We start from the raw sequence: 57,671 nt of genomic DNA, 5'->3' as shown, positions 1-57,671 counted from the left end.
CAGGAAGAGCGTCTCGATCCAGCCGATGCCCCAGTGCAGTTGCCGCAACACCTGTTGCAGTGCGTCGTCGGGGCGCTCGGCGAGGTCGACGATGACGGCGCCGTGCAGGCGCCCTTCGAGTTCGACCGGGTAGGCGACGACGACGAGCGCGCCGGGCTGGCCGTACAGCACCTTGCCCTGGCGTTCGCCGAGGCATCGTTCGGCAGCCGGTGCGAGGTAGCCGACGTCGGTCTGCGCCGAAGGCCAGACGGCGGCCGGGACGAAGGTGCCGCCGCCCTGCTCGAGCAGCAGCAGCGCCGCGCGCACCTCTTCGATCTGCAGGCATTGCAGCGCCAGCCAGCTGCTGCAGAAGTCGGCGGCGGTGGCGGCAGAGGCGAAGGCTGACCAGTGGTCAGCATGGGCGCCGGCAGAGTAAGTGCTTGACTCCAAGAAAGCCCTTCAGAACCAGCATCACGACGCGGCGGGTTGGGGCATCATCGCTGCCAACCGCCTGCAGTTCAGGCAGTTGGCAGCGCCTGAGGCAAGGGGCAGGCGCTGACCGGGCTCCTAGTTGAGTTGCCCGTAGCGCTGCTCATACTCTGCGATGAGTTGCGCCAGCATCGTCGACAGCCGCTTGGCGGCGAATGGACTGAGCATGATTCGATGCGACAGTTCAATCGCCATCTCCGGCTGCGCCCGGTCCCAACTGTTGTTCACGCCGAAGTTCAGCACCACTTCTTCGCGCGTGCTGTTCGCGTTGGCAAAGTTCGCGTACGAGCTCTTCAAGCCATCCGTGACCCACCGGATCCGCGGCATTTGCGGCGCGGCAGCCCCCTCCGGAGGATTCGGAACGGCGCTTTCTTGTTGGTCGACTTTGCTCATGGCCTTCACTTCTCCCTTCATGATGTGACGTTGAAAAATCGCTGCCGCGGGCGAGCGAATGCCTGGTCGTTCGCCCGCTTGTCCGCCTGCCGGCTCAGCGCAAACGGCGACTCCAGCCCACCAGGGCCAGCAGCCCCATCGCGACGAGCGTCGATGATGTCGGCTCGGGTACGGGCTGTATCGATCCCTGGGTCACATTGATCCAGCCCACCTGTTCCGGAACAACGTAATCCGAGGCTGCCTTGCTGGCAAAGAGGATGGCCGACGCACCCAGCGGCGCACTCTGCCGGATCATGAAAGCCACCTCAATCAGGGCGCCGGAAATGCCATCCACGGCAACACCAGGCGTCGCCAGACTGAGCTCGACCTGCCACAGGGTGTCGTGCAAGAACAGCGGCTGCCCCGCCAGCAACGAAAACCCGCTCGTTGCGGAACCGGTCGTCGCCGCCGAGAAGCTGAAGACATCCGCATCGAAAGTCAGCACGAGATCGGCCGCTTCAAGCTGCGTGACGACGCCATCGAGCAATGATGCCGTGATCGACGTACCTCGCTCGGCGCTTGCCGGCAGCCCAACCGAAAAAGGCGAGGCATGGGCGGGAAGCGCTGCGGACAGCGCCATACCCAGACAGAACATGCAAGCATTGACTCCTGGTTTCATGCAGACCCTCCTTTCAACACCGGCAAAGCTCCGGTCATCCTGCCATCACGACGAGCCGCCAGGACATGGCGCTCGCTTCCCTATCGTTTTGCCGCTCATCGAGCGCATCCCTCGCACCGAACATCAGTTTACAACGCCCCCAAACGCGCTGCGGTCCTTATTGCGGCGGGCTGCGTCACGCTCACCTTTAGCCCTGCATTTGGCGATGCCGGCCGCGCTTGGCCAACGTTGCCGAGATAGTCCTTCAGCCACGGCTTGCGGCCGCTGTCGATGGCCATCGCCTCACTGATCGCGGCCGGCATCGAGAAACTGGCAGCCAGGTCGATCACCGGTGCGACCGATGCGGGACCACCGATCGCCGGCGCTGCCGACCACGCGTCCGCACCGATGACCCTCTCGGCTCGCGGTGCAGCAGCAGATAGCGGTGTTGCGGTCACCTCTGGATGACCACTCTCAGCCTGTGCGGCCACGGTGATTCGCCCGTCCGTTTCATCGGCACCGGGCTGCGGCACGACGCCAAGGGTCAGGTGGCCGTCGTTCAGGCGGGCATACTGCAGGTCGATCGGGCTGACGCCTGGCAATGCATCTGCCCTGACCCGCAGGTCGATGTCGAGCAAGGTACCGGCACCACCCGCAAGTGCTGCGAGGCGCGTCATGTCGACCGTGATCCGGCCTGGCTCGGTGCTGGCAATGAACCAGCCGAAGTCACCACTGATCGAGCCACGCCGTACTTCGACCAGGTCGAAGCGGCTGGCGTCGTAGGCCATCCTCAGTTGTGCCGATTCCAGACCGAGGGCGGTGTCGATGCGAACCGGGACGGTCACCACCGCGCCACGATCGGCCGTGACGTCGATGGGAACATCGACGCGCGGATCGGGACCGGAGAAGCTGATCGCGCCGACACCGACCGGGATCGGCGGGATCTCGGGACGGTCAACGCTGCCCGCTGCTCCCATCAGGAAGCTCGCTTCCTGCAGCACGCGGCTGGCGTCGATCGAGGTCAGCGTGCCGCTGCCGTTGATGTCGGCGATGATCAGCGGGTCGACATTGCGATAGGCAGCGAACCCGGAGTCGAGCTTGACCAGAACACGCTGAACCTGCTGTCCGTCCAAGGTGGTGTAGGTGGCGTCGCCACTCGTGTCGCCGAAGTAGCCAACGACCTGCAAGGCATCGTCGTCGGTGGCACCCTGGCCATTGACCAACACCTCGTCGAGATCGAGCACCTGCTTGGCGCCATAGGCGGCTGTGCTCGGCACGAAGGCCTGCAGGTCGAGCAGGTGGACCTTGCCAGCCGCGAGGGCGCTGGGGCTCCTGACGCGCAGCTTGAGAACCCCATCTGGCGCCGGCAGTCGCTCGACAGTCGCGCCGGCGGGCAGCCCCGAACCAGACGACACCGTCTGCAGATCGAGTAGCGCCGGGTCGTAATGGAGCGTGAACTCGACACTGGTCACGCCTGCTCCGTCGGACAGATAAAGCGGCAGGAAGCCGGTCTGCGAGGGCGCGGTGAGGTCGACGAACTGGCCCGGCCCGCGCATGAAGTCGGGCAGGCTGAGCGTACGAACCGGAGCGGAGGTGGTGAAGGTCGTGCTGAAGGCGTCGCCGGTGCTGCCGTCACCGTTACCATCCAGCGCGCCACCGGCGGTGTCCTTGAAGGCCAGCGGTCCGCTCGCGAGACGCGCGGTCCACGTTCCGGCCGCCAGCGTGCCGCCGCTGCGGATGAAGGTCAGGCCCTTGCCGTCGGCGTCGACAACGATCGAGCCTTTGACCGGGCCGCTGCTGCCGGTGAGTGTGACATCCGCCACCCCGAGTCCACCGGTCTCGGTGTCATACAGGTTGAGGACCGAGGGGTCGATGGCGCGATTGAAGCCAACCTGGAACCCGGTCGACGTGGGGGTGAAGCGCGAGACAGTCAGCGCTTCCGGCGTGACCGTCAGGGTGACGGTGGCGATGTTGGAGTCGGCCTGGCCGTCGTGGGCGACATAGCTGAAGCTGTCCGCGCCGAAGTAGTCGGCGTCCGGCACGTACGTGAAGCCACTGTCGGACCCCAAGGTCAGCGTACCGTGCTGTGGTCCGCTGACCAGTGCCACGGTCAGGGTGGCGCTGTCGATGTCGTAATCATTTGCCAGAACTCCGGGTGGCGGCACGCTGAGCGGGGTGTCCTCGGTCAGCGTGAAGGCGTCGTCCCCCGCGACGGGCGCATCGTTCACCGGCGTCACGGTCAGGGTGACGGTGGCGATGTTGGAGTCGGCCTGGCCGTCGTGGGCGACATAGCTGAAGCTGTCCGGGCCGAAGTAGTCGGCGGCCGGGACGTACGTAAACCCGCCATCGGAACCCAGGTTCAGCGTGCCGTGTTTCGGCCCGCTGACCAGCACCGCCGTCAGGGCGGCGCTGTCGATGTCGGAGTCGTTGGCCAGCACCCCGGATGGCGGCACGCTGAGCGGGGTGTCCTCGGCCAGCGTAAAGGCGTCGTCCGTCGCGACGGGCGCATCGTTCACCGGCGTCACGGTCAGGGTGACGGTGGCGATGTTGGAGTCGGCTTGGCCGTCGTGGGCGAGGTAGCTGAAGCTGTCCGGGCCGAAGTAGTCGGCGTCCGGGAGGTAGGTGAAGCCGCCGTCGGACCCCAGGTTCAGCGTGCCGTGTTGTGGCCCGCTGACCAGCACCGCCGTCAGGGTGGCGCTGTCGATGTCGGAGTCGTTCGCCAGCACCCCGGATGGCAGCACGCTGAGTGGGGTGTCCTCGGCCAGCGTGAAGGCGTCGTCCGTCGCGACCGGCGCATCGTTCACCGGAGTCACGGTCAGGGTGACGGTGGCGATGTTGGAGTCGGCCTGGCCGTCGTGGGCGAGGTAGGTGAAGCTGTCCGGGCCGAAGTAGTCGGCGTCCGGGCGGTAGGTGAAGCCGCCGTCGGACCCCAGGTTCAGCGTGCCGTGTTGTGGCCCGCTGACCAGCACCGCCGTCAGGGCGGCGCTGTCGATGTCGGAATCATTGGCCAGCACACCGGATGGCGGCACGTTGAGTGGCGTGTCCTCGGCCAGGGTGAAGGCGTCGTCCGTCGCGACGGGCGCATCGTTGACCGGCGTCACGGTCAGGGTGACGGTGGCGATGTTGGAGTCGGCCTGGCCGTCGTGGGCGAGGTAGCTGAAGCTGTCCGTTCCGGAGTAGTCGGCGTCCGGGCGGTAGGTGAAGCCACCATCGGACCCCAGCGTCAGCGCCCCGTGCTGCGGCCCGCTGACCAGTGCCGCCGTCAGGGTGGCGCTGTCGATGTCGGAGTCGTTGGCCAGCACCCCGGATGGCGGCACGTTGAGTGGCGTGTCCTCGGCCAGCGTGAAGGCGTCGCCCGTCGCGACGGGCGCATCGTTCACCAGCGTCACGGTCAGGGTGACGGTGGCGATGTTGGAGTCGGCCTGGCCGTCGTTGGCGACATAGCTGAAGCTGTCCGGTCCGACGTAGTCGGCGTCCGGGACGTACGTGAAGCCGCCATCGGACCCAAGGGTCAGCGTGCCGTGCTGCGGCCCGCTGACCAGCGCCGCCGTCAGGGTGGCGCTGTCGATGTCGGAATCATTGGCCAGCACCCCGGATGGCAGCACGCTGATTGGCGTGTCCTCGGACAGCGTAAAGGCGTCGTCCGTCGCGACGGGCGCATCGTTCACCGGCGTCACGGTCAGGGTGACGGTGGCGACGTTGGAGTCGGCCTGGCCGTCGTGGGCGAGGTAGCTGAAGCTGTCCGGTCCGGAGTAGTCGGCGTCCGGGAGGTAGGTGAAGCCGCCGTCGGAACCCACGTTCAGCGTGCCGTGTTGTGGCCCGCTGACCAGCACCGCCGTCAGGGCGGCGCTGTCGATGTCGGAATCGTTTGCCAGCACCCCGGATGGCAGCACGCTGAGCGGGGTGTCCTCGGCCAGCGTGAAGGCGTCGTCCGTCGCGACGGGTGCATCGTTCACCGGCGCCACGGTCAGGGTGACGGTGGCGACGTTGGAGTCGGCTTGACCGTCGCTGGCGAGGTAGGTGAAGCTGTCGGGGCCGAAGTAGTCGGCGTCCGGAACGTACGTGAACCCGCCGTCGGACCCCAGGTTCAGCGTGCCGTGTTGTGGCCCGCTGACCAGCACCGCCGTCAGCGTGGCGCTGTCGATGTCGGAGTCGTCGGCCAGAACGCCGGATGGCAGCACGCTAAGTGGAGTGTCCTCAGCCAGCGTGAAGGCGTCGTCCGTCGCGACGGGCGCATCGTTCACCGGCGTCACGGTCAGGGTGACGGTGGCGACGCTGGAGTCGGCCTGGCCGTCGTGGGCGAGGTAGGTGAAGCTGTCCGTTCCGGAGTAGTCGGCATCCGGAAGGTACGTGAAGCCGCCGTCGGACCCCAGGGTCAGCGCGCCGTGCTGCGGCCCGCTGACCAGCACCGCCGTCAGGGCAGCGCTGTCGACGTCGGAGTCGTTGGCCAGCACGCCGGATGGCAGCACGCTGAGCGGGGTGTCCTCGCCCAGTGTGAAGGCGTCGTCCGTCGCGACTGGCGCATCGTTCACCGGCGTCACGGTCAGGGTGACGATGGCGACGCTGGAGTCGGCCTGGCCGTCGTTGGCGAGGTAGGTGAAGCTGTCCGTTCCGGAGTAGTCGGCGTCCGGAAGGTACGTGAAGCCGCCGTCGGACCCCAGGGTCAGCGCGCCGTGCTGCGGCCCGCTGACCAGAGCCGCCGTCAGGGCAGCGCTGTCGACGTCGGAGTCGTTCGCCAGCACCCCGGATGGCAGCACGACGCTAAGTGGAGTGTCCTCGGCCAGCGTGAAGGCGTCGTCCGTCGCGACGGGCGCATCGTTCACCGGCGTCACGGTCAGGGTGACGGTGGCGACGTTGGAGTCGGCCTGGCCGTCGTGGGCGACATAGCTGAAGCTGTCCGTTCCGGAGTAGTCGGCATCCGGGACGTAGGTGAAGCCGCCGTCGGACCCCAGGGTCAGCGTGCCGTGCTGCGGCCCGCTGACCAGTGCCGCCGTCAAGGCGGCGCTGTCGATGTCGGAGTCGTTGGCCAGCAACCCGGATGGCAGCACGTTGATTGGCGTGTCCTCGGACAGCGTAAAGGCGTCGTCCGTCGCGACGGGCGCATCGTTCACCGGCGTCACGGTCAGGGTGACGGTGGCGATGTTGGAGTCGATCTGGCCGTCGTTGGCGACATAGCTGAAGCTGTCCGTTCCGGAGTAGTCGGCATCCGGGACGTAGGTGAAGCCACCGTCGGAACCCAGGCTCAGCGCGCCGTGCTGCGGCCCGCTGACCAGCACCGCCGTCAGGGTGGCGCTGTCGATGTCGGAGTCGTTGGCCAGCACGCCGGATGGCAGCACGCTGAGCGGGGTGTCCTCGGCCAGCGTGAAGGCGTCGTCCGTCGCGATGGGCGCATCGTTCACCGGCGTCACGGTCAGCGTGACGGTGGCGATGTTGGAGTCGGCCTGGCTGTCGTTGGCGAGGTAGGTGAAGCTGTCCGGGCCGAAGTAGTCGGCGTCCGGGATGTACGTAAAGCCGCCATCGGACCCCAGGTTAAGCGTGCCGTGCTGCGGCCCGCTGACCAGTGCCGCCGTCAGGGTGGCGCTGTCGATGTCGGTGTCGTTGGCCAGCACACCGGATGGCAGCACGCTGATTGGCGTGTCCTCGGACAGCGTAAAGGCGTCGTCCGTCGCGACGGGCGCATCGTTCACCGGCGTCACGGTCAGGGTGACGGTGGCGATGTTGGAGTCGGCCTGACCGTCGTGGGCGAGGTAGGTGAAGCTGTCCGGTCCGGAGTAGTCGGCGTCCGGGAGGTAGGTGAAGCCGCCATCGGAACCCAGGTTCAGCGTGCCGTGTTGTGGCCCGCTGACCAGCACCGCCGTCAGGGCGGCGCTGTCGATGTCGGAGTCGTTGGCCAGCACCCCGGATGGCAGCACGCTAAGTGGAGTGTCCTCGGCCAGCGTGAAGGCGTCGTCCGTCGCGACGGGCGCATCGTTCACCGGCGTCGCGGTCAGGGTGACGGTGGCGACGTTGGAGTCGGCCTGGCCGTCGTTGGCGAGGTAGGTGAAGCTGTCCGTTCCGGAGTAGTCGGCGTTCGGGACGTACGTCAACCCGCCATCGGACCCCAGGGTCAGCGTGCCGTGCTGCGGCCCGCTGACCAGCGCCGCCGTCAGGGTGGCGCTGTCGATGTCGGAATCGTTGGCCAGCACCCCGGATGGCGGCACGCTGAGTGAAGTGTCCTCGGCCAGCGTAAAGGCGTCGTCCGTCGCGACCGGCGCATCGTTCACCGGCGTCACGGTCAGGGTGACGGTGGCGACGTTGGAGTCGGCTTGGCCGTCGTTGGCGAGGTAGGTGAAGCGGTCCGTTCCGAAGTAGTCGGCATCCGGGAGGTAGGTGAAGCCGCCATCGGACCCCAGGGTCAGCGCGCCGTGCTGCGGCCCGCTGACCAGCGCTGCCGTCAGGGTGGCGCTGTCAATGTCGGAGTCGTTCGCCAGCACCCCGGGTGGCAGCACGCTCAGCGGAGTGTCCTCCGCCAGCGTGAAGGCGTCGTCCGTCGCGAAGGGCGCATCGTTCACCGGCATCACGGTCAGGGTGACCAGGGCGACGTTGGAGTCGGCTTGGCCGTCGTTGGCGAGGTAGCTGAAGCTGTCCGTTCCGAAGTAGTCGGCGTCCGGGACGTACATGAAGCCACCGTCGGACCCGAGGTTCAGCGTGCCGTGCTGCGGCCCGCTGACCAGTGCCGCCGTCAAGGCGGCGCTGTCGATGTCGGAGTCGTTGGCCAGCACCCCGGATGGCAGCACGTTGAGCGGGGTGTCCTCGGCCAGCGTGAAGGCGTCGTCCGTCGCGACGGGCGCATCGTTCACCGGCGTCACGGTCAGCGTAACGGCGGCGACGCTGGAGTCGTCCTGGCCGTCGTTGGCGACATAGCTGAAGCTGTCCGGACCGAAGTAGTCGGCGTCCGGGAGGTAGGTGAAGCCGCCGTCGGACCCCACGGTCAGCGTGCCGTGCTGCGGCCCGCTGACCAGCGCCGCCGTCAGGGTGGCGCTGTCGATGTCGGAGTCGTTGGCCAGCAACCCGGATGGCAGGACGCTGAGCGGGGTATCCTCGGCCAGCGTGAAGGCGTCGTCCGTCGCGACAGGCGCATCGTTCACCGGCGTCACCGTCAGGGTGACGGTGGCGACGTTGGAGTCGGCTTGGCCGTCGTTGGCGAGGTAGGTGAAGCTGTCCGTTCCGAAGTAGTCGGCGTCCGGGATGTAGGTGAAGCCACCATCGGATCCAAGGCTCAGGGTGCCGTGCTGCGGTCCGTTGACCAGTGCCGCCGTCAAGGCGGCGCTGTCGACGTCGGAATCGTTGGCCAGCACGCCGGATCGCATCACGTTGAGCGGAGTGTCCTCGGCCGGCGTGAAGGCGTCGTCCATCGCGACGGGCGCATCGTTCACCGGCGTCACGGTCAGGGTGACGGTGGCGATGTTGGAGTCGGCCTGGCGGTCGTTGGCGAGGTAGGTGAAGCTGTCCGGGCCGGAGTAGTCGGCATCCGGGACGTACGTGAAGCCGCCGTCGGACCCCAGGGTCAGCGTGCCGTGCTGCGGCCCGCTGACCAGTGCCGCCGTCAGGGTGGCGCTGTCGATGTCGGAGTCGTTGGCCAGCACCCCGGATGGCGGCACGTTGAGTGGCGTGTCCTCGGCCAGCGTGAAGGCGTCGCCCGTCGCGACGGGCGCATCGTTCACCGGCGTCACGGTCAGGGTGACGGTGGCGATGTTGGAGTCGGCCTGGCCGTCGTTGGCGAGGTAGGTGAAGCGGTCCGGGCCGAGGTAGTCGGCGGCCGGGGTGTAGGTGAAGCTGCCGTCCGTATTCAGGCTGAGCACACCGTGCGCGGGTCCCGAGACCAACAGGGCCGTCAGTGGATCACCATCGACGTCGCTGTCGTTACCCAGCAAACCGGGGGCGACGATGGTCAAGGGGCTGTCTTCGTCGGTCACGTAGTTGTCATCCACGGCGATCGGCGCGGTGTTGCCGGCTCCGTGGATGGTCAGAAGGCCGTCGGTGGCATCCGGTTCGGGAACCGGCAGCGGGGTGAGGACCAGGCCGTCTTCGTTGAGGCTGACGTGGCTGAGGTTGAGCGCCGTGGCGCCAAGCGCCGCGGTCGGCCGGACCCGGAACTCGATGTCGAGGATACTCCCCCCACCGGCCGGACGTGGAGTGGTGAGCGCGAGACCGACGGTGAGCACACCCGCCGTTGTCGAGTTGGTGACGATCGTCGCCCCCGCGCCGGCCGAACCGCCGCGAGCGACGACGAATTCGAGCCGTGTGGGGTCATAAAGCAGCCGAAGATCAGCCGCTTCGAGGCCGATGGCGTCGTCGATCAGGACCGGGACAGTGATGACGCTGCCGGGGATGGCCCGGAGATCGGTCGGGATGTGCACGTACGGATCAGGTCCCGGCGGCGTGATGGTGATCCCGGGCAGTGGCGGTATTTCCACCTGGTCGTCGCCGACGACTTCCTGCAGGATGCGGGTGGCGTCAAGCGAGCTGACGGTTCCGTTGCCGGTGATGTCGGCGATCAGCGCTGGATCGGCGAGCGGGTAAGCGGCGAAGCCACTGTCGAGCCGAACGGTGTGGCGCAGGACGCGCTGACCGTCGAGAGAGCTATAGGAACCATTGCCCGTGGCGTCGCCGAAGTAGGCGACGACGTGGACAGCGTCGTCGGCGACGGCCGCGAGCCTTCCTTCGTTGAGCGAAAGGTCGCTGAGGTCGAGGACCTGCTTGACCCGGTAGGGGGCAGTCGCCGGAACGGCGGCAGTGAAAGTCAGCAGATCACGGGCGCCGGCAGCGAGGGGCGTCGGGAAGGACATCCCGACGCGGATCAGGCCGGGGACGGTGAGATTGGCAGCGAAAGTGTAACCGGAGGGAAGCTGCTTGACGTTTGGCGTAACGTCGCTGATGGTGAGCAGCGCCGGGTCGTAGCTGAGGCTGAAGTCGATCGACTGGACGCCGTTTCCGTCGCTGAGACGGATCGGGATGCCGCTGACGGTGGCCGGGATGTTGACCGGCTGCCCGGGGCCGCGAATGACGTCGGGCAGCGAGAGGACGCGTGGCAGCGGCCCGGCAACCGAGAGGGTCGTGACGTAGTTGCCACCGGGGGTGCCGTCGTCGTCGCCGTCGAGGAGGCGACCGAGGGCGTCGATGACACCGTTGGCGGCGCTGCGCAGGGTCAGGGTGTAGGTATCGGGCGCGAGGGGACCGCCGGTCCTGACGAAGCGGAAGCCCTGAAGGTCGTCGTCGAGGACGAGCGAGCCGGTGACGGCGCCGGTCGCCGCGCCGACGAGCGTGACGTCGGCCGGGCCCTGGCCGCCGGTCTCGGTGCCGTAGAGGTTGAGGGTGGTGGGGTCGAGCGCGCGGTTGAGGCGGATCGAAGCGCCACTGGTATCGGTGGCAACGGCGGTGACGGCGAGGCCGTCGACGACCTGGGTGGCGGCGTCGGGAGTCGCCGGCGCGGCCTCGGTATTGCCGACGTGGTCCTGGGCGACGCTGTAGAAGGCGTAGCTGTGGCCGGCCTGGCCCGTGAAAGTGGCGGAGGTGGCGGTGATGTCGTCCTTCCAGAGGACATAGCTGCCGCCGTCGGTGGACACGTAAATGTCGTGGCTGGCGACGCCGGAGCCGCCGGCGTCGTCGGTGGCGGTCCACTGGACGAGGAAGTCGGGGCGCGTGCGCGTCGGCGACAGCGCAGTCACGGAACTGGTCGGAGCGCCGGCGTCGATGGTGTTGAGGGCTTCCTTGGCCGGGTCGGTGCCTTTGGCCGGGTCGTGCGGGTCGACCTGGTTGGTGGCGATCGCGGGTTGCCCGTCGAAGACGATCAAGGCGATGTTGCGGATCTCGGTGCCGGTGGCGAGGCCGGGTTTCTGGTCGATGAGGTAGGAGACGTGGCCCATGCCGCGGCCGGTGCCGTCTTCGGGCGGCAGGAAGCCGGTGAGCACGTCTGGTGGCAAGCTGGTGTCCGGGTCGATCGAGTAGAAGTGGGCATACACTTGCCCCGTGGCGAGGTTGATGCCAGCCTCGATCTGGACGTCGAAATCCTGACTGTTGTAGTGGATTGGGACGGTGGTCTCGTAGTGCTGGGCGTTGGTGGGGACGGTGATCAGGTGGTCGCCGAAGCCGATTTCGGTCAGGGCGAAGGTGGACCAGTCGAGGTCGGGGTCGAGTTGGTCAGTGATCGTGACGATCTGGGCCGGGGCGGTGGCGGTGGCGTCGTTTTCGAAGTCGATGCGGTAGGGGAGCGTGACGGACGGGCTGATGTAGCCGGCGGTGCCGAAGCCGGAGGGGCCGAGCTTCTGATTTGGATCAACTGCGCCCGGTATCCCACCACTTCCCCCGGGACCTGGGCCGTTTGGTGTATTTGGACCATCGGGGAACATTGGATTCCCGAAAGCGTCTACCCAGTTACCTGCATCATCTGGGTTAAGAATATCGTAGATAAGATTGCCGGCTGCTTCTCCTATGCCCCAGCCTGCCACAATAGGCGACACTATTGGAACCCATTTTGCCGCCACCCTTGGTATGAGTTTATGGTCGAGCAATACATGAAACTTTCCGATACCTATGCGCCCTATCTTGCCGAGATCACCACCAAGGCTTTTTGAAATGCGGTCATATGTCCATCGAAGGTATTGTTTCGGAATACCTGGGATTATCTGCCAGCTCTTGAGTCCAGAAGGATCAACAATTACAGATGGTGCATTGTCCACGTACCGATACAGATTTGAATCACCACTCAAAATACCAATCGGATCTACCTGCGTAAAGCGCCCAGTTGCTGATTGATAGTACCTAGCGCGCATGTGGTCTAGGCCATTCTCGTCACCCATTACTCCTAATTCAGCTACATAACGGAAGGGGTTAGAAGTCGTGCCAGAGTGATATGCAAACGTTCCAAATGGCAAATACGAGTAGCTGTTTAGCAAATTGCCGCTCGGCCCAATTAGGCCGGCTGTATTTCCAAGTGCATCAAAGGTGTACCACGCAGACGCCCCACCGGCCGTCCGGGACAACAAACCAAACCCGTGGTCGTAACCCGCAATCAGACTCCCCGAAGCGTCGTACTCTCCCACTACATTACCCAGCCCAATGGGATCGATCGTGTAATGCGCCGCGATCCCATTGTGGCTAGCCGCCACCCGCTGACTGAACGCATCGTAGGTGTAGGCCCACGCATCAGCACCTTGCTGCACAGCGATCAGCCGGTTCTCATCGTCATAGCTGTAAAGCACCGTCCCGGACGGCGAGGTCTCTGAAATCAGGTTGCCATCAACGTCGAAGGCATAGGTGGTATTGCCGACGTGCGTGTACTGGTTGAGATTGTTGGTCGTGTACGCCGTCGTGACGCCGTTCTCGACGGTGCGGATGCGGTTGCCCATCGCGTCGTAGACGTAGAGCAGATCCTGGTCCGGGATCGCCGGATTGGTCGAGGCGAAGACGGCATGGGTAAGTTGCCCTATGTCGTCGTAGCTGTAGGTCCAGGCACCGTCCAGCGTGCCCATGCTGATGCGCCGGCCGCGGCTGTCGTAGCTGTAGTCGAAGCGCGAAAGGAGGGTGGCATCGGACTTATGGTTGACCAGGTGCAACAACTGCCCGGCGGCGTCGTAGTCGTAGGTCGTGTAAACACCGTTGCCGAGCGTCTTGAGCGCGATGCGGCCGGCGGCATCGTATTGATACAGGACGACCTGCACGCTGCTCTCGTCAGTGATCCGCGACAGGCGGCCGACGGCGTCGAATTGGTAGAACAGTTGATGGCCGAGCTGATCGGTGCTGGTGGCGCGCCGGCCGGCGCTGTCGTAGGTGTAGTCGAGCCAGCGTCCGCCTGGGCCGGGATAGTCGATGCGCGTCAGGTAGTCGTGAGCGTCGTAGGTGAGCGTGGTCGTACCGGTAACGTCGGTGGCGCTGGTCAGGTTGCCGCGCGCGTCGTACAGATAGTCGACGTGCGTGCCGTCGGCATAGGTCTTGCGCGTGATCTCGCCGTCGGCGTTGTAGGTGAAGCCGACCGGCGTGCCGCGGCGGTTGGTCCAGGTGGTGGACTGGCCCAGGCTGTCGTAGCCCCAGCGTTCCTGGCTGCCGTCGGCGTAGGTAATGTTGGTCAGGTTGCCGTGGCCATCGTAGTTGTAGTCGGTGAGGTTGCCGTTGGCGTCGGTCAGCCTGTCGAGGCGGTTGAAGTCCGCCGTGTAAGTAAAGCTCGTGGCATTGCCCATCGCGTCCGTGAAGCGCGTCAGGTTGTCGCCAGAGTCGTACTGGAACATGCTGGTCCGTCCGGCCGGGTCGGTGACGCTGCTCAGGTTGCGGTTCGCGTCGAGCGACAGCAGCACCGAGTTGCCGAGCGGGTTGGTGCTCTTGAGGATCGTCCCCCAGTCGTCGAAGAAGAACTGCGACGGGTTACCCAAGGCATCGGTGGCGGTCACCGTGCCGGCGGTGTCGTAGCTGAAAGTGATTCTCTCGGCGCCGCCGTCGCGGTAAGTGCTGGCCAAGCGGCCATGGCTGTCGTAGGTGTAGGTGCGGTGGCTGCCATCGGGGAAGGCGACCTCGCTGAGCGCGTGGTCCTTCGCCGCGCCCTGGCCGGTGAGGTACGAATAGCTGGTGACGCGGCCGTCGTAGTCCTGGACGGATAGCAGGTGCTGGTTCGAGGCGTCGTACGTGTAAAGCGACTGGCGGCCGTCGCTGTCGGTGACGCTGGTGATGCGGCCGGCGCCGTTATAGGCCAGCGTGAGCGACTGGCCGGAGGAATGCGTCAGCCCGGTTAGCAGTGCGCCGGTGTAAGTGCAGTTGATGCGGTTGTCGTTGGTGTCACGCACGAAGTCGAGCTTGCCGTCGGCGCGGAAGTAGTACTGGGTGCCGTCGCTCTCGGTGAGCATGAAGGTGCCACCGACGTAGGAGGTGAGGATGCCGTGATCGCCGGCGGCAGCGGTGTAGCGGATGTTATTGAGCACCGGACCCCCTGCTGGCCCAGGAATCGTTAACGAAGCCGCAGCATGGGCTTGTGACCAACCGGCACTAGGAGGGCGCCTGTCCGGCTCGAAGATGCGCGGCGTGCCGGTCATGTCGGTAATCTTGACCGTCCCACCGGTCTCGGTCGCCAGCGAAAGCTGCCAGTTGTTGGCCCAGCCGCGGCCCAGCGGACCCAGCTCGAAACGGCGCGAGATCGGCTGCGCATAGGCCTGCGAAAAAACCAGGTCGGGTCCGGGCGCCGGCATCGCCGCCTGCGTGCTCGACGCGAGGTAGCGGATCGGGCTGAGCCCTTCGGCCTGGCGAAGTTCGAAACCGAACAGCCGCGAGACCTCCGAGGTCGAAGCACCCAAGTTGCCGAGGAAGGACGCGTTCTCGTTCAGAGCCGCAAGGTAGCCGGTCCAGGTACCACCGACATTGGAGATCAGATTGCTCCAGATCGCCTGCCAGGCATCCGGCCGGACATAGTCGGGCCGGATCGAGGTGCCGATCGAGTTCCAGTCCACAGTGTTGCCGTCATCCCGAGCCACGCCGACAGAGAACTCCACCGTGCGGTCAGCGAAGTCCCACGGTCCCTCCAACCCGATGAAATAGACCGGTATCCTGCCGGTTTCGCCCGGCTGAAGAAGGCCCGGAGTCGAGCCGGTGGTCAGGAACTGCACCGAGCTGGAAAAACCTGCGGGAACGGCGCTGGTCCAGAAACCTGGACCGACGCGTGCCTGGTCGAGTGTCATCAGCGGCCGATCACTGCCGTCCGGGTCGTCCGATGAGAGGATCAACAGCGGCGCCGGAATCGCTTCGTTGCCGGTGTTGGCGTAGTCGACGTACAGCGTCGCGGTCGCCTGCCGGCCGAGCACCGACGGCACGACGAGCTGGATGTCGAGTTGGCCGGCGCCCGCGCCGGTCACCGTGAAGCCATTGACGAGCATGTCAGACACGCCACCCGGCTCGCTGGCCAACAGCGAGTACATGCCTGGGGCCAAGCCGGCCAGCGAGAAGTTCGCCGTCGCCCGGGTGGGTGAGCCAACGACGACCGATGCCGCGGGGATGGTCGTCGCACCGGGTGCCACCAGCGAGAAGGTCGTCGTGGCATCGAACCCGGCCCCGGTCAGAGTCAGAGTCGCCGTGGCGTCGGCGGCGTAGCGATCCGGCGTGACGCCGCTGAGATAGACACCACTGCTCGTGGCCGAGATGTCGAAGGAACTGTTGGTTCGGATCGTATCGCCATAGACCAGTGCGTACCACTGGCCAGCGTAGGCCATCGGCACGACGATCTCGTGATCCGGGGCGGCGGAACTGGTGAAGCGATAGTCGTAGTCGGCACGCGTGGGCGGAGCACCGAACTTCAGATACAGCTCGCTGACGTTGTTCGACGCGTCGTCGTCGAGCACCACCTTCAGCGGGTTGCTGGTGGGCACGTCGATGCGGAACAGTTCGGCCTGGCCGCTACCGGCGAACTGTCCGGTCTGGAAGGTGCCGATCGTCAGGTCGGTGACCCGCGTCTGCTGCATCTGGAAGGCATAGGAACCACCCGTATGGCCGCCAGTGCCGTGGGCCGCCAGCGTGTAGGTGCCGTCGCTGGGCAGGGTGAGGAGGTCGGAATCGCGGTCGACGTCGGTGAACCCGATCCAGCCGCCGGGCCCGGTCAAGGCGAAGAGAATGCCGGTGCTGGAGCGGGTGACCAGGTCGAAACGGACCTGCGTGCCAGCGTTGGCCGAGAACTGCCATTGGTCCACGCTGTACGGGTTCTCGATCAGGCCCGTGACCTGGCGATTGAGGAGCAGCGGTGAGAGATCCGCGGTGACGTCCCAGACGGTGGCGAGGTAGTTGCCTTCCTGCGCGAGATGATCGACTGGCGCCTTGATGCGAAGGCGGTAAGTCCCATCGGCGGGGATCGCCACGTCCTCGAGCGTCACGACCTGCCCGGGAGCAGTGCTGTCCTCGCTTGCGATGATTGTGCCCGTTCCGTCGACGAGCTCGACATGAGCCCAGTTCAACGCCGGCGACAGGACGCCGCTTCCGCCGGTATCCACGGCCACGGTGATGGACTGCCCTCCACGGGCGAAGAAGGACCATTCGTCCAGTTGCCCGGCGATGGAAATCGCACCAGGCGTCGGATTCGCCATGTTGATCGGCCCGCTGTCCGGGATCTGGATGATCGATCCGCCGATGATGGTGCTGGTGCCGCTGACTTGCGCCGCGCGCGTGTAGAGCTGCAGGCCATTCAGGTCCAGGGTCGCGCCATCCGCAACGATCAGCGAGTTGGTGTAGAGCGCTTCGGGGTCGGTTCCGGCTGCGTTGTCCGACGAATCCACGAGCTTCAGGTAGGTGTTGTCCGACAGCTCGAGCGTGCCATAGACGAAGTTGCGCGAGAACCCGGTTGGATCGTCGCTCAGCTCGCGTCCCATGACCTCGAGTTGCTGCGGGCTTGCCGCGGTGCCGGCTCCGTCGAAGCGGACCACCGCCTGCGGAGCGTATCGGTCGGCGTTGCGAGTGGCGCCAAGGAGATCGCCGCTGATGTTGACCGTGCCGGCGGTAACGCCGGTCAGGATGCCGAGATCGTCGACCCGGAACGATCCGTTGAAGTCGAAGATACCGCCAGCCTCCGGGTTGAGTACGCCGGCGTTGATGAAGTCGCTGGTGTTGATGGCAAGCGAGTTGCCGGAAAGGCTCAGCGTAGTGCGGTTGACGAACTGGCTGCCGGTACCGGCGGTGGAGAATGTGTTGCCGCTACCCCAGGTGGGGTGCCAGCCGGCAGGAAAGGTCCAGACTGCGCCGTGGGCGGCGGTTAGGGCTGTACCATTGAGGGACGTGATCCCCGTCACGTCGAGCACGCTGCCGGCGCCATCCACCGTGATGTTGTTGCGATGGCTGATCGCCCCGGCCAGGGCTATCTCGCCACCCGCCAACGCATTCACGTTCGTCGTGTAGTAGTACCAGGGATACGGATAGCCACCGCTCTGATACTCCCCACCCCCGTAGAAGCTGTCCAGATGCGACAGGTCGATCCGGCTCCCCAACCCGCTCGCCTCAATCGTCGTGTCCCCGTAGTTGTACCCCGTGTAGCTCGTCGCCACCGGGAAGAGAATCCTTGCCGCATCGTGGGCGTACAGGGACACGTCAGCCAAGGAAACCAAAGACCCGAAGGTCACCACGTTCCCTGCTTGCACCGTGATGCTGGCGCCCGAGACACTCGTGACACCGCCAACGTCGAGCACGCTGCCGACGCCATCCACCGTGATGTTGTTGCGATGGCTGATCGCCCCGGCCAGGGCTATCTCGCCACCCGCCAACGCATTCACGTTCGTCGTGTAGTAGTACCAGGGATACGGATAGCCACCGCTCTGATGCTCCCCACCCCCGTAGAAGCTGTCCAGATGCGACAGGTCGATCCGGCTCCCCAACCCGCTCGCCTCAATCGTCGTGTCCCCGTAGTTGTACCCCGTGTAGCTCGTCGCCACCGGGAAAAGGATGTCCCCACCACCGGTGGCGGTGAGGTTCACGTTCCTCAGTGTCGTCGCCGCCGCAAAGTCCAGTACCACACCGGTCTGCGCCGTCAGGCTCGAGTCCGTCACTTCAGTCGCCGAACTGAAGCTCAGCGTCCCCGGGACGTTGACGGTCAGCACCGTTCCACCGAGCTTCGTGATCCCCGTCACGTCGAGCACGCTGCCGGCGCCATCCACCGTGATGTTGTTCCGGTGGCTGATCGCCCCGGCCAGGGCTATCTCGCCACCCGCCAACGCATTCACGTTCGTCGTGTAGTAGTACCAGGGATACGGATAGCCACCGCTCTGATACTCCCCACCCCCGTAGAAGCTGTCCAGATGCGACAGGTCGATCCGGCTCCCCAACCCGCTCGCCTCAATCGTCGTGTCCCCGTAGTTGTACCCCGTGTAGCTCGTCGCCACCGGGAAGAGAATCCTTGCCGCATCGTGGGCGTACAGGGACACGTCAGCCAAGGAAACCAAAGACCCGAAGGTCACCACGTTCCCTGCTTGCACCGTGATGCTGGCGCCCGAGACACTCGTGACACCGCCAACGTCGAGCACGCTGCCGACGCCATCCACCGTGATGTTGTTGCGATGGCTGATCGCCCCGGCCAGGGCTATCTCGCCACCCGCCAACGCATTCACGTTCGTCGTGTAGTAGTGCCACGGATACGGATAGCCACCGCTCTGATGCTCCCCACCCCCGTAGAAGCTGTCCAGATGCGACAGGTCGATCCGGCTCCCCAACCCGCTCGCCTCAATCGTCGTGTCCCCGTAGTTGTACCCCGTGTAGCTCGTCGCCACCGGGAAAAGGACGTCCCCACCACCGGTGGCGGTGAGGTTCACGTTCCTCAGTGTCGTCGCCGCCGCAAAGTCCAGTACCACACCGGTCTGCGCCGTCAGGCTCGAGTCCGTAACTTCAGTCGCCGAACTGAAGCTCAGCGTCCCCGGGACGTTGACGGTCAGCACCGTTCCACCGAGCTTCGTGATCCCCGTCACGCCGAGCACGCTGCCGGCGCCATCCACCGTGATGTTGTTCCGGTGGCTGATCGCCCCGGCCAGGGCTATCTCGCCACCCGCCAACGCATTCACGTTCGTCGTGTAGTAGTGCCACGGATACGGATAGCCACCGCTCTGATGCTCCCCACCCCCGTAGAAGCTGTCCAGATGCGACAGGTCGATCCGGCTCCCCAACCCGCTCGCCTCAATCGTCGTGTCCCCGTAGTTGTACCCCGTGTAGCTCGTCGCCACCGGGAAGAGAATCTGGCCGCCCGTTGATGCCGTAAAGCTGTCACGTGCAAGCGTGGTCGCTGCAGAAAACGCCAAGACCGCACCACCACTGACATTGACCGTCGCGTCCGCAAGCTCGGTCACACCAGACACGTCCATCGTGCCGCCAGTGCCGTCAAGCGTCCATGCGGTGTAGCCGTCAACGTCCCCGGATAGGGCCACGTGCCCGCCATTGGCCGCAGAAATCTGTGTCGCACCGCTGGATCCACCAACGAGCCCGGTCAAACCCGAAAGATCGACCTTGCTCGCCGCGCCGCTCGCCTGAATCGTGCTCCCACCGGCGCGGCTCGTGAATGTGGTCGCGCCCGTCAGCGAAAGGACGCCCCCATTCGCTGCGTAGAGATCCACCGAGTTGAGCGTTGCTGCGCCCGCAGCCGTCACTTGTGCGGTCGTACCATCTACCGTTACCGTGGCATCGCTGAGGTTCAACCTTCCCGCGCCTGCCAACACGTCGCCGGTATTGTGGACCGTTCCAGACAGGTTGAGTTGGGCGCCAGATCCCGCAAGTTGAATGGAACCACTGTTGTCGGTTTGCTGCGCAACGGTAAGGCTCACGCCATCGATGACCAAGGTCTCCGAGTTGCTCAGCGAACTGACCGCAACGTCCTGATCAATGGTGATGGTCGGGCTATCGGCAAGGTCCAGGATGACCTCGTAGGTCTCCGTTGCCGTATCGTTGGGAGCAACACCGATGTCCCAATGGGTCGGGTCAGACCAGTTGCCTGAACCGCCAACCCAGCGCGCGAGGAGCACAGCGGCGGGCTGTGCGCCGAAAGACGCGGCGTCCATGGCTGCCGACGTGTCACTGCGGCCCAAGGAGGTAGGTGCCGGCTCGGTCACACGCGTACGTTCAACCAGCAGTTCATAAGGGCCAGATACTGTCCCCTCGCCCGCCGGGCGCACCTGGACATAATAGGTGCCCGTCAGCAGAAGCTCCTGCTGGCTGATCGCGGCGTCGTTGCCCGACCCGCTATTGTCGTCGGCGGCGATCTCCGTCCCACTGGCGTCGCGCAACGAAACATACGGGTCCATTTCACTGTTCGGCGTCTCGACGCCGATCGAGACGATGTCGCCCTGTCGCAGATCCAGTCGCCACCAGTCTGCACCCGACGCCGCTGACCCGGAGACGCGAACAACGGCCGGCCCGCCGCCTCCCGCGTCATCGCTCAGCGACAGCGGCGTGCTGCTGGCTGCGTAGGCGCTCTCTGGCTGTGACTGCGGGACTTGCGCCGAAGCGGCGAGATCGAGGTCAGCCGACAACAGCAACCTCGGCTCCAGCGCCTCGAAGAGAAGCCTGCCGGGCAGCGACGCGACGGAGTCCTTTGGGCCCGGCGCCCGGCCAATGGCCTCGAAGGCGCGCTGGCAAGCTGCAGGAATGCGGGCAAGTAGCAATCTTCCGATCGGAGCCGAGTCGCGATAGGAAACCGGAGAATTCCTGGACATTGTCGTTCCTCCCCAACGCAAAGTGCCGAACCCGCGCGCGCCCGAGCCGAGGCGACCAGCGCGCCCACATACCCCATCCTCAGAATATGGTGGCACACCGCTTCTTACAGATTGCCTACACCAGGAGTGGTCTTGGATCTTTTTTTCGCTTGCGGATGAACCTGCGGAACGTTCGTCCTCGCTCAGCCGACGGCGTGCGGAGAGAAAACGGGGGAGACCGCGGGCGTGCGGTGGCCTGCCGATCGAGCCCGCCCCGCGGCGTGATCGACAAAGCCCGCCTGCCGGCGCCAACCGCGGCCGGAACCATCGTTGAATCGCAGCAGCGGGCAACCCGCCGCCGTGCCGGGACGGGCCTTGCCGGTTGCTGTGCTCAGCTCCTGCTCAGTGCATCGCTCCCCTGCTCGTCGCACTCGCCGCCGCCGGCACCGTGACCCTGAGCGCCGAGTTTGGCGACGCGGTTCGCGCCTGCCCGACATTGCCCAGATAGTCCTTCAGCCAGACCTTGCTCCGGCCGTCGGCGGCGATCCCCTTGCTGACAGCTCCCGGCACGGTGAACCTGGCGGCGAGGTCGATCACCGGCGCCGGAGGCGCGACCTCGCTCGGTTCCAGCACGACGCTGGCAGCGGGCGAAGCCAGTGCGAACGGACTCTGTGCGGTCTGCGCAGGCTGCGCAGCCAGCGATGGCCAGTCGGTAGCCAGGCTTGGCGGCAACGCCGGGGCTGGCGTCTGATCCGTGCCGTCGCCCACCGGCGCGGCGGCCGCAGCCACGGCCGCGGCACGACCGGCCACGGTGATTCGCCCATCCGTTTCATCGGCACCGGGCTGCGGGACGACGCCGAGCGTCAGGTGGCCGTCGTTCAGCAGCGCGTACTGCAGGTCGATCGGGCTGACGCCAAGCGGAGCCTCATCGCGGACGCGCAGGTCGATGTCCAGCAGGGTCCCCGTGCCGTCGGCGAGCGCTTCGAGCCGGCTCATGTCGACCGTGAGCAGGCCCGGTTGCTGGCTGCTGACGAACCAGCCGAAGTCGCCGGTGACCGAGCCGCGGCGGACGGCCAGCAGCTCGAAGCGGCTGGCGTCGTAAGCAACCCGGACCTGCAGGGACTCGAGACCGGCGGCGGCGTCGATCCGCACCGGAACGGTGACGACTTCGCCCGGATCGGCCGTCGCGTCGACCGGGATGTCTACGCGTGGATCCGGGCCGGCGAAGTGGATCGGTCCGATGCCGGCGGGGATCGGCGGGATCTCGGGCCGGTCGATCGCGCTGGCGCCCGTGAGGTAGCTCACCTCCTGCAGGACGCGGCTGGCGTCGAGCGAGGTCAGCGTGCCGCTGCCGTTGATGTCGGCGATGAGCAGCGGGTCGACGTTCGGCCAGGCGGCGAAACCGGTGTCCAGCTTGACCAAGACGCGCTGGATCTGTTGTCCGTCGAGCGTCGTATAGGCGGCGTTGCCGCTGGTGTCGCCGAGATAGCCGACGAGATGCAGGGCGTCGTCATCTATCACACTGCCGGCAACCGGCGCCCCACCGTCGATGCTCTCGACGCTGAGGTCGAGCACGTGCTTGGCGCCGTACGGTGCGCTGTTGGGAACACGGGCCACCAGATCAACCAGGCGAACGCTTCCGGCAGCCAGGGTAGCCTGTCCGGGCAGGAGGAAACTGATCCTTGCGCGCTGGCCGCCAGCGTCGCGCGGGGCGCTCTCGAAACGCACATCGCTGCCAGCCGGCAGGCCAGCGGCGGCCGTCGCGCCGGTGATGTCGAGCAGACGTGGATCGTAGTCGATGGTGAAGACGAGGCTCTGCAAGCCGCCGGAACTGGTGAAGCTGACCGGCAGCCTCTGGCCGGTGGCGGGGACATCGACCGGCTGGCCGGGGCCACGCATGAAGTCGGGCGCGCTGAGGATGCCAGCGCCGGTTGAGCGGAAGTCGAAACGGGTCAGCCAGTCGTCGCCGGCGATGCCGTCGCCGTTGCCGTCCAGGGCGCTGACCGCATCGTGGAAGCCCGCCGGGCCGCTGGCGAGGCGGACGCTGTAGCTGTCGAAGGACAGGATGCCACCACTGCGGATGAAGCTGAAGCCGCGCCCGTCCGCGTCGAGCAGCAGCGAGCCGCTGACGATGCCGGCGAGGTCGCCGACCAGTTGCACGTCAACCGGGCCACCGGTGGCACCGTGCAGGTCGATCGTGCTGGCGTCGAATGGGTGGTCGAAACGAACCTGGAAGCCGCTGGCGGTGGGCGTGAAGCGCTCGACGTCGAGCAGGTCCGGGCTGACCACGACGCTGAACGGCGTCGCGAGGTGGCTACCGTCTTCGTCGCTGGCAGCGGCCTCGATGTCGAAGGTGCCGCCGCTGCGCGCGTACAGGTGGCTGGCCTCGGTCGCGTCACCGGGGAGCGTGTCGCTGTGGCCGTCACCCCAGTTGATCCGCCAGCTGCCGATCGTGTCCTGACCCGGATCGCTGGCGGCGAGCTGGATCGTGTAGGGCAGACCGCCCGCTGCGCTGGACGAACCAGAGACGACGAGCGATGGCGCGACGTTGGCCACGCTGACGGTGAAGCTCCGCTCGGCCAGGCTCTGGCCATCGGAAATCTGGACGGTGAACGAATGAAGGGCGTCGCCGTCGAGTGCAGTGAAACTGAAGCGCCCGGTCTGGTCGAGAAGCCCACCGCCGCCGCTGAGGTGGTAACTCAGCGGATCGCCGTCGAGATCGCTGGCGCTCAACTGGAGTGAAAGCGTCTGGCCTTCGAGGAGCACCTGATCGGCGACCGCAGCGAGCGTCGGTACATCGTTGACCGCCCCGACGACGATCGCCGCTTGGCCGGGAACACTGTTGACGCCGTCGCTGACGAAGAAACTGAACCGGTCGTCGCCGGTGAAGTCCGCGTCCGGCCGATACTCGAAGTGACCGTCTGCGCCGACCATCAACTGGCCATGCAGCGGCGCCTGGTCGAGGATGAAGCCGAGGACGTCACCATCGGCGTCGGAGGCGACGAGGCGTGCGTCGAGCGGCGTATCCTCGAGCGTGCTGAACTGCTGCGGGGTGACCATGGGCGCGTCGTCGACCGGATTGATCGAGACCGCAACCGAAGCGGTCGCGAGGCGGCCCTTGCCGTCACGCAGCGTGTAGCTGAAGCTGTCCGTACCGTGGTGGTCGGCAGCCGGCGTGTAGCGCACCGAATCCCCGACGATGGCCACCGTGCCGTGCGTCGCCGGGCTGACGGAATCGATCGCCAGTCCCGCCGCGTCGACATCGCTGTCGTTCGCCAGCACGGCGATCAGAACCGACTGATCTTCGTTGGTCGTCGCCTGGTCGTCCTGCGCACGCGGCGCGTCGTCGACCGGCTGCACGCCGACCGCCACCGTTGCCGTGCTGCTTCCCTGGCCGTCGCTGATGGTGTAGCTGAATTGGTCATTGCCGAAGTAGTTGGCGGACGGGGTGTAGCGAATCGCACCGCCTTCAATGATCGCGGTGCCGTGGGCAGGCACGGAAACGGCTGTCAGCACCAGCAGATCGCCATCGACATCGCTGTCGTTCGCGCGGACGTCGATCAGCACCGATCCGTCCTCGGCGACTGCGGCCGCATCGTCCACACCTTGCGGCAGGTCGTTGATCGGCGCCATCGTCACCGTGACGTGGCCCACGTCTTCGGCGCCATGGCCGTCGCTGATGGTGTAGCTGAAGTGGTCGTCGCCGACGTAGTTGGCAAACGGCGTGTAGGTGACGCTGCCGTTCGCGTTGAGCACCGCGCTGCCGTGTTGCGGCGCAGTCACCGACAGCACCGACAACAGATCCTGGTCGGGATCGCTGTCGTTCGCCAGCACGTCGATGCTGACCGGGCGGTCTTCATCGGTGTACGCCTGGTCCGCCGCGGCAAGCGGGGAACGGTTGCTCGCCTCGACGAGCAGGCGAACGCTGGCCGGTGCGGAATGCAGGACCCCGTCGCCGAGCCGGTACTGCAGGACATCTTCGCCGCTGAACCCGCCTACCGGCGTGTAGATAAAGCTGCCGTCCGCCAGTGCCACGAGGGCACCGTGGGTGGGACCGGTCAGTAGCTCAACGGTCAGTGCATCGCCATCGGCATCGCTGTCGTTGGCCCGCACGTCGAAGCTGGCGCTGCTGCCCTGCAGAATCTGGACGACATCGTCCCGTGCCAGTGGCGCGTCGTTGACCGCGGCGATCGAGATCGTCGCTTGGCCGGGAACACTGCTCGCGCCATCGCTGACTTGGAAGCTGAAGTGATCGGTGCCGAAAAAGTCCGCATCGGGCCGATACTGGAAGCTCCCATGCGCGTCCAGGCTCAGGCTCCCGTGCAGTGGTTCCTGATCGATGACGAAGCGGAGCACGTCCGCATCGGCGTCGAATGCGACGAGAGCCGCACCGAGCGGCGTATCCTCGAGCGTACTGAACTGCTGCGACGTAACGGTGGGCGCGTCGTCGATGGGATTGATCGAGACCGCAACGAAAGCGGTCGCGAGCCGGCCTTTGCCGTCGCGCAGCGTGTAGCTGAAGCTGTCCGTGCCGTGGTGGTCGGCAGCCGGCGTGAAGCGCACCGCGTCCCCGACGATGGCCACCGTGCCGTGCGTCGCCAGGCTGAGGGAATCGATCGCCAGTCCCACCGCGTCGACATCGCTGTCGTTGGCCAGCACGGCGATCAGCACCGACTGATCTTCGTCGGTCGTCGCTTGGTCGCCCTGCGCACGCGGGGCGTCGTCGACCGGCCGCACGTCGATGGTCACCGTTGCCGTGCTGCTTTCCTGGCCGTCGCTGACCGTGTAGCTGAAGTGGTCGTTGCCGAAGAAGTCGCCAGACGGGGTGTAGCGAATCACACCGCCTTCGATGATCGCGGTGCCACGGGCGGGTAGGGAAACGGCTGTCAGCACCAGCAGATCGCCATCGACATCGCTGTCGTTCGCGCGGACGTCGATCAGCACCGAGCCGTCCTCGGCGACTGCGGCCGCATCGTCCACACCTTGCGGCAGGTCGTTGATCGGCGCCATCGTCACCGTGACGTGGCCCACGTCTTCGGCGCCATGGCCGTCGCTGATGGTGTAGCTGAAGTGGTCGTCGCCGACGTAGTTGGCAAACGGCGTGTAGGTGACGCTGCCGTTCGCGTTGAGCACCGCGCTGCCGTGTTGCGGCGCAGTCACCGACAGCACCGACAACGGATCCTGGTCGGGATCGCTGTCGTTCGCCAGCACGTCGATGCTGACCGAGCGGTCTTCATCGGTGTACGCCTGGTCCGCCGCGGCAAGCAGGGAACGGTTGCTCGCCTCGACGAGCAGGCGAACGTTGGCCGGCCCGGACTGCAGGACCCCGTCGCTGAGGCGGTACTGCAGGACATCTTCGCCGCTGAACCCGGCTACCGGCGTGTAGATGAAGCTGCCGTCCGCCTGCGCCACGATGGCGCCATGGGTGGGACCGGCCAGCAGCTCGACGGTCAGTGCGTCGCCATCGGCGTCGCTGTCGTTGGCCCGCAGGTCGAAGCGGGCGCTGCTGCCCTGCAGAAGCTGGACGATATCGTCCCGCGCCAGTGGCGCGTCGTTGACCGCGGTGATCGAGATCGTCGCCTGGCCGGGAACACTGCTCGCGCCATCGCTGACGCGGAAGCTGAAGTGATCGCTGCCGGCGAACTCGACATCGGGCTGGAACTGGAACTGGCCATGGACGCCGAGCGTCAGTTGGCCATGCAGCGGCGCCTGATCGAGGACGAAGTGCAGCACGTCGCCATCGGCATCGTGGGCAACCACGGCGCCCACGAGCAACGTGTCCTCGATGCCGCTGAACTGCTGCGGCATGACAACGGGCGCGTCGTCGACCGGATTGATCGAGATCGCAACCGAAGCGCTCGCAAGCCGGCCCTTGCCGTCGCGCAGCGTGTAGCTGAAGCTGTCCGCACCGTGGTGGTCGGGAGCCGGCGTGTAGCGCACGGCAGCGCCCTCGATAGCCAGCGTGCCGTGTGCCGGTGCAACCAGCGATTCGATCGCCAGCCCGACCGCGTCGATGTCACGGTCGTTGGCGAGGACGTCGATCAGAACCGACTGATCCTCTTGGGTCGTCGCGGAATCATCCTTCGCCAGCGGCGCGTCGTCGACCGGCAGGACTTCGACGCTGACGATCGCCGTGCTGTTGCCGCTGCCGTCGCTGACCGTGTAGGCAAAGCTCTCGCGGCCAAAGAAGTCAGCCGCCGGAGTGTAGCGGATGGCGCCGTTCTCGATGACCGCCGTTCCATGCGCCGGCAGCCACACCGAGACGAGTTGCAGCCGGTCGCCTTCGGCGTCGGTGTCGTTGGCCAGAACGTCGATCAGGACCGAGCTGTCTTCGTCGACCGTCGCCTCGTCCCTGACCGCGGTCGGCCAGTCGTTGACCGGCTTGACGGTGATGTGGACGGTCGCCGTCGCGGTCGCCTGCCCGTCACCGAGCGTGTAGGTGAAACCGTCGGTGCCGCTGAAATCGGCGTCCGGGATGTAGCGGAAGCCCGTGTTGTCGATCGTCACCTTGCCGTGTTGCGCATCGGAGAAGCCGATCAGCGTCAGCGCATCACCCTCGACGTCCTGATCGTTCGCGCGCACGTCGATCAGGACGAAACCGTCCTCGTCGACCTCGGCCGCATCGTCGCCAAGCCGTGGCGGGTCATTGACCGCAGCGACCATGATCAGCGCCTGCGCCGACGACGTCGCCTGACCATCGCCGACGCTGAAGACGAAGCTGTCCGGGCCGGCGTAGTCGGCATCGGGCTGGTACGTGAAGGAGCCATCCACGGCAAGGCTGAGCTGCCCATGCAGCGGCGCCTGGTCGAGGACGAAGCCGAGCACGTCGCCGTCGGCATCGCTGGCGACGAGCTGGCCGCCCAGTGGCGTGTCTTCCGCCGTGTTGAACTGCTGCACGGCGACCACCGGGGAATCGGCAACCGGGGTGATCGAGATCGCCACCGTCGCGCTCGCCGTGCGACCCTTGCCGTCGCGCAGCGTGTAAGCGAAGGTGTCGGTACCGTGATGATTGGGGGCCGGGGTATAGCGCACTGCCGAGCCGTCGACGACCACCGTTCCGTGCATCGCAGCGGTCAGCGAATCGATCGCCAGACCGAGCCGATCGCGGTCGCTGTCGTTGGCCAGCACGTCGATCCGCAGCGACTGATCCTCGTCGGTCGTCGCCTGGTCGTCGTGGGCCACCGGATCGTCGTCCACCGCCCGCACGGTGATCGTCACCTCGGCGCTGCTGCTTTCCTGCCCGTCGCTGATCGTATAGGTGAAGCGGTCGCTGCCGAAGAAGTCGGGCGCCGGAGTGTAGCGGATGAACCCGTTTTCGATGGTCGCGCGGCCGTTTGCCGGCGCCGAGACCGCGGCCACGACAAGCGAGTCGCCGTCCGCGTCGCGGTCGTTGCCGCGCACGTCGATCAGCAGCTTGCCGTCCTCGGCAAGCTCGCCGCTGTCGTCCACAGCGAGCGGACGGTCATTGAGCGCCGCAATGATGACCTGGACGGTGGCCACATCCTGGCGGCCACGGCCGTCGCTCAGCGTGTAGCTGAAGTGGTCGGTGCCGAAGAAGTCTGCCGCCGGCGTATAGGTGATGCTGCCGCCGGCATTGGCGACGGCGCTGCCGTGCTGTGGCGCGGCGAGCAAGGCAACCGCCAGTGCATCGCCGTCCGGATCGTGGTCGTTGGCCAGGACGGCGATCGTCACCGGAGTGTCTTCGTCGGTCGTCGCCGAGTCGTCCTCGGCAACCGGCGGATGGTTCACCGCGGCGACCTGCAGCCGTACCGTCGCCACCGCCGAGAACGCCTGCCCGTCGCTCAGGCGATAGGTGAAGCGGTCCTCACCGCTGAACCCGGCGACCGGCGTGTAGACGAAGCTGCCGTCCGCTTGCGCGAGCAACTGCCCGCTGGCTGGCGTCGACACCAGGTCGACGGTCAGCGCGTCGCCATCTGCATCGCTGTCGTTGCTGCGCACGTCGAACGGCACACTGCCATCCTGCTCGAGCGGCACGACGTCGTCGACCGCCACCGGATCATCGTTCGCCGGCGCGATCACGATCTCGACCGCCGCCGGAACGACCGTCACGCCGTCGCTGACGCGGAAGACGAAACTGTCGCGGCCGACATGGTTCGTGGCCGGCTGGTAGGTGAAGCTGCCGTCGGCGGCCAGCGTCAGTTGCCCGTGCGCCGGCGCCTGATTGAGCGCAAAAGTGAGCACGTCGCCGTCGGCGTCGCTGGCGACGAGTTGGGCACTCAACGGCTGGTCTTCGATGGTGTTGAACTGCTGCGCGATGACGATCGGCGCGTCGGCAACCGGCGCCACGGTCAGCGCGACCGACGCACTCGCCGTCCGTCCCTTGCCGTCGCGCAGCGTGTAGCCGAACGAATCGGCCCCGTGGTAGTTGGCGGCCGGCGTATAGCGCACGGCCGACCCCTGGATCACCAGTGCGCCATGCGCGGCGTCAGCCAGCGAGTCGATCACCATGCCGACGGCGTCGTAGTCGCTGTCGTTGGCGAGCACGCTGATCAACACCGACTGGTCCTCGTTGGTCGTGCGCGAGTCGTCGCGCGCCACCGGCGCGTCGTCGATCGGCAGCACGTCAACGGTGACGATCGCCGTGCTCTTGTCCTTGTTGTCGGTGACCGTGTAGGTGAAGGTGTCGCGGCCGAAGAAATTCGCCGCTGGCGTGTAACGCACGGCGCCGTTCTCGATCACCGCCTGGCCGTGCGCCGGAATCGTCACGCTGACGAGGCGCAGCGGATCGCCCTCGATGTCGCTGTCGTTGGCCAGCACGTCGATCAGCAGCGAGGAATCCTCGTCGACCGTCGCTCCGTCCTTCGTCGCCGTCGGCCAGTCGTTCGCCGTGTTGACCTTGATCGTCACCGTCGCCGTGGCCACCGCCTGGCCGTCGCTCACCGTGTAGACCAGGCTGTCGGGGCCGAAGTAGTTGGTATCGGGCGTGTAGCGGATGCGCCCATTCTCGATCGTCGCCCGGCCATACGCCGGCAGCGAGACGTCGGTGAGCGTCAGCGCGTCGCCGTCCGGGTCACGGTCGTTGGCACGCACGTCGAGCAGCACGAAACCGTCCTCGGCGAGTTCGGCCGTATCGTCGACCGCCTGCGGGGGGTCATTGACCGGGGTGACCGTGATCTCGGCGCGCGCGCTGCTGCTCAGCAGGCCGTCGGTGACGCTGAAAGTGAAGCTGTCGCTGCCGTGGTAGAGCGCCTGCGGCACGTAGATGAAACGCCCGTCGAAGTCGAGCGTCAGCGCGCCGTGCGCGGGGCCCTGCGTCAGCGTGAAGCCGAGCGCATCGCCCTCGTGGTCGTTGGCGACGAGCTGCGTGTTCAGGCTGATGCTCTCCGCGGTCTGGAAGCTCTGCACGCTGACACTTGGCGCGGTGTTGATGCGCTGAATCTCCAGCAGCACGTCGGCCTGCGCTTCGACACCGGCAGCGTCGGCCAGCACATAGCCGAAGCGGTCCTGCCCGTAGTAGTTGAGGTCCGGCACGTAGCGCACGCGCCCGTCGGCGAGAACCGACAGCTGCCCGTGCGCCGGCGTGTCGAGCCGCACGACGGTCAGCGTGTCGCCGTCAATGTCCTGGTCGTTGGCGAGGACGTCGAGATCGACCGTCTCGTTCATGAACAGCGTGCGACTGTCGTCGAACGCCGCCGGCGGATCGTTGACCGGCCGCACCACCAGGTGCACGACCGCGCGCGGCGACTTGAGAACGCCGTCGCTGGCCGCGTAGGTGAATCGATCGTCGCCGTTGAAGTCGGCGAATGGCTGGTAGGAGAACGAGCCGTCGGCATGGAAGACGAAGTCGCCGTGCGCCGGGCTGGAAACCAGCTCGAAACCGATCGGGTCGCCCTCCTCGTCGGTGGCGTTCGCCGCGATCGTTCCACCGATCGAGTCGTCTTCATCGACTTCGAAGCGCGCACCCTGTGCCACCGGCGCGTCGTTCACCGGGGTGATCGTCAGTTCGACGACGCCAGCAACCTGCCCGGCGCCGTTGCTGACCGTGAAGCCGAATCCGTCGCTGCCGCTGAAGCCGGCATCCGGCACGTACTGGAAGGTCCCGTCGTTGGCCAGAGTGAGCTGGCCGTGCGCCACCGTCTGCGCGACGGCGAAGCTCAGGGTGTCGCCATCCCGATTGGTCGCGCTCAGGCGCTGCTCCAGCGTCACGTCCTCGAGCGAGGCGAAGCGTTGCGTGCTGGTCGACGGCAGGTCGGCCACCGGCGTGACCTCGATGCGCACCGTCGCCGGCGAGCGGACGCCGGCCGGATCGGCGATCGTGTAGCTGAAGCTGTCGCTACCGAAGAAGTCGGCGCGCGGCGTGTAACGCACACGGCCGTCGCCGAGCACCTGCACCTGACCGTTCTGCGGCGTGCCAACCGCGACGACCGTCAGCGCGTCGCCATCGGGATCGCTGTCGTTGGCGAGAACGGTGATGTCGAGCGCGCTGTCCTCGGCCAGTGTCGCGGCGTCATCCGCCGCCACCGGCGGATAGTTCACGGCCTGCACGTCGAGGCGAACGGTCGCCGGCGTCGACCACGACTGGCCGTCACCGAGGCGATAGCTGAAGTGGTCCTCGCCGTTGAACCCGTCATCCGGCAGATACTCGAAGCCACCGCCGTCGAGCGCGGTCAGGACGCCATGCACCGGCATCGACAGCAACTCGATCGTCAGCGGGTCGGCGTCGGCATCGCTGTCGTTGGCCAGGATGTCGAACTGCGTTGCGCTGTTTTCATCGACCTGGATCGCATCGTCCGCGGCAATCGGCGCGTGGTTGACGCCACTGACGCGAATCTCGGCGCGCGCGGTCACGACCACCTGACCGTCGCTGACGCGGAACAGCCAGGAATCGGGACCGACGAAACCGACCTGCGGCGTGAAGCGGAAGCTGCCATCGGGGCCCAACTGCAGCGCGCCACGCAGCGGCGCCTGCTCGAGCGAGAAGCTCAGCGGGTCGCCTTCCGGGTCACTGGCGTGCAGCGCAGCGAGCAGAACGGTATTCGCCGGCGTCGCGAACTGCTGCGTCGTCACGCTTGGCGCATCGTTGGCCGCCGCCACCTGCAGCGTCACCGTCGCCACCGACGACCACAGCGCGCCGTCGCCCAAGCGATAGGTGAAACTGTCGTCGCCGGAGAAGTCGGTCTGCGGCAGGTAGACGAAGCTGCCGTCGGCGCGCTGTTCGAGCGTGCCGTACTGCGGGTCAGTCAGGCGCTCGAGGATCAACGCGTCGCCATCGGGGTCGACATCGTTGCTGCGCACGTCGAACTGCGCGCTGCCATCCTCGTCGAGTTGCACCAGGTCGTCCAGCGCGCGTGGCGCGTCGGCCACCGGCGTCACCGTCAGCAGCACCTCGGCGACCGCCAGGCCGCCGAGCGAATCGCTCGCGGTGTAGGTGAAGCGGTCGGGCCCGAAGTAATCGGCGTTCGGCGTGTAGCGCACGCGGCCGTCGCTGAGGATCGTCACCTTGCCGTGCGCCGGTACGCTGGTCGTCGAGACGCGCAGCGCGTTGCCGTCGGGATCGCTGTCGTTGGCCAGCACGTCGAGGTCGAGCACGCCATCTTCGGCGAGCGTTGCGGAATCGCCGAGAGCGGTCGGCGCGTCATTGACCGAGCGCACGACGAGTCCAACCGTCGCGCTGGCGGAGTTCAGGCTGCCGTCGTTCAGACGGTAGGTGAAGAGATCCTCGCCGTGGAAATCGGCTGCCGGCCGGTAGCTGAAGCTGCCGTCGGCCTCGGCGATCAAGGTGCCTTGCTGCGGGCTGGTGAGCAACTCGACGGTCAACGGGTCGCCCTGCGCGTCGCTGTCGTTCAGGCGAACGTCGAAGCGGATGACCGAATCCTCATCGACCGTGATCAGGTCGCTGACCGCCAGCGGCGCGGTGTTCGGCGGCATGACGAACTCGACGTTGTCGATGATCACCTCGCTGTCGGCGGCGCCGAAGCCGAGGAGGTCGAAGTAGAGGCGAATCGGCTTGTCGGTGGCGATGCCGGTGAGGTCGATCTCGAAAGTCACCGGGCCATCGGGAAGCGACGCACCTGCGGGCAGGCCATTGACCAGCACCCGCGCACCGGCGCTCAGTTGCCTGTTGGCTTGGATGTTGATCAGGGCGTCGCCGTTGGTCAGGCCGGCGGTGCCGACGATAGGTGTGAGAGTCGTGCCGTCGAGCAACGCTACTTCAAAAGCGTCCGATGGAGTGCTAGAGCTTGCACCCAGAGTGGCCGACCGTATCGTAAGCCTCAGCGCCTGAGCCTCAGTGGGAATGCTGAAGGCTTGGACAGCACGGTCCAGCAGCGAAAGCCCTTCTGCCAAAACCAATGCGTCCTGTCGCACGGCGGCCCCGCCGCCAAGAGTCCAGCCGAAGCCCGGAAGTGTCACATCGCTGATTGAGAACCCACCGTTCACAAGCTGTTCCGACGGTTCGATGCGGAACACGCCCCGTGTTTGTGCCGTCAGTCCGCTCCCACTTGCTCCTGCTTCCTCTGTGCGCTGAAGCGTCGTCTCGGCCCCAACACCTTCCACACCATGCACGCCCAGTTGCTCCGCGCGTACGAGCAAGGCCCTCAGGGCAGCTCGATCAGATTCGGTTGGTAGACGCCGAACACCGGGTGAAAGTGAAGCCATCATCACGCTTTCAATCACAGCCTCAGGTGAACCGTCGTCCAAGCCCAGCGCGTGACCTAGTTCGTGACTCAGAACGCTTAACAGGTCCATCCTCCCGGTAGCGGCGCTTACGGTTGGCTCCACGCCGACGGAACCCTCGGCCCTGACAAACTCCTGATTCTCCTCAGGGGTATCGTCGACGAACCAGCCGAAGCCCGCGGCATCTGCACTCAGCAGCAGGCTTTCATTCTGGAGCTCCGCCAGCACTCCGCTTGGAAGGGGCTCAACTCGAATCGAGCTCACAAAGTCGATGAAGTCGTCGCCGCCGATCCCCCAGGCGCTCAGTGCCGTATCAGCGACTTTCCAGAACGCCTGATCCACAACCAACTCCTGCTGGATACTACTGCCCATCCCAGTCGCGTGCAGCGGAAAACCAGGTGGATTCATGCGGAAGTCAAAGTGGTGCCAATGCGTTTCTTTGTATTCAATCATTGAATTCCTGAATACAAGCCACGGCAAGGCACTTAGCCGGGTCGCGAGAACGTGTCGTAAAGCTGGATAGGTTGGCTCGTCTTTGGTCCCTCCGGCGCCCCCCACCAAGACGCGATCGAAGGTTGTCCCGGCGGCCTCAACAAAAGCAACGATATCGTTTACCACGATTTCTTCAACCGTTATCAGAGTCCGATTCGGATCATCTATCTGGGCAAACCAGTCAAGGAAATACTTCTCTCTGCTCTCCAACCGTGCCAGCTCCAAGGTCTCCGCGGCATCTAAGGTACCCGTCGCAGCCTGTCCTTGTAACGCTTTGATCGTCGAGCGACTAGCTCCAACAGAAGATTTCAGATCTTCAAAGGTTTCCGTTGCTGGCACCGCAGCCGGCCGCTGAATGGTCACTCCGCTTGCTAAGACCTCTGCTGCCAAGCGATTCTGATCGATGTCCATATCGACAGTTCGTCCTGTAGCATGGCTCCCCATGTACGGCCTCCTCTGTTTGTCGCGGCCATGAACATCACTTAGGCTGTCGCCGAAAACATCTGCCATCCCATTGACCTGCTGGGTTCGAGGGTCAGGAATGTCCGAAGAATTCCGCGTAGCGGTTTCCACAAGTTTAATCGCCCAATTGGTCCCAAACCGTTCTTCCTGCAGTGCTCCACCCGCTCCATCCATTAACCTATAGTCAGGCATGCCTTGAGCTGCATCGAGACTTGGAAGTTCCTGCCACCTTGGAGCATTTGGGCGATTCATCCACAAAGCAGTCGCCGAATCTACGATGCCGGACGGCGGTACCGCTCCATTTTTGTTCAAGTTGACAGCCGTCTGAAAGAGCTTTATTCCTTCGGATTCGAGCGGTTCCCCCCCGGATCGGTTCTCGATCGATCCGTCAACGGTAATGGGCACACTACTGGAAGAAGGCCCGGTATTAGTGATCGTTCCGCCCCAACCCGCAAAGCCCAAGTATCGAAGCCGTTGCTCGACCCTATAAACATCCAGTGGATTATTCTTGGCCTTCGGAGAGCCACCAACCTCGCCACCAAGCTGAAACGGAAGGAAGCCCGGATCCTCATTTGGGCCAGGGCTTACCTCGCTCGTTAGGCTGCGCGTGTCTTGCACCCGGACCCTCACCAAGCCACTTCTCATCTCATGGTGCCCGTTGACCAGGACCTTGTACGAAAACCTCCCTTCCAATGCCACTCCAGAAAGTGCGTCTCCTCGACGCACACGCAAGGGATCGATATCCGGCGCGAAGTAGAAGACGCCAGTGCTTTCCGACTTCGACGTCGAGGACTGCTGCAATCTCTCATCATCGCCCTGAACGATCTTGAACAGATCTTGGCCAGTTGCGTAACGATAGGTGGCAACCTTCCCCTCTGTGAACGAGTCCGTCCAAATCCGAAACGGCTTCTCACCCGGCCAAGCGAGTTGCAGCAAGCCCTGCTGAATCTGGGGCCCAAGCTTGGCTTCGAGAAGCTCGGTGAGATTCACGCGAGCGATGTCGCCGAAACGCACTAGATCAGGCACTTCCAATACGAGCGGCTTGCTCGCTGTCGCCGCAAGTCCGACCGGAATAGCCCGGAAATCCAGGGCACTCCGTTGAACGCTAGCATTAACTTTGTCGATAGCCTTGCGCTTAAGAAGATCGGGGGCCGCCGACTCTACAGTCTGAATCATCTCGTCGACTGAGAAGACGAGCGCACTGCCGGGGGTGAGGACTTGGCCGCTGCGCCTTCCCATCAAGCCAACGTAAAGCGACTTGCCGTCAGGCGAAAGCGTAAGGCTGTGCGCCAATCCCGCCGGTATGGGCGTTGTTGCCGCGACCATCTTCGGCGTCGGACCGAAAGGATCCTTGATGACTGCAACCTTCGCACCAAATCCAGCGGCCATGTCTTCCTGGATGAAGTTGGCGCTTATGGGCCATGGGAATCCGGACACCCAATGATCGAGAACAAAGGCATACGACTGGTCCGGCAGCGTCACGACTGCTCTTGCGTTACGAACATCGAGACGATTCGGCTGGTCGACCTCGAGTTGAAGCCTGATCGGACTGACATGGACCCTCGGATCCCGGGAGTCGGGGTTCGTCACGACAAGAGCGCTCAAACCATCCGTAAATCCAGGAACGGATGGGCTGCTGAGAAAGTTGGTGACGAGGAGCCGTTTGGGGTCGGCCGTGGCATGTACGAAATAGGGATCCAGACCGACCTGCTGGACGTCAACGATCCGTCGCCATTTATTCGGATTGGATGCGCCCGCTTCGATGGGTTCGTCCTTCGGATCGACATTGACGACAACGACGTGGCCAGGAACTCTCCCCCCTGCGTAGAACCCTCCGCCTTGTGGGCCATCGTACTGCGTTGTTCCGGGTACTGCGACGACGAGCAACTCTCCGTCGGCACTAACCGCCATCCCTCTGAGACCGTGAGTGAGTACGTCGCTAATGCTGGGCTGGACATCAATGCTTTCTACCTTCTCGTGATAGGTGGGCGACGCTGGTCGAATATCGACGACGTAGATCGCGGTACTACCCGAACCGCTTGCATAGAGGAATGATCCTCCTGGATCGACAGCCAATGAACCGATTGCACTTGGCAGCACGATCGGATCGACCCCGGCCGTCCCGTGCTGTGCATCAGTAAACACATCGACCTGTCTTAGCGTCAGAGCATCCAGAACGGCGATGCCGCGTGAGGTCGCTGCGTAGGCTCGCGTACCGTCTGGCGTAACAACGATCGGCGATGTGAAGCCCTGATACCTTAGCCCTTCGAGATCGATGCTGGCGAGCGTCTGCTCACTCGTCGCATCGAGCACCTGCACGGTTGATGGTGCCAGGGCGGCGAACACGAGGTCACGTGTTTCGCTGAAATGCAGTGGAGCGCTTTTCGCCCAGACCTGCGGTGCTGTACGACGCGCGACGAAAATCTTCGCTGCCCCGAGGGCTATCCGTCGAGGTATGGCAACCGTAAGCTCCTGCCCGTTGAGCGATGTGGGGCTTTCGATCATCGGCTGCGCGACGCTGCCGGTCTGGTACCAGACTTGCAGGTCAGACAGGTTGGTACCAAAGTTCTGCCCTGTCAGCACCAGCCGGGCGGAATCGCCAGTCCCCGTAAGCGTTGCTCCCGTTATCACTGGCGCAGCCACCTGTGCAGGCGTCGGAAGAGTCTGTGAATTGATCGATATCGAGATGTTTGGCGCCTGCGCGTTCACTTGCAGGACGCTGCTAACGGTGCCGGCCAGCAACTGCACGAGGTTGATCGCCGGACGTAGCGGCAGAGCCATGCTGGCAAGCGATGGCACCCTCATTCCGTATGGAGCAAGTGCGTCAAGCACGATCGTGGTAACGGCTGTACTGAGCAGCGAGTCGACGGCCGCCTGAACAACGTTGTTCGCCACAACAGCCAAGTACTTCCCGGCCGCCACAATCCCCGGCCATGGGGGCGACGTGGTGCGCGCAAAGCCGTCGTCTCCCACCAACCCGGTCTCTTCCAGAAGCCAAACTGGGCGTAGCACACCGCTTTCGTTGGGTTGTTCCGACATGCGGAAGAAATACACCGTGGTTCCCTGAGCGAGATGCCCAGGAACGGGCATGAGCAACTGCGCTGGCGAACGAAGTGCGTCGCCTTCAACGGAGAGGTCGAACGCACCCACGTACTCGAAAGGCGACGGCACAGCTAGTGGAAGGTCGCTTTGAACTATAGAATGGACGGCAACGGTCCGCCCGGCATCAAGAGACCCTGGGGCAATCGTCACGACAGTTCCATCAGAACTCTTGACCGCGCCACCCTGGACGTCCAATACTGCCGATTCGCTCTGGGCCTCGGAGACACGCACATCGACATCTACCTGGCCACCCGAGTAAATCACGCTGACGGTTGCTACGCCTTTCTGCAATGCCGTCAGGAGCCCGGTCTCGGTGACCGAGATAATTCCACTGTTCGAAACGAAGTACGCAGTGCCTGACGTGGTGTCGCTGACATCCATGCCACTTGGTGACAAGACGCGGAGCTGTCTTGTGTTATAGCCTTCTGCCAGGGTAATCGATCCGGGATAAACGCTTGGATCAAGAAATCCATAGTCGATCGGATACTCGGCGTCTGGATCTGCTGCATCTGGAAGTGGTGCGGCGATGACATTGACGACGCTTACGGCCTGAATTCCTTGACTTTCAACACGGATTACGGTGGAGCCCGACGTTATTCCAGTTGCCAACCCCTGGCCCGACACGAGCACCACTGCTGGGTCGCTCGAAAAGAACTGCAAGTAGCTTGCAGGAAGACGAACGTTTTCCTGATCCTCAAAATCGCCACTCACGTTCAGCGCGGCAGAGCCCCTTTCGAACAGGACGGGAAGCCTGGGCAGGTCGATATGAACCAGTCGGGCAGCACTGACCTCGATGTCAAAAGACGCGACCGAGGCCCCGACATATCCATCATCTGCGACCAGAGCGAACCCGCCTGCGCCGGTGTAGCCCGACTCAGGCGAGAAAAGCACCGACGCACCATCGGCATTCAAGGCAGCCAAGCCGCGGGTCGAGCTGGCGACTCGGAAAAATACCGAATCGCCCTCCAGATCGCCGATCATCGGCGTGATCGGAATCGTCACTTCCAAATCCCGGTGCGTCTTGATCGCTTGTGGCGTAAGGACTGGCGCCTGATTTGACGCGTAGCCCATGTTCTGGAACAGCAGTCCGCTGTCAGCGCCATCGATCTCCCCGTCCCGGTTCGCATCGGCAGCAGCCACGTAACCCGCGTCGCCGGCACGTGCGCCGCGTGCCGCGGCGACGATCTGGGCGTCGCCGCCATCGACCCGCGTATCGGCATTCGCGTCACCGGCAATGAAGATCTGCAGGCTGTAATCGCCGGCAGTGGTCGCGTCGGCACCGGCCACGCGCAGTAGATGCAGGACATTGCCCGGCAGGGCGCCGGCACCGCGGCTCAGGGCAAAGAGCGCGAAAGCCTTGCCACCGACTGCATTGCTGGCGATAGGCGTCAGCCCCTCGATCATCGGCACGGCTGGCAGCAACATACTGCCGGCAGCAGCCTCGACCGTCACGCCGAGGTAGATCGTGCCGCTCGCCGTCGAGGCGAACTCGGACGGGCGGACGGCGAAGGCGAGCCGGTCGTCCTCGCCGGCGGCGAGGTTGCCGGCAAACGGTGCGGCGAGATAAGTGCGCGCGGCGCCGAGATCGCCGGCCAGCGCACGAACGGCCGGTGCTGCGCCGCTGTAGTCGATCGCCAGATCGTTGGCGCCGGTGATGATCGCCAGGCGACCGAAAGCGGCGACTTCGTAGCCGTAGTGCGTCGATTCGCTGTCCGCGATCCGCCGCACCGACGACAAACGACCTTCTCCATCGTAACCATAGACGATGCGTTCGCCGTTCGGCGCGCTGATGCCGGCGATGCGGCCGGCGGCATCGGTCGTGAAGCGGATCGCCTCGCCATTGGGCGCGACGATGCCGCTGTCGCTGACCACCAGCCGCTTGCCGCTGGCCGAGACGATGGCGGTCACGCCGCGCGCGGCGTCGATTTCGTAGGCGGTGCCGTCGGGTCCGGTCAGGACGAGCTGTGCTTCGTCGCCGGCCGGCAGCGTCGGGTTGTAGGGCAGACCACTGGCGAGATCGAAGAGCCGGTTGCCGGCCAGCGTTAGCTGACGATCGACCGCCGACAGCGTCCAGCCGGTGCCGGCGTCAGCGGTGAAAGCTGGCGTGTAGACCGTCAGGCCGGGCGTTTCGTGCTTCTGCGGAGTGAAGCTGAAGCCGACGCGTTCGCCGCTTGGCAGGCTCAGATAGACGCGCGTGCCGAGGCTGAAGGGGTTGGCGACGCCTGCGTTCTCGCGGCCGGTGAGGGGAACGTCGGTCTGCAGGTCGACATCGCGCAGCGCCAGACGCCAGCCAGGGCCGAAGCTGCCCTCGTTGGCGACGGCGAGCGAATCGTACTGGCGCACGAGATCGATGGCGACCCCGTCGAGGCTGAGCGACAGATCGCTCTCGCTGCGCAGAAACTGGCCGGGCTTGGCGGCGCTGGCGATTTCGATCAGCGCCTCGCTGGTCGTCACCCGGCCAGCCAGGTCGCTGGCCGTCAGGCGCAGGCGGTAGATGCCGTTGGCGAAACGGCCAACATCGAGTGTCGCCAGTGCGGCGTTGGCGACCGACGTGGTGCCGCGGGCAAGGACGATTTCGCCGGCGCCCTGCCCCGCCGCGTTGCCGGCGGAGGCGGCATCGCTCGCCGGGGCGAACGGCAGCAGCGACAGCGACCATTCGTCGAAGTTGACATCGGAGACGGTCGCGCGGATCTCGGCCGGCGCCGACAGGCGCGCCGAATGCAGGGTGGAGTCGAGCACGGCAACCGGTGCCGCCCGGTCGAGCGGGTCGCGCACGCGCAGGCTGCTGCGCGCGGTGCTGGTGAGGCCGTCGGCATCGGTGGCGGTGGCGACGAGTTCGAGCTTGCCGGGTGCATCGGCGCGGATGCGCGCGCTGCCGGTCGCGTCGAGCACCACCGCCTCGCCATTGACCGTCAGGCTGGTCGAGGTGATCGGCGCGAAGCTGCTCGCCAGGACGTGGACGACGATCGGCTGGCCGGGGACGGCGGCGAAGCTCGGTGTCTGTTCGATGGTCACCGTCGGGGCGACGGGCGCCAGGCTCGCGCGCAGCACGAGCGGCTCGGTGGCCGACAGTTCGCCGTCCGAGACGGTGACGAGCGCCAGGTAGTCGCCGGCATCGCCGACGCCCGGCGTCCACTCGATGACGCCGGTGGCCGGATCGAGCGTCGCTCCCGGTGGGAGGCCCTTGGCGCTGAACGTCAGCGTGCTGTTGCGGTCGGGGTCGGAGGCGTTGAGCGCGACGGTGAGCGTCTGTCCGATCTGCGCCTGGTGCTTCTCGACGGCGAGCGCCGGCGCGCGGTCGAGGTTGTCGACGCGCAGGTTGACGTCGAGGGCGCTGCGCGCGCCATCGGGATCCTGGGCGAGGAAGCTCAGCACGTAGTCGCCGGCCTGCTCGTAGGTCGGCGTCCAGGTGAAGCTGCCGCTGCGGCCGTCGAAGCGGGCACCGGCGGGCAGCGGTTTGCTCGAGGCAAAGGCGATCGGGTCACCATCGAAGTCGTTGGCGACGACGGTGAAACTGATCTCGGCGGTTTCGCGCGTCGATTGGTCGGCGATCGGCGTGACGATCGGCGCCTGGTTGAGATTGGCGACCTGCAGCGAGATCGTCTCGCTGTCCGAGCGGTGGCCGTCGCTGACGCTGAGAACGATGCCGTCGTAGTCGCCGGACTGGATCAGGTTCGGCTGCCAGGTGAGCAGCCCGGTTCGCGGGTCGAGGCTGGCGCCGGCCGGCAGGTTGGTCGCGCTGAAGGTCAGCGGGTCGCCATCGGCGTCGCTGGCGACCAGCGGCAGGCGCAGCGCGTCGCCTTCGACCAGCGTGTAGTCGCCGACGGCCTGCAGAACGGGCGCCTGGTTGGCTGCGCGGACGACGATGCGCAGCATCTGCTCGTCGCTGCCGATCGGTCCACGGCCGTCGTTGCCATCGTCGGCGACGCGCAGCGTCAGTTGATGCACACCGAGATCGGCGGCGGCCGGCGTCCAGGTGAACAGCGCCGTACCGTAGAACGCCTGCGGGGTGATCGTCGCCCCGGCGGGCAGTGAGTCGGCCGAGAAGATCAGCGGGTTCTGCTCGAGGTCGCTGGCGCGGATCGTGAAACTCAGCGTTTCGCCGGGCAACGCGACCAGATCGCCGAGGTAGGCGAGTTCGGGCAATTCGTTGAGGACGCTGACGCTGAGCACGAAGCTCTGCGTGCTGCTGCGCGCCGCGGCGGCGCCGGCGCCATCGCCGTCGTCGGTTGCCGTCAGCGTGATGACGTGGTTGCCACGGTCGCTCGCTCCCGGGTTGAAACGGAAGAAGCCGGTTCCGTTGCCATGGTCGGTGAAGCTGGCGAACGCCGGCAGCCCGGCGGCGCTCAGCGCCAGCGCGTTGCCGTCGGCATCGCTGACGCTGACCGGCAGATCGAGTACCTGACCACGATCGACCGTCTGGTTGGCGAGCGCTTGAATCGCGGGCGCCTGATTGGCGTTGATGACGGTGATCGGCACCTTGATCGTCGCGACGCCCGACGTACCGGTGCCGTCGCCATCGTCGCTGGCGGTGAAGCTGACGACGTGCGTCCCGGCCTGCGTGAAGCCGGGCGTCCAGACGAACATCGCCGTGTCGGCGTCGAAGGTGGCGCCGGCGGGCAGGTTGGCGGCGATGTAGCTGACCGTCGGCTCCGTTTCGAGCCACGGTGTGAGGTTGCCGTCGGGCAGGCGGTCCGGCGGGACGAAGCCCGGGTTTTCCGGGTCGAAGGCGAAGGCGCGGAAGAACAGCGTCTGCCCTTCGCGCACCTGCCACTCGCCGAGCTGGTCGAAGCGCGGCAGGCCATTGACGTTGAGGACGGTGATCGTCGTCGTGACCGTGGCCGACGACTGCCCGTCGCCGACCGAGAACGGGATGCGGTAGGTGCCGGCCTGGGTGAAGGTCGGCGTCCATTCGAACTCGCCGGTATTCGGGTCGAGGAACGAGCCGCCGGGGAGGAAACGGCTCGAGTAGTACAGCCGTGCGCCTTCGGGATCGCTGGCCTGAAGCTGGAAGCGCAGCGGGTCGCCTTCGCGGATGGTGCGGTCGGGCGGCGTCAGCAAGGTCGGCGGCTGGTCGACCGGCAGCACGGTCAGGCTGAAACGGATCGTGTCGCTGGCCAAGCCGTCGCTGACGCTGATGCTGATGTCGCGATAGACGCCGGCGGCGCTGAAGCCGGGTGTCCAGGTGAGGGTCTGCCGCTCGGCGTCGATCGTCGCGCCGCCGGGCAGATTGTCGGCGTAGAAGTACAGTGGATCGCGGTCGGCGTCGGTCGCCAGCAGCGGCAGTTCGAACAACTGCCCTTCATCGATCTCGAAACCGTCGGCAAGGTCGGTGAGCTGCCACTGCGGCGCGTGATTCACGCCGGTCAGGCTGATGGTGAACGACTGCAGCGCGTAGGCGCCGCCCGCGTCGTAGGCGCGCAGGACAACGTCGGCCTGCTCGGGGCTGGCGAAGGTGGGCGTCCAGTTGACGACGCCACTCTGGGCGTCGACGGCCATGCCGCGCGGACCGCTTTGCAGCAGGTAGGCGACGGCGCCGCTTTCCGGATCGCTGGCGACCGCCGTGTACTGATAGGCCTGCCCGGCCTGCGCCTGCGTCAGCGGCGTCGAGCTGAAGACCGGCGACCGGTTCGGCGCCGGCACCGCATAGACGCCGTGACCGATGTCGACACGCTGCCAGAGCGGGTCGCTGACCGTCACCGTCTGCACGACGGTCGATTCGCCAGGGTGCAGGGCGCCATCGGCGAGTTCCTCGTCAAGCTCGATCAGCCACAGTCCGAGGTTGTTCGGGCCGTCGGCGTTGACCGGCTGCCCCTGGAAGTAACGGGCAGGATCGAGCGCCAGGACGATCGGCGCCAGCAGGTCGCCCTGGCCGATGTTGGTCACCCGGACGTCGTACGAGATGGTGCCGTCGGCGCGCGACGCGCGCGTGTTGAGAAAATCGATCCGCACCTGCGACGAGAGGTCGGCGGTCGTCGTGAATTCGCTGCGCCAGGCCGTGCCGAGCGTGCTGCCGCTGCGTGCGGCGATGGTCGCCGACACCTGCAGCACGAAGCTGTCCGGCGCCAGCGGATCGGTACGCAGCGTGACGCTGCGGCTCGCGGCGTCATAGCTCGCGGAGCGGATCGTCAGGCCGCCGGCGCTGGTGCCGGTCAGCGTGTAGTTGGCGAGGTTGAGCACCGACGCCGGATCGGTGGCGTCGCCGGCATTCATGTCCTGGTCGAAGCTGACGGTCAGGCTGGCCAGCGGCAACGCGGCCGCCCCCTGGTGCGGCGGGTTGGTGCCGATGACGCGCGGCGCAAACACCGGCGCAACGCGGTCGATCTGATGCGACTGGGCGACGAGAAGCGCGCCGTCGGGAGTCGCCAGCACCGTCTCGCCACGGCTCCCGCCACGCGCGATGGTGACGTGCTGCAGCGAAACGAGGTCGAGCATCACCAGTTTGCCGCCGTTGGTGCTGACGAACAGCAGGTCGGAGAGCGCCGATCCGGGCAGCCCGAAGGCCAGCGAGTCGACCGCCTCGTCGAGCCGCGCCACGGCATGTGCGCGCCCCAGCGGCGTGAACTGGACAATCGTTCCCCGCTCGGGCCACGAGGTCCCCCAGAGGTCGCCGGCCGGCGAGAAGGCGAGGTCATCGACGCGGTAGTCGCTGAACGGCGCGAAAGTCTGGCTGACCGGGTCGAAGATCTCGACGCCGGCACCGGTGGACACGTAGATCCTGCCGCTTTGCGGGTGAACCGCCAGCGCCTGGGTGATGCCGTCGCCGTGCTCGGCGGTGACCGCGCCGCTGGTCGGGTCGAGCTCGACGAGCGGCCCGCCGCCGGTGGTCGCCCACAGGCGGCCATCGGCGTCGACCGCCAGGTCGAACACCGGTCGTTCGAGGCGGATCAGCGCTGCGCCGGCGACGCCGCCATTGGCACTCAGGCGATGGAGTTCGCCGCGATTGCTGCCGCCGCTCGCCAGCACGCTGCCGTCGGGCAGGCGAACGATCGCCAGCGGGCCGATGTCGGCGAAGCTCTGGCGGATGCCGGTGGCGAAGGCTTCGGCAGTGAACGGGCTGAGCACGGTCGAGAATTCCGCGGGTCGCGAACTCGGTGCGAGGTTGAGCGCGCCCTTGGCGGCCTCGACGAACAGCGGGTTGGTCGATGGCTGCACGGCCGGTGGTGGCGGCGGATCGGCCGGGGTGGTTTCGAAGGTCGGCAGGTTGCCGAGGTTGACGCGTGAGCCATCGTCGGGCGCGAGCGAGCCGGCCGGCGGCTGCTCGCGGTTGCCGGCGTGGTCGGTGGCGAGCGCGAGGAATTCGTAGGTATGGCCTTCGCGGCCCTGGTAGATGCCAGCCGTGTCGTTGGTCTGGCGCAGCCAGATCTTGAAGTCGCCGCCGTCTTCGGCGACGTAAACAGTGGCGTGGCGAACGCCGGACCCGCCGGCGTCGTCGACCGATGTCCAGCGCAACTGGTAGTCGTTGCCGCTGGCGCCGATGCGATCGGCGGTCAGCGTCGTCACCGGCGCTGCAGCGTCGAGGGTCTGGCGGATTTCCTTGGCGTCCTGTGGCGCGGCGGTGTTGAAGAGGACGCGCGCCGAGGCGGTGATCGCGTCGCCGGTCAGGGCATCGGTGCGCGGCTGGATCGTGTAGCCGACGCTGCCGCGGCCAATCCCCTGCGCGTTGTTCGGCGCAACCAGGCCCTTGGTCGTGTCGCGCAGGACCTCGCCGGTCAGCGGGTCGATCGCCTCGAACAGCCAGCTCGCAACCGACTGCTGGGCATCGACGCCGGCGGCGACGCGCAGGATGAAGCCCTTGCTGCGCGTGAAATCGAAATCGCCCTGGAAGGTCGCGCGACCGTCGGGGATGTGCACCTGGATGTCGCCGATGCGGATGTCGCCAAGGCGGAAGGTACGCGGGTCGAGTTGCGCGTCGAGCCGCGAGATCACTTCGATGCTGCCCGGCCTGGCCGAAGCGGTCGGCGGATTCTCGAAGGCGATCTCGTAGGGCAGCGCCTGCCCGCTCGGCAGGAACTGCGCCGCGCCGAATCCCTGCGGGCCGGTGATCGTCGTCGTGGCGCCGACGGTCGCGGCAGCTTCAAAGGCTTTCGAGAAGTCGACGGGGCTGACTTCGACGCCCGGGTTCTTGCTCGCGAGATCGAAGAAGCCGGTCTGTTCGCCGCTTGCCGAAGAGAAGACGGAACCGAAGTCCGGCAGTGCCATGCCGGCGGTCCGCTTTTCGAACGGAATCCACGGCACGTAGATGTTGAACGCCTGGAAGTGCGTCGGCTGCGAGAGCTGGTGATCGAACTCGTCGTAGGTCGGCAGCTTCGGGATCGGGATGTCTAGTTCGGCGTCGTACCACACGCCGTCCGCACCCCGGAAACGCGCCTCACGGTGATCGTAGCCGGCCAGAGGCGCCAGCTTTCCGGGCGCATCGCCGTACCAGGCGTGAATCCGCTCGAAAAAGTCGACCAGGTTGCCGCTGGTGGTGATCTGGTCGCTCGCCGGGCCGAGCAGGATGCCGGTGGCGAGAACACTTTGCAGGCTGATCGCCCGGGCGTCGTCGCGCAGCGGCGGCACGGCTTCCTGCGGGCGCAACAACCCGCCGCTTTCGAGCGCCGCGAGATACGCGGCGACCCAGTCATCCGGATTGGCTGTGAGAACCTGCAGGGCGGGCACTGCCGTCGCATCGGCAAGAATCGCGCTGCGCAGCTTCAACGCCTCGGTCATCTGCTCCGCAATGAACTCTTCGCGCGTCATCGCCGTCGCCGCGGCGACGACGTTGAAGCGGAACGGAATGAACGCTTCGAGGCCCTCGTTCGGGAACTTGAGCGACGCCTTGATCATCGCCGGAAGATCGAGCGCGGCGAAGGCGTCGGCCAGCGCGGGCATCTTCTGCTCGAGTTCCGAGCGCAACTGGTCCCACCACTGGTCGAGACCGGCGCCATCGTCGGCGAGCAGTGCGTCGAGATTCGGGAACACACTGGCGAGACGACTCTTCAGTGCCGGGTACTCGCGATCCCACATCTCCTTCAGACCCGGATAGGTCGCGACGTTGAAGGTCAGGCCGGTGAAGTCGCCGGCGCCGACGTCGAGCAGGTAGCCGGGTGCCAGGACGCGGCCGCCGGTGTTGACTTCGGAGACGAGACTCGCCCACGGAATGTCCGCGGACCCGCCGTCCGGCGCGCCACGCAGGTTGGTCACCGTCGAGACATACGGCAGACCGAAGATCAGCGGGTTTTGCCCCATCTCGGGGCTGCCGAACTCGAACTTGACGTAGGGCGTGTCGATGTTCGTCAGGCTCTGGAAGGCGACGCCGTAGGTCGCCACGTCGCCGGCGAGGACGACGCGCGGACCGCCGATGCCGACCGTCACTTCGGGTTCGATCGCGCGCTCGACCAGGTAGCGGTACGGTTCGACGACGCGCTTGCCGTTCGGGTTGATCACCTCGAGGTCGTACTGACCGCGCGGCACGGCGGAGAAGTCGAACAGCGCGATGATCTTCGTGCTGTCGACGACCTGCACGCGCAGCGGTTCGACCTCGGCGATGTCCGGCCGGACGAGCTTGACGACGGCACCGGGAGTGAAGCGCGCGCCGGTGATCGTCACCGTGACGTGACCGGAATCGCCGCCGCGGTCCTGTTTGATGCCGGCGATCGCCAGCGGCACGACCTCGGCGAGGAGCCGTACCGGCGTGGCCGGCGCGGGCTCCTGGTGGCCGCGGATGAGGACGTAGTAGCTGCCGGCCTTGGTGTTGGGGATGACCGCGATCTGGTTCGGCTGCAGCGGATCCTGGTACATCGCGTCGAAAGCGATTCCCGACGGGATGTCGCCGTAGCGCAGGAAGATCTCGTTCGCCCCGCTCGCCGCCGGACTCGTGAGGCGAACGCGCAGCGTCTCGTCCGGCCCGACGTCGAGCCGATAGACGCGCACCTGGTTCTGGTCGAGCGTCGTGTCGAGAGCCACGCCGAGATGCAACTCGTCGACGGTGATCGTCAGCGGATCCGGCGACGCCGCACGGTTGTTGGCCTCGTCCGCCCCTTCGTAGACCTGGTTGTAGATGTCGGTGCGGACGATCACCCGGTACTGGCCGTCGGCGAGTGGCGGCACCTGCGCCTGCAGCGCGCCGGCGTAGCTCTGCCCCGGCAGCAGGGTGCCGTTGTGGTCGAACTTGCCGAGCAGGCGGTCGCCGACATCCCATACGGTGTCGCGCGAGAGGTAGACGGCGTCGGTCCACGCGCCTTCGGATGCTTCGTTGCCGTGGTTGCTGACCGTCCAGGAGACCTGCAACGGCGCGCCGGCCACCGCCCCGGCGCTGGTCGTGATGCCGTCGATCTGCAGATCGCTCGGCGGCTTGAGTTCGATCAGCAGCGGCTGGGCGCTGGCAGTCGCGTTGTCGGTCTCGCTGCTCAGTTCGAAGACGCTGCCGCGTTGCGAGCCGCGTGCCGGGTCGGTGACGACGAAGACGTAGAAGGGCCCGACGATGTCGCCGGGAAGGGTCAGCGAGAGCGACTCGCCGTAGCTGGCGCCAGCCGCCAGGGCGCCGCTGTGGGCGCGGCTCCCGAGGTAGCGGTCGGCCTGGAAATCGAGGAAGCGATCGCGCGACAGATAGAACTCGTCGGTCCACGTGGTCTGCGTCGGCGGCGTGGCGCCGGTGCCGACATTGCTCACTTCGTAGCTGAGATCAAACTTCTGGCCAACAGTGGCGCGTTGCGGGATCGCTACGGCCGTCACCTGCAGGTTCGGTGGCTCATGCAGCGAAATCGTCAGCGGGTGCACGGCGAGATTGTCGCCTTCGTCCTGGAATTCCAGTACGGCGTTGCCGTCGTCGGTGACGATCAGCAGGTGGTAGCTGCCGTCGATGCCTTCCGGCAGCGTGACGGTCGCCTGCGCGGCGTACGCTCCGCCCGCTGGCACCGCTCCTGAATGGGCGACATCCGCCAGGCGAACATCCCCACGATCGAGCGACGGGTCGCGCGACAGGTAAACCGAATCGGTCCAGTAGGACTGGCGTGTCTCGCGCGTACCGGCGTTGTCTACGTTCCAGCTCAGGCTCACCTGCTGGCCGGAAATCGCCTGATCGGCGGTGACCAGCCCGGAAATCTCGAGGTCGGGCTCCCGGTAGGTCACCGGGATCGTCTGCCTGGCGTAGTTGCCGGACATGATCTCGTAGCCTTGGCGCTCGTAGTTGCCAAAACGCTGACCACCGCCCTGATCGACATAAACGTGTGCGAACCACTGCTGCCGGATGCCTGGCCGCAGCATCACCGAAGCGCTGCGGGTGTAACTCTCGCCCGCCGCCAGGGCTGGTGAGTTGCCCTGCACGAACTGGCCAACCCTGATCGCGCGGTCGCGGTAGAACTTGCTGCTGATGTCGAAGACCGGGTCCGGAGAAACCCAGACCTCGTCGAGCCAGTAGCTGGTGCCCGACCAGACGTCGGCGCCGACGTTGGTGACGGTCCATTCGACGGTCGTCGTTTCGCCGGAGAAGTTCTGCCGCGGCACGACAACCGAGCTGATCGTCAGATCGGCAGGGACGCGCGGAACGACCAGCGTGTCGGCGGACAACTGGTTGTTTTCCTCGTCCACTTCACCGACATCGCCCTGCTGGCTGCGCTGGCGACTGCTGTCGGTGACGACAATCACGTACATCCCCTCGGTCGGCGGCTGCAGCAGGAAGCTCTGCTCGACCGTATAGCTGGCTCCGGGCAGCAGCGAGTCGCCGCGCGCAACGCTGCCAACAACGATCGTGTTCTGGTCGAAGGTCAGGAATGGCGCGGGCGACAGATAGACGGTGTCGGTCCAGCCCGCTTGAGCGGTTGCCGCACCGTCACCGATGTTCTCGACCGTCCATCGGACCTTGAACAGCTCGCCACCGGTGCCGGTCGCATCGCTGACGACCGAAGTGACCGTCAGATCCGGCGTGAGAACAGGGGTGGCCGGCGGTGGGTTCGCTGGCTCGACGATGACCTGCACCGCCCGCGCCTTGTAGTTGTTGTTGTCGATCTCGTTCGGATCGTCGGGGTTGGTATTGGATGACAGCGTGTCCTCGAGAACGACGTCGTAGGCGTCACTCCAGACGGTCAGGTAGTAGGTGTTGATGCCGGCGGTCAAGTTGCTTGGCAGCGTCACCTGGACGCTGTTGTCGTAGCCCTCGCCGGTCGCCAGCGCGCCGTTGTGCGCGAAGGTGCCGAGCAGGACCGCACCGTTCGCCGGGCTCGGCCGGCGCTTGTCGCGTGTCAGCCAGACAGTGTCGTGCCATTGGTCGGAATAGGTGGGCGCCGAACCCTTGTTCGTCACCGTGTAGCGCACTTCGAGCTGCGAACCCGCCTGCGCGCGGTTCGGCGCGACGACGTTGCTGGTCACGAGGTCGCCAAAGGCCCGCGGATCGACGCGCACGGTGGCGAGACGAACGTTGTTGCCATCGTTCGGGTATTCGTCCAGAGCTCCACCCGCGTCGGTAACGGCAATCAGGTAGACATCGCCGCGATAGCGGATCGGCACGATGACGCTGCCGGCGTCGGTCGCGTAGCGCTCGCCCGGCAACAACGCCGAGCCGTTCTGGAACGGGCCGAAGGCAATGTCGTCACCGCTCGGCTGGCTGTCGAGCGAGAGATAGAGGCGATCCTGCCAGTGCGGCACCGTCGTCTCGCTCGTCCCCTGGTTGATGACCTCGAAACGGGCCGACAGCGTGCCGCCGGCGGTGACGACCGCCGGTGCGTCGATCAGCGCGACCTGAAGATCGGCGCGGGGCCGCAGGCTGACGGTGACCGCCGACTCGTCGGTCGTCACGTTGTTCTCGGCGAGGCCGCCGTGTTCGTAGAGCGAGCGGCTGCTGTTGGTGGACACCACCACCTGATAGGACCCGGTGATCCGTTCGGGCAGGCGGAACTGCTCGGTGCGCGTGTAGTGCGTGCCGGCCTGCAGCGGCGCCGAATAGCTGAAATAGCCGAGCGTGATCGCCGAGGCAGCCGAACTGCCGACGGGTTTGAGGACGAGCTGGTCGGTCCATGTGCCCAGTGCGTCGCCCTGCCCCTGGTTCTCGATTGTCCAGGTGACGTCGAGCAGCCCGCCATCCTGCACCGACGGCGTTGCCTGAATGTCGGCAACCTGCAGATCGGGCGACGGCGAGAAGGTCACCTGCAGTGGGCGGCTGTGCTGGTTGTTGTCCCGGTACAGAAACTCGAACGGCGGTGCGGACGTCGACGTCAACCCCCCGGCCGCAGCCTTCACGACGGCGTAGACGGTTCCACTCAAGCCTTCCGGCAGCGTGATCTCGGCATGGCGCGTGTACGTTCCACCGGGCGCCATGACGCCAAGGTGGCCATACAGGCCGTAATCGCGCAGGACATCGTTAGCATCGGCATCGCGCGCGAGCAACAGTCGATCCGCCCATTCGAAGCTGGAAGTGCTGCTGATTCCCTGGTTGGCCACCGTCCAGCTCACCTGCACCGGCTTGCCGCTGTAGCCGTCTGCTGTCTGGATCTGAGTGACCTGCAGATCGGCGTAGCCGCTCGGCATCACATCGACGGTTGCCGGCGCCGAAGCCAGGTTGTTGGCCTCCGACAGGTTCTCGAAAACCTGTCCCAGGCCGTCGCTGCGTACCGAAATGATGAAGCGGCCCTCCATCGCGGCCGGCAGCAGGATCGTCTCCGTGCGCGTGTAACTCTCGCCGACCTCGAGCTTGCCCTGATGCGCGACGCTGGCGACGACCCGGTCGCCGGCGAGAATGTGGTCGACCCACTCGTGCGTGCCGCCGGCGGCGATGCCGACGTTGGTCACTTTCCAGCTGACCGTGAGCGGCGCCGGATCGCCGATCGCCATCGCCGCACCGACGCTGACGTCCGAGGTCATCAGGTCGGCGAAAGGCGCCATCATGACGACCAGCGACGTGCTGCGCTGGTTGTTCACCTCGGCCTGATACTCCTTGACCTGGCTCCCGGAATCGGTGACGGCGATCAGGTAATACACGGCCGGGCCGAGCAGATCGATCGGCAGCTTGACGTCGGTCTGCACAGAATAGCTGCCGCCGGCGGCGAGCGGGCCCGTCCGCGGCAGTGTCGCCAGCAGGCGGTCAGCGGCGTCAAGGGTTGTATCGGTGGAGACGTAGAGCTGATCGCTCCAGCTCCCGCGCGCGGCGGCGGTACCGGTGTTGCGCACCGTCCAGTTGACGGTGATGACGTCGCCGGCAGTCGTCAGTTTCGGCGCCGAGAGCTTGCCGACGCTGAGGTCGGGGTGCACGATGCCCACCGTGCCTTGCGAGGCGAAGGGGTTGTCGGCCTCGCCCGCCTGCCCTTCGAACAGCTCGTCGTCGGCATCGGTGACGACGACGAAACGATAATTGCCGTCTACGACGTCCGGCAGCTTGATGTCGGCAGAGGCCGAGTACAGGTTGTTGATGCCGAGCGCGCTGTGGCGCCGGACGCTGGCAAGCGCCGGACCATCCACGCGACCATCGACCGACATGTAGACGCGGTCGGTCCAGCCGCCGCGGGCCGGGAACTGGCCATCGTTGGTCACCGTCCAGGTGACGCGCGCAAAATCGCCCGCGTAGCCGGACGCCGGCCCGGCGACGCGCGTCACGCGCAGATTCGGCGCCGATGGCTCAGTGACGGTCAGCAGGTTCGCCGCCTGGCCCAGGTTGTTATTCTCGAAGCCGTCCTCATAGACTGCGCTGGCAGCGTCGGTGCCGACGAAGACGTGGAAGGTGCCCTGCAGTCGCTCGGGAAGGACAAAGGAACCGAACTCGCTGTAGCTCTCGCCGGGCGCGATGTCGCCGATGTGGGTGACCCGGCCGAGTTCCCGGTCGTTGGCGTCGAGCGTGTCGTCGGCAGACAGGATGACCCGCTCGACCCAGGCCTGGGCATGCGTTGCGTCCTGCCCCTGATTGCGTACCGTCCACGACACCTGGATCGTATCGCGCCCCTTGGCGTCGGCCGGGACGGAGACGGAATCGACCACCAGGTCGGAGAACGGCGTCAGCAGCGAGACAGCCACCGGCGTGGAGGCGTTGTTGCTCTCGGCGGCGCCTCCCTCGTAGACCTGGCTCTGCGCGTCGGTGCGCACGAACAGCCGATAATCGCCGGCGACGCCGATCGGCAGGGTCAGCGTTTCGCCGCGGGTGTAGCTTTCGCCGGCGAACAGCGAACCGAAGCGCGTGAAGCTGCCGACCACCTGGTCGTCGCTGTCACCGAGAACCGCGTTGCGCGAGAGGACGACCTGATCGCTCCAGGTCGCCGCCAGCGAACCGCGCTGGCCGTCGTTGGTCACCGTCCAACTGATCGGCACGCGCACCGGGAAGCCCTGGATCAGGCCGCTGGGAACGCTCACCTGGACGACCTGCAGATCGGCGTGCTGCATGCCGATCGTCGACAGCGACGCGGTCAGGTTGTTGCCCTCGCTGACACTGCCAGCCTTGCCTTCGAAGACGGCGTCGGCAGCGTCGGTGCTGATCACGATGCGGTAGTTGCCGTCCGCGACACGCGGCAGCGCCACGTTGGCGCTCTGGTTGTAGCTGCTGCCGACTGCCAGCCCGCCGTCGTGGCGCACTTCGCCGAGCAGGGTTGCGCCGGTCAGGGTGCCGTCCGCAGAGAGATGGATGCGATCGACCCACGAGCCCTCGGCGTTGCCGAGGCCGGCGTTGGTCACCGTCCACGAGACCGCGACGGTACGGTCGGGCTGCCCCTCGGCGGGGACGACGATCGTCGGCACGACGCGCAGGTCGGGCGCCGGCTTCGGCAGCACGTCGAGCGGCCGGCTGCCCTGGTTGTTGGCGCGCCGGCCGTCCTCATAGACGGCGCTGGCGTGGTCGGTGACGACGATGATGTGGAACGGGCCGTCGATGCCGTTGGGGAGAACCGGCGCGGCGCGGCCGGTGTAGGTCCCACCGAGCGGAACGACGCCACTGTGTGGCACCGTGACGAGCAGCGTATCGCTGCCATCGAGGACGTTGTCGGCCGACAGGTAGACGGCGTCCATCCACGTGCTGTTCACGCTGGTCGCGTGGATGCCGACGTTGCTGACCTCCCACGACAACTGCACCGGCGTGCCGCTCGCGCCACCGGTCTGCGGCACGGTCACCGAGTCGACGGTGAAGTCGGCATACGAGGTGAGCAGGTCGACGGCCTCGAGTGCGGAAGCGTTGTTCGTTTCATCCGCCGCCTCGAAGACGTGGCTGGCGCCATCGGCAACGATGTACAGGTGGTACTGGCCCTTGACGCCGAGCGGCAGCGAGACGGTGCGCGTCTGGGTGGCGCTCTCGCCGGGCTGCAGCGCCCCATTGCGCAGGAAGCTGCCGACGCGGACATCGTCGGCGTTGCCGATGATCGCGTCCTGCGACAGGAAGACGTGGTCCTGCCACGCGCCAGGGATCGTCGGCCGCTGGCCAGCGTTGGTCGCCGTCCAGGTGACGGGAACATCGATCGGGTAACCGACCAGTTGCTGGTCGGGCGCGGAGATCGCCGACACCCGCAGGTCGGCGTGCGCAAACACCATCGTCCCCGCCGAAACGGTGACGTTGTCGCCTTCGTCGAAGCGTTCGTGGACCTTCTTCGTCGCATCGGTCGAGACGACGATGCGGTAGGAACCATCGGCGACGCGCGGCAGCGTGACGTCGGCAAAGGCCGTGTAGCTCATCCCCGGAATGATGCCGCCGTCGCGCTGCACGCTGGCCAGCAGCGTCGCGCCGGTCAGCGATCCGTCGGCGGAGAGGAAGACCTGGTCGACCCACGGACCGATCGCATTGCCGGCGCCGGAGTTCTCGACCTGCCACGAAATCCGCACCCGCTGCTCGGGTTGCGCCTGCGCGGGCAGGTCGATCTGAGTGACATGCAGGTTGGGCACCGGGCGCAGCGTCACGTGCATCGGCGCCGCGGTGCGGCCGATGTTGTTCGGCTCGTCGAGTCCTTCGAAGACCTCGTAGTTGCTGTCGGCAGCGACGAAGATGTAGAAGTCGCCGGCATCATCGATCGGCAGTGTATAGACGCCGGCCTCACGGTAGGTTTCACCCTTGGGCAGCGCTTCGTCGTGGACCACGCGACCGAGTTCGACGTCGCCGGGGTCGAGGATGGCGTCCCGGGAGAGGATTACCCGGTCGCTCCAGGAGGCGTTCGGGGTATCCAGACCCGGATTGCGCACATCCCAGTAGACGACGATGTAGTCACCACTCCGGGCGGTCGCCGGAGCGCTGACGTTGGTCGTCTGCAGGTCGGGCAGCTCGCGTGGCTTCGTGACCAGGCTGATGCCGGTGGCGGTGACGTCGGTGGCGAACTCGAATGCGGCAGCGAAGTCGCTGGCGCCCCAGTCGCCGCTCCACCAGCCGACGAGGCCGGATGGGGGTGGGCTGGCCGGCGTCGTGCCCTTGCCGGCGCTGCCGGCGTCGTGAATGGCGAGGATTTCGTTGGCGGACAGTACTCGCGAATAAATCGACAGTTCGTCGATCCCGCCCTTGAAGAACTGTTCCTTGTTGCCACCTCGCTGGTGCGCACCGATCAGGGTTGAGATGGCGCGCGAGAGGACAGGCACCGATGCCGTCGCCCCCACCTCGACCCCGTTGACGTACAGACGCATGGTCGTCCCGTCGGACGTTCCGGCGACATGAGTCCATTGACCGAATGGAACCGCGTCCGCTGGCGTTTCAAGATACGAGTAGTTTGAATAGGAGGTTTCGATGATGAAATGCGCGTACTGCTTCTTCGACCCACCTCCCTGCGTCCCGTAATAGTTGAACCCCCAACCCGGCCCATTGATTGCGTTGTCGTAGTGCGTGATGAGACCGCTGGAAGGGTGCGACGATGGCTTGACCCAGAACTCGACGCTGAAAGCGCCACTGTTTTGCAGAGCTGGCGAGCTGGGGATCTCGACGTAGTCGTTTGCTCCGTCGAAGGCAAAGGCGGTATTGACGCGCCCCGGGACAAGGCCCACGCCATTGAACAGTCTGCCGTTGCTGCCTGGTAACTGATCGAGACCCTTCACGGCCGCAAACGCGCCATTCGCTGCCGCGTAAGTGAAGACCGGCTGGTTCAGCGCGTATGCTGGCGCCAAGCCGCCGCCGAGCTTGAGATCGAGCGTTCCGCCAAGGTGTGCTGTCCCGGTGACATCGATCTGGCCATGTTGCTGCGGCTGGTCTCCCGCAATGGCGATGCGCAGCGTTCCCAGCGAGGCGTTGGTCAGATCGCCATCAATGTGGATCGTGCCCCCAGCGCCGGAATCGAGTAGTCCCTCGTTTGGCGCCAGCCCTTGCACGCGCAACCGTCCACCAACCGAGGCACCGAGCGTGCCGCGATTGACTACCGAGTCGGCGTTGATCCGGACTTCCTGCCCGTCGGCATCGGCAACGATGCTCCCGTCGACGATCAGGTGCGAATCGCCACTGGCCGCACCGGGATCCTCACCGACGATGGCCGATGCGCCATGCACGTTGATCTTGGAGCCGACGGTCAGCGTTCCCCCACTCGCCAGCATCATGTTGCGACTGGCGCTGCCGCTGAAAACGATCGCACCCGTCCCACTGACCGTCTGATTTCCGGCAAACTCGAGCCGACGGTCGGCGCCCGCTGTGTCGGCCAGCAGCGTGACAGTCGCGTTCTGCAGCGTCAGACCGTTGACCACGCGTACCTGTCCACGAATGGTCGCCGCCAGACCTTGCAGCGTCGCCGCGTCGAGCGTCGCACCGCCGCTTTCGGCGGCGAGGATCGTGCCCGGGCCGCTGATCGTTCCTCGCACCACCGTGGTGCTTGGGTCGCCGGCAAGCACGAGCGTCCCCTTGACGTTCAGCGCATCGACGGCTGCCAGGCTGCCGCCCGACAGGCGCAGCGATTCTTCCAGCACCAGTTTCCCGACGAGATCGTCGCCAGCGGCATGTTCGACGGTCAGTGCCCACGGGACGTCGATCGTCACCGTATCGAGCGCGCCGGGAAGCGCATCGCGTGTCCAGTTCCGTGCATCGCTCCACGAAACCCCGTCGCCGCCGCCATCCCAGAAGACCACATGCGGCGGGAAAGCGAGCTGGATCGCCGACGCGGTCGCGTTGTTGCTTTCGACCATTTCGCTGATCGCCTTGCCGGCTTCGGTGTCGACGAACAGGAAGTACTCACCCTCCGACATGCTGTAGCCGGTCGGGATGTTGACCGTCGTCTGCGCGTCGTAGCCGCCGCCCTCGTCGAGCGCACCCGAATGCGCGACCGTCTTGAGCACGACATCGCCGGCATCGAGCACGGCATCGCGCGAAAGAACGATGCGGTCGCTCCAGTTGGCCACGCCGGTGGCCAGCGTCCCTAGGTTCTCGACCCGCCAAGAGAGCTGGATGTCGGAGCCGTTGAGGGCGGAAACGGGCGCGTTGAGCGAAGTGACGAGCAGGTCGGGACGCGGCAGGTCGATCCGGATCGGGCGCAGGAACGAACCGTTGTTGCCTTCGTGTTCTTCTTCGTAGACAGCGTCGAGAACGTCGGTCTGCAGGTAGAGGAAGAAGTCGCCCTCGATCCCCGCCGGCAAGCGGATCGTCTCAGAGCGGGTGTACGCTCCGCCGGCCAGCAGTTCGCCGGCACGGGCAAAGGTTCCCAACACGGTGTCGTCCCCGTCACCGCGCAACAGGTTGCGGCTCAGAATCAGACGATCCGCCCACTGCGCGACCGTACCGCCCGGGGTGCCGTCACCGGTCGTGCCGTCGCCGGTGTTGTCGACCGTCCACGAAACATTCACCAGGCGCCCGGCAATCCCCTTGGCCGGTGCCTGCAGGTCCGGGACTTCGAGATCGGCCGCAGGCGTGCGAGCGACGGCGATCGGCCCGCCGCTCTGACCAACGTTATTGCCTTCGAACAGGTACTCGAAAACGCCAAGACTGCTATCGGTCTGCACGAAGAACCAGTACGACCCGAACCGGCCTCGCGGCAGTTGCACGTCAGCGCCCGCGGAATAAGAGTCGCCGGCCGCCAACGCTCCGTTGTGCTGGACGGTTGCCAGAACTAAGTCATCGCCATCGCCGTAGCGCTCGTTCGCTGACAGGACCACACGGTCGCTCAAGGTCGACCGGTCCGTTTCGCCAGTGCCGGTGTTGGCAACGGTCCACTCGACGCGGATGGTTTCGCCACTGGAGCCACTGGCCGGGAAGGTGATCGCGGAGACGCCGAGATCGCCGTAGGTGACCTGCCCTGTTGGCCAGACAGCGACATCGAGCAGGTACTGGCCTCTCGAGCCGTTACCCGAAACGCCCTTGACGACGACGTAGTAAGTGTCGTCCGCGATGACGTCGAACCAAGCCGCCGCACCCAACACGTCGGTGCTGATCGCGACGACGACGTCCTTCGAGTTACGCAGTTCCAGCGCCGGGCGCAGTGTGC

At 65.9% G+C, this 57,671-nt stretch carries 5 protein-coding genes (2 of these 5 cut by a window edge); all 5 read right to left on the bottom strand.

The features are described 5' to 3' along the window. Positions 1-429 carry the start of an HlyD family efflux transporter periplasmic adaptor subunit gene (locus HT579_12245; protein ID QKS29609.1) on the bottom strand. The gene continues 1,380 nt to the left of window position 1, outside the view, so 429 of the gene's 1,809 nt are visible here — the first part of the coding sequence; its start codon is at positions 427-429; its stop codon lies off the left edge, out of view. Between the two features lie 117 nt (positions 430-546). Continuing rightward, entirely contained in the window at positions 547-861 is a 315-nt protein-coding gene (locus HT579_12240; protein QKS29608.1) for a DUF3467 domain-containing protein, read from the bottom strand. A gap of 94 nt (positions 862-955) precedes the next feature. Then, complete coding sequence (locus HT579_12235) at positions 956-1,387, bottom strand: PEP-CTERM sorting domain-containing protein (GenBank protein QKS29607.1); 432 nt, start codon at positions 1,385-1,387, stop codon at positions 956-958. 260 nt (positions 1,388-1,647) lie between these two features. Next, positions 1,648-20,682 carry a tandem-95 repeat protein gene (locus HT579_12230; protein QKS29606.1) on the bottom strand — a complete coding sequence of 6,345 codons (19,035 nt, stop codon included), beginning with the start codon at positions 20,680-20,682 and terminating at the stop codon, positions 1,648-1,650. Between the two features lie 381 nt (positions 20,683-21,063). Continuing rightward, positions 21,064-57,671, bottom strand: the 3' portion of a protein-coding gene (locus HT579_12225; GenBank protein ID QKS29605.1) for a tandem-95 repeat protein. The gene runs 7,315 nt beyond the window's last position; the window shows 36,608 of its 43,923 coding nt (coding positions 7,316-43,923); its start codon lies off the right edge, out of view — the gene reads right to left on this strand; it ends in the stop codon at positions 21,064-21,066.

This window comes from Candidatus Accumulibacter similis, from assembly GCA_013347225.1.
Taxonomy (GTDB): Bacteria; Pseudomonadota; Gammaproteobacteria; order Burkholderiales; family Rhodocyclaceae; genus Accumulibacter; species Accumulibacter similis.
The sequence above is the reverse complement of the archived record's forward strand: the minus strand, read 5'-3'. Positions and strand labels throughout refer to the sequence as shown.

Coding starts and splice junctions, on each gene's coding strand:
- HT579_12240 (QKS29608.1), bottom strand. CDS start 861: ATGAGCAAAGTCGACCAACAAGAAAGCGCCGTTCCGAATCCTCCGGAG.
- HT579_12230 (QKS29606.1), bottom strand. CDS start 20,682: ATGTCCAGGAATTCTCCGGTTTCCTATCGCGACTCGGCTCCGATCGGA.